General features: G+C 62.7%; 40 protein-coding genes and 2 pseudogenes. 20 read left to right on the top strand and 22 right to left on the bottom strand.

Going from position 1 to position 48,248, the window contains the following annotated elements:
• Nucleotides 1-256 (bottom strand): annotated as a pseudogene (locus tag OPC11_RS21995) (hypothetical protein); the annotation flags it as partial.
• A 319-nt stretch (nt 257-575) separates the two neighbouring features.
• Between OPC11_RS21995 and OPC11_RS21990 the strand changes: the two are divergent.
• Nucleotides 576-1,847 carry a sulfite oxidase gene (locus OPC11_RS21990; RefSeq protein WP_264783422.1) on the top strand — a complete coding sequence of 424 codons (1,272 nt, stop codon included), beginning with the start codon at nt 576-578 and terminating at the stop codon, nt 1,845-1,847.
• A 97-nt stretch (nt 1,848-1,944) separates the two neighbouring features.
• Here OPC11_RS21990 and OPC11_RS21985 read toward each other — a convergent pair whose 3' ends face one another.
• Nucleotides 1,945-2,595 (bottom strand): M99 family carboxypeptidase catalytic domain-containing protein, encoded by a 651-nt coding sequence (locus OPC11_RS21985; RefSeq protein ID WP_264783421.1) that lies wholly within the window; start codon nt 2,593-2,595, stop codon nt 1,945-1,947.
• Nucleotides 2,596-3,062: 467 nt separating this feature from the next.
• Here OPC11_RS21985 and OPC11_RS21980 point away from each other — a divergent pair, with 467 nt between their 5' ends.
• Nucleotides 3,063-4,046 carry a BtrH N-terminal domain-containing protein gene (locus OPC11_RS21980; protein ID WP_264783420.1) on the top strand — a complete coding sequence of 328 codons (984 nt, stop codon included), beginning with the start codon at nt 3,063-3,065 and terminating at the stop codon, nt 4,044-4,046.
• A 78-nt stretch (nt 4,047-4,124) separates the two neighbouring features.
• On the opposite strand, the gene OPC11_RS21975 is transcribed toward OPC11_RS21980, so the two are convergent.
• From OPC11_RS21975 to OPC11_RS21965, 3 genes are all read right to left on the bottom strand, one after another.
• Nucleotides 4,125-5,249: a hypothetical protein gene (locus OPC11_RS21975; RefSeq protein WP_264783419.1), complete on the bottom strand. Its 1,125-nt coding sequence runs from the start codon at nt 5,247-5,249 to the stop codon at nt 4,125-4,127.
• Between the two features lie 263 nt (nt 5,250-5,512).
• Complete coding sequence (locus OPC11_RS21970) at nt 5,513-6,025, bottom strand: winged helix-turn-helix transcriptional regulator (RefSeq protein WP_007981140.1); 513 nt, start codon at nt 6,023-6,025, stop codon at nt 5,513-5,515.
• Nucleotides 6,026-6,181: 156 nt separating this feature from the next.
• The gene (locus OPC11_RS21965; protein ID WP_264783418.1) at nt 6,182-6,652 is read right to left on the bottom strand and encodes a hypothetical protein; all 471 of its coding nucleotides are present in this window, start codon (nt 6,650-6,652) and stop codon (nt 6,182-6,184) included.
• Nucleotides 6,653-7,161: 509 nt separating this feature from the next.
• On the opposite strand from OPC11_RS21965, the gene OPC11_RS21960 reads away from it, so the two are divergent.
• Nucleotides 7,162-7,737 (top strand): nitrous oxide reductase accessory protein NosL, encoded by a 576-nt coding sequence (locus OPC11_RS21960; protein ID WP_264783417.1) that lies wholly within the window; start codon nt 7,162-7,164, stop codon nt 7,735-7,737.
• A 23-nt stretch (nt 7,738-7,760) separates the two neighbouring features.
• On the opposite strand, the gene OPC11_RS21955 is transcribed toward OPC11_RS21960, so the two are convergent.
• From OPC11_RS21955 to OPC11_RS21945, 3 genes are read right to left on the bottom strand one after another with little or no spacing between them, the layout of a single operon-like run.
• Nucleotides 7,761-8,618, bottom strand: coding sequence for a copper ABC transporter permease (locus OPC11_RS21955; RefSeq protein ID WP_264783416.1), 858 nt, complete (start codon nt 8,616-8,618; stop codon nt 7,761-7,763).
• Nucleotides 8,615-9,412, bottom strand: coding sequence for an ABC transporter ATP-binding protein (locus OPC11_RS21950; protein ID WP_264783415.1), 798 nt, complete (start codon nt 9,410-9,412; stop codon nt 8,615-8,617). The genes OPC11_RS21955 and OPC11_RS21950 overlap by 4 nt, the downstream gene beginning before the upstream one ends.
• Nucleotides 9,409-11,319, bottom strand: coding sequence for a NosD domain-containing protein (locus OPC11_RS21945; protein WP_264783414.1), 1,911 nt, complete (start codon nt 11,317-11,319; stop codon nt 9,409-9,411). The genes OPC11_RS21950 and OPC11_RS21945 overlap by 4 nt, the downstream gene beginning before the upstream one ends.
• 209 nt (nt 11,320-11,528) lie before the next feature.
• Here OPC11_RS21945 and OPC11_RS21940 point away from each other — a divergent pair, with 209 nt between their 5' ends.
• Nucleotides 11,529-12,242, top strand: coding sequence for a nitrous oxide reductase accessory protein NosL (locus tag OPC11_RS21940; protein WP_232423859.1), 714 nt, complete (start codon nt 11,529-11,531; stop codon nt 12,240-12,242).
• A 179-nt stretch (nt 12,243-12,421) separates the two neighbouring features.
• Here OPC11_RS21940 and OPC11_RS21935 read toward each other — a convergent pair whose 3' ends face one another.
• Together OPC11_RS21935 and OPC11_RS21930 are read right to left on the bottom strand one after the other, a co-directional pair.
• The gene (locus tag OPC11_RS21935) at nt 12,422-12,775 is read right to left on the bottom strand and encodes a high-potential iron-sulfur protein (protein ID WP_264783413.1); all 354 of its coding nucleotides are present in this window, start codon (nt 12,773-12,775) and stop codon (nt 12,422-12,424) included.
• 159 nt (nt 12,776-12,934) lie between these two features.
• Nucleotides 12,935-16,870 carry an Eco57I restriction-modification methylase domain-containing protein gene (locus tag OPC11_RS21930; RefSeq protein ID WP_264783412.1) on the bottom strand — a complete coding sequence of 1,312 codons (3,936 nt, stop codon included), beginning with the start codon at nt 16,868-16,870 and terminating at the stop codon, nt 12,935-12,937.
• Nucleotides 16,871-17,097: 227 nt separating this feature from the next.
• On the opposite strand from OPC11_RS21930, the gene OPC11_RS21925 reads away from it, so the two are divergent.
• The 7 genes and pseudogenes from OPC11_RS21925 to OPC11_RS21895 all read left to right on the top strand — a co-directional run bounded on the left by OPC11_RS21925 (nt 17,098) and on the right by OPC11_RS21895 (nt 25,695).
• Entirely contained in the window at nt 17,098-18,279 is a 1,182-nt protein-coding gene (locus OPC11_RS21925) for a PQQ-binding-like beta-propeller repeat protein (RefSeq protein WP_264783411.1), read from the top strand.
• Nucleotides 18,276-18,767, top strand: coding sequence for a hypothetical protein (locus OPC11_RS21920; RefSeq protein ID WP_264783410.1), 492 nt, complete (start codon nt 18,276-18,278; stop codon nt 18,765-18,767). Before OPC11_RS21925 ends, OPC11_RS21920 begins: the two co-directional genes overlap by 4 nt.
• A 1,449-nt stretch (nt 18,768-20,216) precedes the next feature.
• Nucleotides 20,217-21,491: an orc1/cdc6 family replication initiation protein gene (locus tag OPC11_RS21915; RefSeq protein WP_007981126.1), complete on the top strand. Its 1,275-nt coding sequence runs from the start codon at nt 20,217-20,219 to the stop codon at nt 21,489-21,491.
• A 245-nt stretch (nt 21,492-21,736) separates the two neighbouring features.
• Complete coding sequence (locus OPC11_RS21910) at nt 21,737-22,177, top strand: universal stress protein (RefSeq protein WP_007981125.1); 441 nt, start codon at nt 21,737-21,739, stop codon at nt 22,175-22,177.
• A gap of 134 nt (nt 22,178-22,311) precedes the next feature.
• Nucleotides 22,312-23,766: pseudogene (locus OPC11_RS21905) on the top strand (MFS transporter).
• Between the two features lie 62 nt (nt 23,767-23,828).
• On the top strand, nt 23,829-24,296 hold the full coding sequence (locus tag OPC11_RS21900) for a MaoC family dehydratase (RefSeq protein ID WP_264783409.1): 468 nt from the start codon (nt 23,829-23,831) through the stop codon (nt 24,294-24,296).
• A gap of 58 nt (nt 24,297-24,354) precedes the next feature.
• Nucleotides 24,355-25,695 carry a serpin family protein gene (locus OPC11_RS21895; RefSeq protein WP_264783408.1) on the top strand — a complete coding sequence of 447 codons (1,341 nt, stop codon included), beginning with the start codon at nt 24,355-24,357 and terminating at the stop codon, nt 25,693-25,695.
• 87 nt (nt 25,696-25,782) lie between these two features.
• Here the strand turns inward: OPC11_RS21895 and OPC11_RS21890 are convergent, their stop codons facing one another.
• A complete protein-coding gene (locus tag OPC11_RS21890; protein WP_264783407.1) occupies nt 25,783-26,265 on the bottom strand; it encodes a hypothetical protein in 483 nt (160 codons plus the stop codon).
• Between the two features lie 309 nt (nt 26,266-26,574).
• On the opposite strand from OPC11_RS21890, the gene OPC11_RS21885 reads away from it, so the two are divergent.
• Together OPC11_RS21885 and OPC11_RS21880 are read left to right on the top strand one after the other, a co-directional pair.
• On the top strand, nt 26,575-27,024 hold the full coding sequence (locus tag OPC11_RS21885; protein ID WP_007981118.1) for a DUF4112 domain-containing protein: 450 nt from the start codon (nt 26,575-26,577) through the stop codon (nt 27,022-27,024).
• Between the two features lie 177 nt (nt 27,025-27,201).
• Nucleotides 27,202-28,155 carry a hypothetical protein gene (locus tag OPC11_RS21880; protein ID WP_264783406.1) on the top strand — a complete coding sequence of 318 codons (954 nt, stop codon included), beginning with the start codon at nt 27,202-27,204 and terminating at the stop codon, nt 28,153-28,155.
• 12 nt (nt 28,156-28,167) lie between these two features.
• On the opposite strand, the gene OPC11_RS21875 is transcribed toward OPC11_RS21880, so the two are convergent.
• The gene (locus tag OPC11_RS21875; protein ID WP_264783405.1) at nt 28,168-28,752 is read right to left on the bottom strand and encodes an isochorismatase family cysteine hydrolase; all 585 of its coding nucleotides are present in this window, start codon (nt 28,750-28,752) and stop codon (nt 28,168-28,170) included.
• Nucleotides 28,753-28,816: 64 nt separating this feature from the next.
• Nucleotides 28,817-29,704, bottom strand: a complete 888-nt coding sequence (locus OPC11_RS21870) for an SDR family oxidoreductase (protein ID WP_264783404.1) — start codon at nt 29,702-29,704, stop codon at nt 28,817-28,819.
• A 186-nt stretch (nt 29,705-29,890) separates the two neighbouring features.
• On the opposite strand from OPC11_RS21870, the gene OPC11_RS21865 reads away from it, so the two are divergent.
• Together OPC11_RS21865 and OPC11_RS21860 are read left to right on the top strand one after the other, a co-directional pair.
• Nucleotides 29,891-30,559, top strand: a complete 669-nt coding sequence (locus tag OPC11_RS21865) for a CHRD domain-containing protein (protein WP_264783403.1) — start codon at nt 29,891-29,893, stop codon at nt 30,557-30,559.
• Nucleotides 30,560-30,718: 159 nt separating this feature from the next.
• Nucleotides 30,719-31,696, top strand: a complete 978-nt coding sequence (locus OPC11_RS21860) for a type II CAAX endopeptidase family protein (protein WP_264783402.1) — start codon at nt 30,719-30,721, stop codon at nt 31,694-31,696.
• Nucleotides 31,697-31,714: 18 nt separating this feature from the next.
• Here the strand turns inward: OPC11_RS21860 and OPC11_RS21855 are convergent, their stop codons facing one another.
• A complete protein-coding gene (locus OPC11_RS21855; protein ID WP_007981112.1) occupies nt 31,715-32,077 on the bottom strand; it encodes a hypothetical protein in 363 nt (120 codons plus the stop codon).
• 209 nt (nt 32,078-32,286) lie between these two features.
• Nucleotides 32,287-33,885, bottom strand: coding sequence for a long-chain-fatty-acid--CoA ligase (locus OPC11_RS21850; RefSeq protein ID WP_264783401.1), 1,599 nt, complete (start codon nt 33,883-33,885; stop codon nt 32,287-32,289).
• A 268-nt stretch (nt 33,886-34,153) separates the two neighbouring features.
• On the opposite strand from OPC11_RS21850, the gene OPC11_RS21845 reads away from it, so the two are divergent.
• Nucleotides 34,154-35,065 (top strand): hypothetical protein, encoded by a 912-nt coding sequence (locus tag OPC11_RS21845; RefSeq protein ID WP_264783400.1) that lies wholly within the window; start codon nt 34,154-34,156, stop codon nt 35,063-35,065.
• 34 nt (nt 35,066-35,099) lie between these two features.
• On the opposite strand, the gene OPC11_RS21840 is transcribed toward OPC11_RS21845, so the two are convergent.
• The 6 genes from OPC11_RS21840 to OPC11_RS21815 all read right to left on the bottom strand — a co-directional run bounded on the left by OPC11_RS21840 (nt 35,100) and on the right by OPC11_RS21815 (nt 42,891).
• Nucleotides 35,100-36,380, bottom strand: a complete 1,281-nt coding sequence (locus OPC11_RS21840) for an MFS transporter (protein ID WP_026177933.1) — start codon at nt 36,378-36,380, stop codon at nt 35,100-35,102.
• Between the two features lie 253 nt (nt 36,381-36,633).
• Entirely contained in the window at nt 36,634-36,993 is a 360-nt protein-coding gene (locus OPC11_RS21835; RefSeq protein ID WP_007981108.1) for a group 1 truncated hemoglobin, read from the bottom strand.
• 182 nt (nt 36,994-37,175) lie between these two features.
• Nucleotides 37,176-37,814, bottom strand: coding sequence for a helix-turn-helix domain-containing protein (locus OPC11_RS21830; RefSeq protein WP_007981106.1), 639 nt, complete (start codon nt 37,812-37,814; stop codon nt 37,176-37,178).
• A 122-nt stretch (nt 37,815-37,936) separates the two neighbouring features.
• Entirely contained in the window at nt 37,937-40,297 is a 2,361-nt protein-coding gene (locus OPC11_RS21825; protein ID WP_264783399.1) for a PAS domain S-box protein, read from the bottom strand.
• A 232-nt stretch (nt 40,298-40,529) separates the two neighbouring features.
• Nucleotides 40,530-41,864 carry a phenylacetate--CoA ligase family protein gene (locus OPC11_RS21820; RefSeq protein ID WP_264783398.1) on the bottom strand — a complete coding sequence of 445 codons (1,335 nt, stop codon included), beginning with the start codon at nt 41,862-41,864 and terminating at the stop codon, nt 40,530-40,532.
• A 193-nt stretch (nt 41,865-42,057) separates the two neighbouring features.
• Nucleotides 42,058-42,891, bottom strand: coding sequence for an amidohydrolase family protein (locus tag OPC11_RS21815; protein ID WP_264783397.1), 834 nt, complete (start codon nt 42,889-42,891; stop codon nt 42,058-42,060).
• Between the two features lie 113 nt (nt 42,892-43,004).
• On the opposite strand from OPC11_RS21815, the gene OPC11_RS21810 reads away from it, so the two are divergent.
• The 3 genes from OPC11_RS21810 to OPC11_RS21800 all read left to right on the top strand — a co-directional run bounded on the left by OPC11_RS21810 (nt 43,005) and on the right by OPC11_RS21800 (nt 45,798).
• Nucleotides 43,005-44,168: a CaiB/BaiF CoA-transferase family protein gene (locus OPC11_RS21810; protein WP_264783396.1), complete on the top strand. Its 1,164-nt coding sequence runs from the start codon at nt 43,005-43,007 to the stop codon at nt 44,166-44,168.
• Nucleotides 44,169-44,242: 74 nt separating this feature from the next.
• On the top strand, nt 44,243-45,412 hold the full coding sequence (locus tag OPC11_RS21805; RefSeq protein WP_073096645.1) for a thiolase domain-containing protein: 1,170 nt from the start codon (nt 44,243-44,245) through the stop codon (nt 45,410-45,412).
• Entirely contained in the window at nt 45,409-45,798 is a 390-nt protein-coding gene (locus OPC11_RS21800; protein WP_007981097.1) for an OB-fold domain-containing protein, read from the top strand. Before OPC11_RS21805 ends, OPC11_RS21800 begins: the two co-directional genes overlap by 4 nt.
• Nucleotides 45,799-46,093: 295 nt before the next feature.
• Here OPC11_RS21800 and OPC11_RS21795 read toward each other — a convergent pair whose 3' ends face one another.
• Nucleotides 46,094-47,542, bottom strand: a complete 1,449-nt coding sequence (locus OPC11_RS21795; protein WP_264783395.1) for an RtcB family protein — start codon at nt 47,540-47,542, stop codon at nt 46,094-46,096.
• Between the two features lie 321 nt (nt 47,543-47,863).
• On the opposite strand from OPC11_RS21795, the gene OPC11_RS21790 reads away from it, so the two are divergent.
• Nucleotides 47,864-48,248, top strand: a 385-nt coding sequence (locus OPC11_RS21790) for an ATP-binding protein (RefSeq protein WP_264783394.1), incomplete at its 3' end; no start/stop codon positions are given.

Raw genomic sequence — 48,248 nt, 5'->3', positions numbered from 1 at the left:
CGTAACCGGCGGGTTCGTTGCCCTGTATGCCGCCCACCACGACCGCCGTCGGTCCAGATACCCCTGTATCAGTTACGTACACCTCGGTTTCGTCCGGCGTATCCTCACGGATGGTGTATCTGGTCCGAGTCGCGGCCCGAGTCGTCCCCTGCGTCGCGAGAAACGCCGAAGCGGTAGCCGCGACTCCGGCGTGACGAAGGAACGAACGCCGTGTTCTATCGACTTCCGCGTCCTCTCCTCTCTCGTTATTTGACATCGGCTCATAAATTTAGAAGTTTTATAATTAGTTATGTCCCATCATCTATCACGTTCGGAGGACGTACCGTCTGATAGGAATGATCAATCGGAGTGAAGGGCTCAGGTAATATACGACAAGGAAGGAGAAGAGCGACGATACCGAGGAACGTTTCGAAATCAAGGTGCGACGACGCTCGTCAGAGCCCCTAGCCGGAATTACTTCGATTCGCCACATTCGCCACATTTGTTCGCGGATACGATACGGAAGGAGAACAGGAAAGGCCTGTTCGCACATCACGCCGGAACGGTTTTGCTCGTCGTGAATGATAATATCACGCATGGGAGAGAGCACTGGACGGGACTCACGGCACGGGGAGATAGACGACATCCTCGAACGGAAACCCGGGACGCGGGAGGCTCGTGACGAGGAGGACCGGTACACGGTCGTCGGCGCGGCGAGTCGGGGGACGTTCGCGGACTGGCTGACGCCGGTCGAGGAACACTTCGTCTGCCATCGGAACGACATCCCGGACGCCGACGCGGAGACGTGGCGAGTCAGGGTGACGGGCGTGGACGACGGCGAATCGCTCTCGATGGAGGCGCTTCGGGAGGACTATCCGACGGTCGCCGTCGCACACACGATGGAGTGTGCGGGGAACAACCGCGGCCAACACGACCCTGAGACGGGGAGCGTCCAGTGGACGTGGGACGCCGTTGGAACCGCGATGTGGAGCGGAACGCCGATTCGGGCGGTGCTCGAAGACCGCGGCGTAGACGTGAACGACGATTCGGATCGCTGGCTCACCGCCGTCGGCGGGGACGTCCCCGCGGACGACGACGTGTACGTGAAATCGATTCCGCTATCGAAGGCGCTCGACGATTGCGTCCTCGCGTACGAGATGAACGGCGAACCGCTCCCGGTCGAACACGGGTATCCGGTCCGACTCATCGTGCCGGGATGGTACGGCACGAACAGCGTCAAGTGGGTCGAGGAACTCCGGGTGACGGACACGATGGTCACGGACGCGACGTTCGCCGAGGAGGACGACGGGCGGACGTACACCTACTGGCAACACGGTGCCTACCGCATCCATCCGGCGGACGCCGAACCGGGAATCGAGGAGACGGTTCCGACGGTCGATACGTGGGAGCAACTCGTCGGCGACGTGACGCACCCGTACACGTTCGACGAGAACGTCATGTCGCTCATCGGGGAACCGGACGGCGAACGCCCGGTCACACCCGACGCGGACGGACGGGTGGAGATTCGGGGCGTGGCGTGGGCGGGGGACGACAGGGTGTCCCGCGTCGAAGTATCGACGGACGACGGCGAGACGTGGCACGACGCCGACCTGTACGGCCCGGACTACAGCGGCGCGTGGCGCTTGTTCAGCTACGCGTGGGAACCGAAGACGGGGTTCGACGGGACGGTCACGTTGCTCTCGCGGGCGACCGACGAGGAGGGACGAACCCAGCCGTCCCGCATCGCCGTCCTCGACGACTGGGCGGAGGTTCCCGAGGACGTCTACCCGTGGAACGAGGGGGGCTACGCGGCGAACGCCTACCGACCGAACGGCGTCGAGGTACGGGTTACGCCGCGGGACGAGTGAGCGGTTCGAAGAATGAAGACGGATCGATGGCGGGCAACACCATCGATGTACTCCTATTTACTGTTCATCGACTCTGCAACCCGAAACCATCTCGATTTCAATTTTCGTACGTCCGGTGGATTCCGTGTCGTCCCAGCAGATGTCGAACGATGTTGAGCTCCCAAGCCGTCCGCGTTTTGAGGCTCGTCCCGTACCGGGTCGTCTCGACGATGAATCCCGGCTCGTTCAGGTCGGCATCGACCTTGTGGATGAGTAACGGACGATCCCCGTCTATCAGATTGCCGCGCTTGAACCGATAGTGGTCGGGGAAAGAGTCGTCGAGATGATATCGATTCATGTACTCTTTCGTGCGTATCGCGTCACGAGCGGCACCCGAAACGGTCGTCGGGTAGATCGCCTGTCCGACGCCGTCCGGTCCGACGTCTTCCCGATAGATTCCCCGCGAACTGTGGAGATTGATAACCACGTCCGGGTCGTACGACGTAAGGACGCCCCAAATCGTCCGTGCGAGCGGCGTCGTCGGCGTCCGTCCCGGTGGAAACTTCCGATTGAGGTTACCATTATCATTGAAGTAGGTATCGCGTCGAATCGCGACCGGGTTGGCCCGCGGAATCGTAACGAGCGTTCCCCGATCTATCGACCACGTTTTGATGTCCTCGGCCGCTTCGTAACCGGCGGGTTCGTTGCCCTGTATGCCGCCCACCACGACCGCCGTCGGTCCCGATTTCTGCGTATCGGTAATGTACACCTCGGTTTCGTCCGGCGTATCCTCGCGGATTGTATATTCGGTCCGAATCGTAGCGTCGCTAGTCCCCTGGGTTGCGAGAAAAGCAGAAGTAGTCGCTGCGGCACCAGTAAAACGTAGAAACGAACGCCGTGTTCGATTACATAACGCATCGTCCCCGCTCTTGTTATTTTGCATCGAGTCGTAGATGTAGATAACAGCACTTAATTGTTCACAATTTAAAGTATATTATAGATTTATAATAAAATAATAATTTTTAATTAAGGTTTTCAATATCGATATTTTCCGAGGAAATAAGCGATCCGACGTCGAGCCCACCAGCAATAGCCACACACGAGAGATGTAATGGGAAGAGACGGACGCAGCCATTCGGCATCGAGATTCTCGATAACTGGTCCAAAGGTTCTGAATGCGACGATTCGAAGGACGAAGACGGTCACTACTTTACACGCCGCGTCCATCGAGTACGCATGCACCTCTCCGAGTACGTCCACACGCCCGGAGCGCACTGTGGCTCCGCGTCGCTTCGAAACCTCTCGGACTTCTACGAGTGGGGATTCGACGAATCGCTCTGTTTCGGTCTCGGTTCCGGACTCGGCTTCGGATACTACGAGCGCGGCCCGGCGAGCCGTCTCATCATGGGGCGAAACGGGCAGTTGGAGACGGGGTTCTTCGAGACGCTCGGCATCGACTACCGGGAGGACAGCGAACGGCAGTGGGATGCGGCGTGGAGCGACGTTCGTGAGTATCTCGCGGACGACGTTCCGGTGATGCTGTTCGTGGACCTCTACTACCTCGATTACTTCGAAACGAACACGCACTTCGGCCCGCACATCCTCCTCTGCGTCGGCACCGACGGCGACGACGTGCTCCTGTCCGACAGCGAATTCGAGACGACACAGCGATTGCCCGCCTCCCACCTTCGGGAGGCGTGGGACTCCGACCACGGCTTCGGCCCGCTCGACAACCGATGGCTCGTCGTGACCGATCCGACCATCGAAACCGACCTCGCGACCGCGAGTCGGGACGCGGTTCGACGGACGGCAGACCTCATGCTCTCGGCCGAGGACGGCGGCTGGCACTCGCAAGGTATCGACGGAATTCGCCGGTTCGCGGCGGACCTCCCCTCGTGGACCGCGTTGGGGGATTCGGGCTGGTGCGCCCGGTTCGCCTACCAGAACATCGAACGTCGGGGAACGGGCGGCGGTGCGTTCCGCCGATTGTACGCCGATTTCCTCGACCACGTTGCATCCGACCTCGAACTCGAAGGAGAGATTCCCGACCGCTTCCACGCCGTCGCGGACGATTGGACCGGCCTCGGCGACACGCTCAAAGAGGCGAGCGAAGTCGAAGGGGAAAAACAGGGAGCGCTGTTCGAGGACGCCAGCGAGCAGGCGGCGGCGCTCGCGGACCGCGAAGAACGACTGTTCACGCGGCTTCGAGAAGAACTCTAAGACGGCATCCGACCCAACCGCAAATCCCGGTCGCCGACAGGAATTCCCGATTTCGATTCCCAATTTTCGATTTCCGATTCACTCCGACGGCGCGACGGCACACGCGTCGCCCGCGGACGCGCCGGTCGCCCGAACGATGCTCCAGAGGAGCAACAGCACGCTCGCGGCGAAGAACGTGGACCCGACCGGCGACGACGGTATCATGAACGACCAGTAGACGGGCGTCACGGCGGTCCCGAACAGGACGCTGAGGGCACCGTAGAACGCGGGCGCACAGCAACAGCACGCGGTCGCGCCGGAGGCGGCGAGCGAGCCGGAGAACAGCGGCGTGGCGGAAACCGACTCCGAACCGGACCATTGTTGTGTCACGATGGCCGCGTTCAGGCCGGTCAAACCGCCCAGAATGGCCATCAAGAGGAACGAGCCGACGGAGAGATAGCCGGTGAACGGAATCGACGGGAAGTACCACTCCACGGCGGGCCAGACGACGAGCGGACTGGCGACATTGTAAGGGATGATGAACGCGCTCGTCGGCGCGTTGATCCCGGAGTCCGGTTTGATACTCATCGTTCCGGCCGAGAACGCGAAGAAGACGCACATCAACAACCCCGCGACGATGCCGACGAGCTTCGGCGTCGTCTGAAGACGGATGCTCTGGACGACGCCGCGCGCGTCGGTCCAAACGATGTACGCGATGATCGCCGGAAGCGAGAGCACGAGCAGGTACCCGAGCGGGTTGTAATACCCCTGTCCCGGCATGACGGTCGGGTAGAGTATCCACCCCGCCAACACCATGCAAAGCAGGGCGTACTGCGGTTTCGTCGGGTACCTCGTGAGCACGAGGAGAAAGCCACCCACGGCGAGGAGGCCGCCGATGAACAGGCTCAGAACCGGATAGATGGCGATGAGCTGCGGTGCCGTCTGACCGACGATTTGGGTTTCGACGAGACCGATACCGCCGAAAACCGCGGTGACGGCACTCGCCGTCAGAAGGACGCCGGCGAGCGGTATCGAGAGGAGTTCGCGCCGAATCGCCGCGGCGACCCCGGCCATCACGCAGATACCTCCGACGAAGAAGGAGAAGAGAATCCAGTGGGGCGTTGCCGCGTGCGTCGTCCCGGTGTGTGCCGCAACCGGAGAGGCCGCGATTTCCAACCCGATGATCAGGAAAAGGAGGTTCCGGAGAGTTCGCTCGACGTTCATGGTATGGTTCGGCGTTCTGACTGTCGTGCAGCCGAGAATGCGCTCGGCCGTCGCTTTCGTTTCATGTGCGTCTCCGTCCAGTACGGTGTCGGTTATCGGTGGCGTTGAAAGTAGGTTCTGGTGTGAACATCGAAAGAGGTGTCGATACGGGAGGAAAGGTCGGGACTCGGGGGAAAAGTCGGAACCCGAGGGAGAGAAGAGGTCGGGACTCGGGACGGGAGAGGGGGAAATTCTCCCGCTTCGACGGACGAACCGGTCACGGCCTATTCGGCGAGAAGGCTATCGACGAGTCGGGTGAACCGGTCGATGAACCGGTCCGGAATCGACGGCGCGATTTGCTTCAGGAGCGTTCGCGTCCGGTCGGGGCGATTCACCACGAGCGTCACGCGGTTTTGGCCGTCGCGTTCCTTGACGATGACTTCCTGTTCGACGAGCCGACTCAGGTGCCACTCCAGCGTGCTCCGGGCGATGCCGAGGTCGTCGGCGACCGTTTGCGGGTCGGTCGGTTCGTGTTCGAGAACGTACCCGATGATGTCGCGCGACGTTTCCCGGCGGAACAGCGCGAGGAGACGCCGTTCCCACGGGTCGAACGACGGCGAGTAGTAGTGCGTTCGGCCGTACAGTTTCTCTTCGACGATGGAATCGTCGTCGAGTAACCGGTGGACGTGATACTGAATTTGACCGGGAGCGAAATCGACCGACCGCACGAGTTCGTTGAAGTGAATGCCGGGATTCCGCCGGATCTGAAGCTCGATTCGGGTACGTGTTTCCGTCATGTGTAGCTGTGGTTCCGTGTCGCCGTTCCTACCCGTTTCTCAGGTGACGAGACTTCTAAACCTCACGATATTCTCGCGTGCTGTCGCGGTAAGCGCCTCGGAAAATGGGTCCTCACGGAGCGGGCGGGCGGCGCGGTCGGAAAGAAGTCGGCGAAATCACTGTTCGAACCCGTTCGGGAAGTCGGTGTCTACTCGTTCGTCGTCGGCGTCTTCGCGTCGAGGACGGTCCTCGGACCCGGCGGATTCCATCCGAGCGAAGACCACGGCTGCGATGAGCAACAGCGCCGTGGCGAAATCGAGCGCGTGCTCTATCAGGTGATGCGTCGTCCCGGGCACGAACCCGAAGGCGGTGAGTCCGCCCATGAACGCCTTCGCCGCGAGCATCCCGAGCGCGAGCGACACGAACAGGTAGGGCCGGGAGCGGCGCTGTGAAAAGGCGAACACGCTGGCGCTGGCCAACACGCTCGATGCGATGCCGCCGAGAACGATGAAGACGAACGTCACGTCCGTCGTGGTACTACCGAGGTGCAAGGGCGTGGCGGGGTCGGCGAGACCACCGCTCGTCGAACGAGCGAGCGCTCGCATCCACGGGGTGCCAAAGACGAGGGTCGGGATACCGAGATTCATACGGAGTCAGCGGCGTTACGTGGCGAGTTTGCTTCGATTGTGTATAAATCCTGCCACGACCGTCGTCGCGTTCGAAGCGTTACTCATCGTCGGTGCCACCGGGTCGCGTTCGACTTCTCCGTCCGCGCGCGTCGGATCGGAACCGAACGACGTCGATGACGAGCGGCGTCGATGACGTGTGGGCGAGCGGGAGAGGTGAGTGAGACGGTCGGGACGGACGAGACTGTCGGGTGTGCCATTGGCGGATATCGCCACGGGTCGGAAAAGGCCGTTCTGGTGCGAGTTTCGAATGCGGGTCCTCGGGAGCCGTAGCATCCGGTTTCGACTCTAATCCGATTCGACGCGGCGAGTCGCCGCCGCGTTTCGAGACGCGCGTTGGAGCGATGGCGCCGCTGGACCGCTCCGCGCCAAACGAACGAAATGGGGCGAAAACGGCGCGTACCGCTCCGAGACCGGGATTCGAGGACCCTACCAGACCGTATTTGGGGAACGACTAGGTAGAACGGACAATGACGAAGCTTCGACCCGCGGCGTCGCGGCGGGCGGTCCTCGTAGGTGCCGGAACGACGGGAGCCGCCCTCCTCGCCGGGTGTCTCGGGAGCAGAAACGGGAAATCGGTGGAGCCGATAGCGCTGACGGGGACGAAACAGTGTGAGACCTGCGGAATGGTTCTTGAGCAACATCCCGGCCCGAAAGCGCAGTTCTTCTATCGGGACGAGGGACCCGAGCACGACGGTCCCGCGTGGTTCTGCAGCGCGTGGGAGGGATTTCAGTACGATATGCGAGCGAGCGACCGCGACTGGACGCGACGGAAGGGGTTCATCACGGACTATTCGGCCGTGGACTACGAGGTGTTCTCCGACGGCGGCGACCAATTCATCTCCTCGCATCTCCAAGAAGAGGCGTTCTCGCCCGTCAACGAACTGGTCTACGTCGTCGGGAGCGACGTCGTCGGTGCGATGGGAGACGACCTGTTACCGTTCGGCGAGCGCGCGGACGCCGACGCGTTCGCGGACGAGTACGGCGGTGACGTCATCGACTACAACGCGGTGACGCCGCGGCTCATCGGCCAAATCGGTCGCTGAAGGCTAAACGGTGCGGCGGGGCGCTACCAAACCCGACGGATGGCGACGGCGAGCAAAACTGCTGCCCACGCGAGAAGCGCCACGGTCGGAAAGAGGGGAGGAATCGTCGTCACGCCGCTCGTCGTCGCACCGATGACGGTCGTCATCACGAGCGCGCGATACGCGCTAGCCGGACCGAGCGCGAGGGCGGCCGCGAGCGTTCGCTCCCCGAGCATCCCCTCCGCGAGTCCGCTGAGCACGAGCAGGTCGAGGCCGAGAGAGAGCGTCACGACCGAGATGACGGCGACGACGACGCCCGTGCGAACCGAGCGAGCGGTCGCGGAGACGGCGATACCGCCCACGAGGTTCACGATACCGTAGAGGAGCGTCAGCGAGACGAACCGGACGTAGAGGACGGGCGAATCGGCACCGTTCGTCGTGGCGAACAGGTATTCGGCGGGTTCCGGCCGAAGGAACGCTATCGCGCCGACAAGCGCGAGCGGCACGGTGAGGAGCACGACCAGCGCGCACAGTCGCGCCGCCACAACGCCGCCGACGTAGGCCGCCCGCGGGAGCGGAAACGTCCGCAGTACGGCGAGTTCGCCGCTGATTCGGTCGTCGAGCACGGCGCGGTAGCCGAGCGCGAACGCGACCACCGGGACCAAGACCTCGACGTAGGTCAGGAGGTCGATTATCATGGGCACGTACCCGACCGTGACGCCGCCGCCCAGAAGCGTGAGTCCGACGACGGCGACGGCGAACCCGCCCGCCAATCCGAGATAGGCGCGGCTTCGTCGGATGGTCGTCAGTTCGCGGCGGAAGACCGGCCCCGCAGCGCGGAGTCCGAGGCCGCGGTCGGCGCGCGTCGGCCGTTGCGTGGCCGTCGCCGTCTCGTCGCTCATGCGTCCCCTCCGGCGCTTCGAACCGCGACGTGACCTTCGTGGTCCGCAACGAGGTCGTCGAACAGCGTGCGGAGCGACCCCTCGTCGTCGGTGACGCTCTCGATGCGCCCGCTCGTCGCAACCTCCCCGCGTCGGAGCGCCACCACGTGGTCAGAGCGTTCCGCCACGAGTTCGAGGTCGTGCGAACTCAACAGGACGGCCGTCCCGTCCGCCGCGACCCGGTTCGCGATATCGAAGACGCGCTCGCTCATGGACGGGTCGAGGCCGCTGGTCGGTTCGTCGAGGACGACGAGCGGCGGCGAGCCGAGGAGCGCGGTGGCGATTCCGAGTAACCGCGTCATGCCGCCGGAGAGGTCCGACGCGCGTCGGTCGCGGGCGGATTCCAGTCCGACGCGTGCGAGCGTCGATGTCACGTCGTCCTCGCCGACGATAGCGGCGTACGCCGCGACTGTCTCCTCGACCGTCAGTTGACCCCGGAACGAGGGCGTTTGTGGAAGGTAGCCGATGGTCCGTCCACGGTTCTCGGGGCGCGTAATACTCCCTTCGGTCGGCTCGATGAGGCCGGAGAGGGTGCGAAGCAGCGTCGTCTTCCCGGACCCGTTCGGCCCGATGAGCGCGGTTACGGTTCCCGTCGGCACCGTGAGGGAAACGCCGGACAACACGGTGACGTCGCCGAAGCGTTTCGTGACGTCGGCAGTGGTGACCGCGGAGCGTTCCGTGGATTCGCGGGGTCCCGCGTCGTCGGTCGCGGACTGTTCGACAGCGTTCGGAAGGTCGGGGTGCGTCGTCGTCATGAGTCGTATGCAATTGCGGTTCGGTCGGCGAACTGTTCCGCGCGGGAAATCCGGTCGGGGTTGGACGGGTGCGAGAGCGGACGGCGGTCCACCACGCCGTCGGTGCGCATCCCGGGGACGGTTCCGCGGAGGAACCGCGTCAGTCGATACCCCGGCGACTCCGCCACCACGCGAACGGCGGGCACCGTGGCGAGTCGCCGTCCGACCGGGTCCGTTGGGGAAAACGAGCGGTCGAGGCGGTTCCCCGCGGTTCTACCGGGCGCGCCGCTCCAGTAGTTACCGACGCCATCGGACGTCCAGACGTGCAACGTGCTGTACGTCGAGGCCGCGTGGCGCTCGTTTGAGACGAAATCGTTGTTCGAAACCGAGTTCGACGCGAGGAGGTCGGTCGCCTGTGCGCCGATTCGGTTTCCGTAGACGACGTTCTCCTCGTAAATCGAGTGGCTGGTCGTCACCTCGAAACCGTACGTGTTGTTCGCCACGATGTTGCGCGCGACGTAGGCCCGACTTCCGGCGACTGAAATTCCGATGTCGGCTCCCGCCACCCTGTTATCGACGACCGTGGTGTTCGTCGGTTTCGTCATCACGCTGATTCCCGAGCGTCGCTGGTCGCGCATGGTGTTGTTCGCCACGAGCGTCCCGGAGGTGTACATCAGGTGAACGCCGATGCGTCCCCCGGTCATCGTGTTGTTCCTGACGACGAGTCCGTCCGCGCGATGGGTGGCAACGCTGTCGCGGCCGTCGAGAAACCGCGAGTTCTGGACGACCCCGTTCGAGTACATCCACATGACGCCCATGCCGCTCTCGTACCGGTCGTCGCTCCCGTGAAGCGTGAGGTTGGTGACGACGGCATCGGTACTGTTCGTGACGAAAACGCCGGTATCCGGCGTCGTGACCGTCACGTCGGCGATCAGCGTTGCGTCGGCGTCGTCAACTCGCATGGCCGCGCTGCTGTCCGCGTAGGCGTTTTTCACCCACGAATCCCATCCGCGACCGCTGCCGACCCACCCGGACGAGTCGGACCCGGCCCCGGACTCGGTTCCGGTGATGGAGAGTCCGACGACCGCGGCGCGGTCAGCACGAACGGTAACGACACCCGTCGAGTCGTTACCGCGGACTGTCGCACCCGGCGCCCCTCGGAGCGTGACGGGTTTGCGGATGGTCACGTTCCCCTCGTAGGTGCCGGGGGGAACGAACACCGTCGTGTTGGCGGGCGCTCGGTCGATTGCCGCGGCGATTGTCGGCGCGTCGCGGCCGACGACGACGGACGTCGGCCGGTCCCGATAGCCCGCCGTCGCTCGCACGTCCCGGTCCGCTCCCGCGCGCTTGGACGACGCGTCCGCTCCCGCGCGGCGGTCATCCGCCGTCCAGACGGTCGGGACGGCGGTCTCCCACCGAACGACGCGACCGCCGTGGGCCGACGCGAACCGTTCCGCGTCGGTTCGGTCGCTGAACGCGGGGACGGCCGGTCCGGCCATCGTCCTGCCGTCGCTGTCGCGGACGAAGAACGCCCGGTCGGCGCGAACCCAGTCGGGAGTGCCGTCGTGCACGAGATAGCCGTCCTCGGTCGTGCGAAGCGAAACCGTCGAGAGGTCGCTCACGTAGACGGCGATGGGCGTCCCGTACCGCTGTGTCGTCTCCGGAAGCTGCGATACTCGCGCGTACGCCGAGACGCCGTAGTATCCCAGCACGTACCGATAGCCCGAGTAGAAGACCTCGACCTGCGGCACCAATAGGTCCCGCTCGCGGCTCTCCTCGATGGCGGTCGACGAGAGACCGGCCGAGACCGTTTCGTGGAACGCCACCGGTTCGGGTGTCGCCGTCGTATCGGCGGCGAACGAGCCGACCCCGATGGCGGTCGTTGCGATGATGAGCACGACACCGAGCGCCGTCACACGTCGAAACACATCGATACTTCCCAGGCGACCAGTATAGCGTGACTGGTACACATCTCGAACCGCGCGACCGCCACCAGTGGTCCGTACGGTCGAAGAATACAGTCGAGCGCGATGCATCTGCCGAGTGATATCCCGTACGTGCCGTTTTCAGCGCCCATTCCGGCTGATTCGCCCACCGTACCAGAATGACCTAATAAATATACTGGGACCCTTACTCCATGGGACGAAAGGACCAGTCAGGAACCGAAGGGAAATTCGACCGTCGGACGGTGCTGAAAACGGGTGCGCTCGGCGCGGGAATCGCTCTCGCGGGGTGTCTCGGCGGCGGACCGGGCGATGACGGCGGCGAGACGGTCGCGGCGACGATGAGTCAAACGGGTACGACGAACGACGGGGAGACTCGAACGGAGGACGGAACGGAAACGGAGGAAGGAGAGTCGGAACGAGACGACGAGACGACGGACGGTGAAACGTCCCACGGGGACACCGCTGAGGGAACCCCCGAAACGCCCGCGAAGGACGAGAAATGCGCCGTCTGTAACATGAAAGTCGCGATGTATCCGAAGTACAACGCGCAGTTGCAGCGGACGGACGGCGAGCGCGTCCACTTCTGTTCGACGGGGTGTTTGGTCGCCTACGTCGAAAAGCCGAGTCAGTTCGACGACGACGCGTCCCCCGATGACATCGGGACGAAGTGGGTTCACGACCACGAGTCGAAAGAACTCGTCAGTGTCGCCGACGAGTACTTCGTTCTCGAAATGAACGCCGAGCACGTCGACGACCCGATGATGAAAAACCCGCTCGCGTTTTCGACCGAGAGCGCCGCGAAAGCGTACGTCGAGGGGTACGACGACCTCTCGACGGACGACATCGTTCGGTTCGATGCGTTCACCCTCGAAACCGCGAAACAGTATCGAGGTCGATTCTTCTAGCGAGACGAACCGTTTGCAAGAACGTCGGTGATTTTCGTGAATAGTCTTGTGCAGTCGTCTGTTTACTCTGCACGTCCGCTCGACGACCGTGGCCGGACAATCACGGACTAGTTGCGATAGTCGCGCGGACAGTTCGGCGAGAAGAACCGTCAGTTACCGTCGTACCGTCGCACCGGGCATCAGCCACCGTCGTACCGGGCGTAGAGCGTACACCACGCGTCGGGTTCGATATCCCCTTCGACGACGGCGCACGCGCCGAGGTCGTCGCCGTTCTTGTCGGGGACGTAGTGAATGCAGTTTGCACAGGTCGCGGTTCCTTGTGCGGCGTGGTAGTTGACGCCGCCCTTCGACCGGAGCGCGTCCGGGTTCCGAGCGGTTCCGCCCTGCGCCGTCGCGGTTCGATACGGTTTCGGAACGGGGTCGGTCGGTTCGTCGCCGGACGGGCCGCCGAGACAGCCCGCGAGCGCTACCGCGGGGGAGGCCCCGAGCCCTCGAAGCAGTCGCCGTCGAGAGAGACGAGTCGAACGGTCCATACGGCGATAACCGGGTGGACGGTAAATCGGCGTTCTGGTGCATCCCTCGAATTCGAGACCCGCGCCGGTCGGCGGAGAGTTCACCGACGTGCGTTTGAAACCTATTTGGTGGATTTCCGGTCGCATTGTGAAATCGATGCGGTGTTCGACAGGGGTAATTCACACGCCGTCGGCCTTCTCGACTCGCTGTCGAGCGAGTTTGACGACGCCCCGATAGAGGTCCCGGTGGACCGCCTCGTCGAATCCGAGGAGGTCCCGGACCACAAGCCGGTCGAGTTCGAGTCGGTCGGGAGCGACGCGCTCGAACGATACCGATTCCGGGTCGGAGGTTCCCAGTTCGTCGAAGATGGACGCGATGGGACGGGCACCGAGTTGCTCGAACCGCGTCGCGATATCGGCTTTCAACTGGTCATCGACGGCATTCGGGCGCGGAATCGGCGTCCTTCTGTGGTCGTCGGTCGCGATGTCCAGCGCGCCCTGCCCCAGATTCACGCGGCCGTTTACCTCCGTCGCGAGCGCGCCGTACGTCGAATTGAGCAGTCCCGCGACGAACCGCCGGTTCCGTTCGCCGCCCGGAACTTCGATTCCGTGAAGGCGGTTGTCGATCCACGTTTGTTGGGTCGGAAACCAGTACGCGTGGCGGAGGTCGATACTCTTCATCGGGAGTACGTCCCCGCGCTGGAGGTCCTCGGTGAGGTCGTACCACCCGACACCACGGCTCGAAACCGAGGACGGGAACGGCGTGCGTTTGCGTCCGATATCGTCCCGGCTCGGGTCGTACTCCTCGCCCCAGCGGACGTACTCGGCGACGTCCCCGTCCAGTTCGTCCCGCAGCTCGTCGATGCGGAGGACGTATCGGAGCCCCCGACCCGGTTCGAGCGATTCGAGGTCGAAAACCGGCGTTTCGAACGACTTCGACGTTTTCAACACGAGGTTCGGCTCCCATCCGTCCGCCGTCTCGTGCATCCAGTACGACCGCGGTATCTCCAGTTCCGTCGCGTAGCCGCCGTCGGGCCACTCGCCGGTAGCCGTCAGAACGAGGGAGTCCCCCTCCGGACGCGCGTCGTAGTAGTCGCTGGGGAGGTAGAAAAACTGATTCGCGCCGGTTCGGGTCCCCCGCTGGACGGCACAACGGGAGCCGAGCGGGACCAGTTCAGGGTCCGCATTGCCCACGATATCGAAGAAGACCGTCGGCGCTCTGGTGTATTTTCCCCACTTGCCCGAACGGTAGTCCCCCCGCGGTCGCACCCACCCGTCGGCCTCGTCGATGGTTGTACTCGCACCGCCGAGCCGCCACAGGGCGGATTCGGGAACGCCGATGGACCGCCACCCGTCACCGGTTTTGATCGTCAGCCGTTCGTCGTGGAAGGGGAGAGAAGAACCAGTTCCCGACCCGACAAGGACGGATTCGAGGGTATCCCCGGAGACGAATCGGTCGTACTCCGTGTACGCCGCCACGAACTCGACGGCGTTCGACAATCGGCCGGAGGAATTCCGATTTACGACGGAGAGAACGGTGTTGACGTCCGCCTCTTCGAACGTCCGCCGGGCGCGGCTCTCGAAGAGATAGCGGACGTCACCCTCGGAGAGCAGGAATTCCTGTAATCGAACGCCGTAATCGACGTCCAACCACGCGTTCGAGGTGACGAACGACAGCGTGCCACCCTCCCGAAGCACGTCCATCGAGCGGAAATAGAAGTACAGGTACAGGTCACTCGTCTTGTACGGCGCGATGTCGAACCGCCGTTCGACGAACTCGCCGAGCGCTCGTTTGTACGCCGACTTCGACTCGCGGGACGCATCGGTGCGGAACGCATCGGTAGCGGTGGTCGTGGTGGCGGGGGACGTGGTGGCGGTCGTCGCGTCGGGACCGGACTGGTGGAGGTTCGGTGGGGAGATGTTTTCGTGGCGAACGTATGGCGGGTTGCCGATGACGATATCGAACCCGCCGGTCGTCATCACGGCCGGGAAATCGAGTTCCCAGACGAACCCGTCTCCGTCGTCCGACTCGGCCCGCTCCCGAAGCCGTTCGATTCCGTCGAGCGTGGCGGTCGCGCTCGACGAGGACCTCGACTGCCGGTCGGTGGCCCGCTCCAGGGCGGCGAAGACTAGATTCGTTCGCTGTGCTTCGACGAGCGTCGGGTCGTCGAGTTCTCCCTCGAAAAATCGGGTCTTTCGGTCCACGAACTCGCGGCGTTCCCGCTCGAGTTCCCCTCCCGTATCGTCCCCTTCATCGGCGCAGTGACGGAGTTGCTCGAAGGGAAGGTGCTCGTCAGCGCTGGCGTTCTGGACCAGCGTGTCACCGACCAGCAGGTCGAACGAAAGGTCGGGAAAGAGCGAGTGCACATCGGGACAGGGAGCGCCATGATGGGTATCGCCGGGATGAGTATCGACGGAATGAGTAGCTCCATGATGGCTATCGGCGGAACGAGTAGCGTCGGGATGGGTATCGTCTGGGCAACCGTCTTCGGATCGGAGCAACGAGAGCCAGAGACGCATCTCCGCGACGTGAATCGCCCACGGTTTGATATCGACGCCGGAGACGTTCTCGGAGAGGACTCGCTTTTTCAACCCGTACGCCCCATCGTAGCCGAGTTTTCGGTAGAGTTCGGTGAGAATCTCCGTCATCCCGACGAGGAACGCACCCCCGCCACACGCGGGATCCACGATGTCGAGCGAGCGCAGGACGGACTCCAATTCATCGGTCGGTTCGGCGGGTTCGGGGTTCCAATCGAGGGGGTCGCCGAAGACGAACTCGACCAGACGCCGTTCGGCGTCCGCCTCATCGATGTCGAGTCGGTCGCGGAACTGTTCGTACAGCGCCGTCCGGCACAGCAGGTCCACCTCGGTACGTGGCGTGTAGAAGATACCCGCCTCGTCGCGTTCCCGCTCGGCGATGAACGATTCGTAAATCGTCCCCAGTATCCGGGGAGAGACCGCGACGTCGATGTCGTCCGGTCGCTCCTCGGCGAGCGTGAAGGGATACTCCTCGAAGAAGTCACGGATGACGGAGCGCAAGGTGGCATCCGAGAGGAAAGCGCCCTCCGTCTCGACGACATCCGACCGGAAGAGTCCGCCATCGAGTTCCGGACGTTCGGAAAGAGCGTCGGCGACCGGACCGGGGAACGTCAAGGAGTTGGGGAACGGCGCGGAGTCGGGAAGTGCCGAGGAGTCGGAAAGTACCGTCGAATCCGATACTGCGGTATCATTGGAAGCTGTCGTATCGGCGGGCGTCCCGTCGGGTTGATGAACGCGACCGAAGAGCGCGGAAAGCCATTTTTCGTGGAAGCAGTCCACATCGTCGGAGCGTTCGTACTGCCGGAGGAACCACGGGAGGAAGTCCGTTCGCCCGCCGAGTCGCCCCGTTTTTTGCAGGAAATAGAAAAACGACAGCCGATTCAGCGTGAGGTGCGCACCCTGGTCGGCCGCGGTCTCCGACACTCCCTTCTCCCGGAGTTCGGTGCGAAGGGTATCGAACACCTCCGTGTACTCCTCGTAGAACCGCTTCGTGACCGGCTCGAGACGGAAGGCGTCGTGAATTCGGTCGGCGAGACCGCTCTCGGTCGCGTTCAGTCCCGCCAGCGCGCTGGCGACGGTTCGGTGCGTTTCGCCCGCTCCGAGGACGTACCGCCGGAGAACGGGTCGGCCGGTGGTGATGTCACCGATTCCGTCCTCGTACGGCGTCACGAGATGCCAAACGTCGGCGTCCGGAGCGTGGAAAACGGCCACGAAGGAACCGCTACCGCCCCACGCTTCGGAACGGTTGGAATCGGCGAGGTCACGCACGACGCTTCGCTCGGCGGTCCGCGTGAGTTCCTCCAGTTCCACGTAGACCACCCGAAACGACCCGGCTTTCGCAAGTACGCGAGCGGCCATCGTCCGCGATGCACTCGACCATTCGCTGACCGGAAGGTCCTGCCACGGAGTATCGCCGAGCGACGAGGGCGTCGCTTCGAAGTCGAGTAGCTGCACGAAGAGGGTCCGAAAGAATCGGGTCGCCGCCTCCTCCGTTGGACGAGACTCCCGCTCGAACGTGCCGAGCGATAGCCCGTCGTCGAGGTGGCGACGAACGACCTGCGTTCGGTCGTCACACATGTTCGACGGGAAAGACGAGAAGTGTTGAGCCGTCGATACCGGTTCGCATACGGAACCATGGTGTTCCGCCTTGCTTAAATTTTACAAACGAGCCTCGGGCTATCCACAGAGGAAAGTGTGGACGATTTAATGAGTGGGAGAGAACGGTGCGGTACTGCATCGGATATCGACGATTTTCCTCGCGTCGCTTTCGAAATTGTTTATTACGGACAGGACTGATTCAGAACGTGTTTCCAGAGTCCCCACGGGTTTCACGCCGACAGCTACTCACCGCGGGAGGTGCCGCCGCCCTCGGTGCGTGGTACGTCCGCCCCTCCCTGTTCACGAGCGAGCAGTCACTCGACCCGTCGGTTCCGCCTGACGCGTGGCCGATGCGCGGTCGGGACCCCTCCCGGTCGGGATATGCGCCGACGACGAGCGCGCCGACGGACGACGTTCGAGTCGCCTGGCGGACGACCGTCGGCGACCCGCATCTGTTCCAGTCGCCGACCGTCGCGGGCGACATCCTCTACGCCCTCACGCGACACGAGTTGGTCGCGCTCGACGCGGCCACCGGAACGGAACGATGGCGGTTCGCTACCGGAGGCGAGCTCCCGCAGGGAGGTCCAGTCGTCGTCGATGGGCAGGCGTGTTATAGGGCAGGAGTGAATTTGTACGCCGTCTCCGAGAACCAAGCCCGGTGGAAGTTCGCCACGAACAGCAGTTTCGACGAAGTGCTCCCGGTCGGGAACACGATCTTCCTCACATCGTACTTCGGGAGTTCCGACTCGCTCATCGCGTTGGATGCATCGAACGGGATTCCTCGCTGGAAAACGCCCAGCAAATATCGACCTCTCGCGTACGCGGACGGTATCCTCGTTGGAGCGGGAAACCCCGGAACCACTCTCGTCGGCCTTGACGCAACGAACGGCGAATCGCACTGGCAACTGTCACGGTCGGGTCTCCCCGGCGATATCGCACCGGCGTTCGGGAACGGCCCGGTTATCTCGAACGGAACGTTCTACGGCGGGGCGGGGCGACTCTACGCGGTGAACGTTCGGGAAGGAACGGTCGAATGGACCACCGACGCGACCGGGGCAGCGATGGCGACGAACGGGAAAACGATATTCCGCGCCGGAGAGGGACACGTCGTCGCGGTCGATTCGACGGATGGTTCCACCCGCTGGGAGAAGTCGGTGGGACGGATAGGGGAGAACCGGACGAGTTCCATCTCTGGCCTCGCGGTAACGGATACCGCCGTGTACGTCGGAGCGGAGTCGGGCCTCGTCGCGCTCGACGCTGCCAGCGGGGAACGGTTGTTCACGTTCGAACCCGAAGCGGGAACCGATTCAGTCGGACCGCCCGCCGTCGTCGGAGAGCGGGTGTACGTCGGCATCGAAAACGCGGTGGTCGCGTTGGAGGAAGCATGACGGACGAGAAAACGGCGGGTGGCAAAACGGAAGATGGCAAAACAACGAGTGGCAAAGCAACAGATTGCAAAACGGCGGATGACGAGGAAGGAGTAATCCGTCGAATCGAGACTGCACTCGATCATCCACTTCGGCTGGTCGGCGTCTGGATCGGGTTATCCGGTATCGTCAATAGCGTTCTCGGGTCGTTGCTCCGGGCGTGGATGATACGGCCGCTCCCGATTTCGCCGTTTGTTGTCGGTAGCATCGTAACAGTCTTCCTCGCGGTTCCGCTCGTCGCGTATCGACCCGACGTGGGGTTCGGAACGGCGTTCGGATTTACCTTCGTCGCTGTCGTCGCCTTCGGCGTACTGAACGCGATTGTTGGCGATGGATACAACACCGGCGCGGGGGTCAGCGGGTCGCTCTATCCGGTCCTCGATATCGCACTCCTCTGGACCGCCGCCCTGCTAATCGCCGCCGCGCTGGTCGTTCGTACCGACGGCTAAGTGCACGGTTCCGCTTTCGGCGGTGGATTACTCTGTTCGTACTCGGGAGGACGGCGACCGACTCGAGTACGAACGCGAGATTGATAGTTATGAGACATACTTTGATTCACACACACCCCTCGTCCAGAGTGTAACGGGGGAAGGTGGGGGGGTGGGGGAGGGGTGGGTGGAGTGAGGTGAGATGAGACGAAAATAACGGAGTACAGTCGGTTGAGGGAAAGACGAACAGATGTCGAAGGCCATGGACGGTCCCGCAACATTACACCTCGCAAACTACGTCCCACGAACTCCACCCCGAAGACTACACTCCACGAATTCCATGCTCCGAACCACACCCCACAAATTATACGTTTCAGCGGGATTTCCGAGGGGTCGCTTCGACTGGAACAAGAGTCGAAGACGAATAGAAATTCGTCTTCGTTAAAATGAAATTAGCTTAATGGACTTTTCGTGCTCTAACATATTATACTTAATCGTTCGATATGCTCCATGGATACGCGAACGACATTCTATATATCCATATGTTCTTTATCCCGGTTATATAGGCTACAACGGATTAATATTGAGTAGCCGATGAATTGCTGTCAAGTATATATCGGTCGATTCTATCATCCCGAGCAACGTCTCGAATAACGCGACGGTCTCGGTACTACCGGTAATATCCGCCTGAGGCTTTTAGATCGTGTTTTCCCGCTCTATCACAGACCGCCCGCGTCTCTTCCCCCCACTCCTCCACCCCACCCACCATCTTCCCCGTTACACTCTGGACGAGGGGTGTGTGTCACCCTTTCCTTTCTTCCGACAAACCGACGCTAACCTCCAGACGAAACGGACCTTCTTTCGCCCAGTGGCGCGTTTTCTCGTCCGTTATTTTCAGCTGTCGTCTATCCGGTCTTTACCATCGAGATTTACTTCCGACTTTCAGGAATTCCTCCTTCAAAAACACCCGATTTTCCCACCGTTACACTCTGGACGAGGGGTGTCCAACATCACACGAAAAACACACGTTACCGCTCCGTTCGACTTCCCTCACGGTTTTTCTACACGTCCGTTTTGCTTCCCCGTTTTCGATTTTTTGCTCTTCCGTCTTGCTCTCATTTCATCTCGACTGTTCTCATCGTGCGTGTTTTCACTCTGGACCGGGCGTCTGTTCGACGAGCAGGCTTCGACTTTCCGGTTCGTCGTTTCCACCCGTTTCCGTTCTCTTTTCATCTTCTTCTCCCCTTCTCATCCGCTTTTCTTTCTCTCCTTCTTCCTCTCTCCCTCACGTCCTTTTTTCATCCTCTTCTCCCCTTCTCGATTCTTTTTCACTCTTTCTCGGGTCTTGGTGATGAGAATATGACACCGACGAATTACGCCTCTTCTCTCGTATATTCGGTCGATATACACTCGACACGTTGTGTGTGGGGAAGGCCTAGTTATTTATACTGAGCGCACGCTGGCTGTCGTATGTCCGATGAACCTCCCCGGCTCTCCGATTTCGATACCACGGACGACCCGGCGAGCGACCCCCTGTTCAACGTGAACGACGAAACCACGACACAGGTGTTCGAACGAAAGGAGTTGCTGAAAGTCGGTCACGTCCCCCAGAGTACGCGCATCGTCGGGCGTGATTCCGAAATCGAGTCCGTCGCGGCCGAGCTCCGACCCATCGTCCGTTCCGACCCGCCGAACAACGTCATGATATACGGCAAGACCGGAACCGGAAAATCCCTCGTCACACGGCACGTGACCGAGCGCGCACGACAGGCTGCCGGTGCACAGGACGTCGACGTCGGTACCGTGTACGTAGACTGCGCACAGCACAACACCCACACCAGGGTCGCTCGGTCTATCACCCGAACGCTGAACGACGAGGACAAGACGGGGATTTCCATTCCTCGGACGGGTATCGGAAGCGGGGAGTATTACGATTACCTTTGGGAGGTTCTCGACCGCTGTTACGACGCCGTGATCATAATCCTGGACGAGGTTGACCGACTCGAATCCGACGACGTACTGATGCAACTCTCGCGCGCAAGGGAGTCGGGGAAGGCCGATTGCCACCTCGGTATCGTCGCCATCAGCAACAAAATCGAATACCGCGACCGGCTCAACGAGCGGGTCAAGAGCAGCCTTCGGGAGGAGGAGTTCGTGTTCCAGCCGTACGACGCGAACCAACTGCGGGATATCATGGAACACCGGCGCGACGCGTTCAAGGAAGGGGTCCTGACCGGCGACGTCATTCCGCTGACCGCCGCGTTCGCCGCACAGGAACACGGTGACGCGCGAAAGGCAATCGAAATCCTCCGCCACGCCGGGGAACTCGCGGAACGGCAAGGCGACGAACTCGTCACCGAGGAACACATCCGCGACGCACAGGAATGGGCCGAGGTGGACCGTTTCGAGGAACTGCTCCGTGGGTCGACGACGCAGGTGAAGTTCATTCTCTACGCGCTCGCACTCCTGACGAAGGAAAACCGCGGCTCGGAGTTCTCGACGAGCGAAATTTTCACTCGCTATCAGCAGATCTGCAAGCAACTGGATGCGAACGTGCTGAGCGAACACCGCGTCTACGAACTCCTCAAGGAACAGGCGTTCCTCGGCGTCGTGGAATCGACGCGAACCGGCGGCGGTCGCGGACAGGGGAGCTACCTCGAACATCGACTCGTGCAGGACACCGATATCGTCCTGAAATCCGTGCTCCGGGACAGCCGATTCGACAGCATCGACATCGACGAGTAATCCGCCAACGACGTCGTTCGAGGAACGAACTATTTTCGACGCACGTTTCGACGAGTGGTCTGTTTTGTGTCACAACCAGACACACGTCTGACACCCCTCGTCCAGAGTGTAATATCGGTCTCGTCGGTCATTTACCGCCGGTTCCGTAGTTTCGCGACCTCTGTTCCTGCTTCTTCAGTTACTACTCTCTGCTGCTCTTCGGGCAAGCAGTACCACTATCCCGGTTGCCCTCGTTGGGCGAACCGATGTACGACGCGATTCTCGTGCCGACGGATGGTAGCGGCGGTGAACAGCAGTTCGTCGAGGAAGCGATTTCGCTCGCCGAACTCACGGACGCAACGGTTCACGTCCTTCACGTCGTGGATTCCGGACTTGCCGATTCGCTCTCCGAATCGACACAATCCATGGTTCACGACGACCTCAAAACGACGGGCGAAACGGCCGTGTCCTCTATCGAAGGCACGGCGGAGCGCGCCGGTCTCGAAACGCGGACCGCCATCGTGAACGGCGACCCGGCAGAGGAAATCGTGAACTACGCCGAGGAGAACGACATCGACGCCATCGTGATGGGCACCCACGCCAATACGGGCGTCAGCCACCTCCTGCTCGGGAGCGTCACCGAGCGAGTCATTCGCTTGACGACGGTTCCGGTGCTGGCGGTTAATCTGACGGAACACCACGGATAGGGGTGACTCCTGACTGACGCCGTGGTCGGAATCCTGACTGACGCTGCGGTCGGAAACGATTTCCCCACGAGGCCGTGTGGAAGCCACGGAAAGCCGTGGGGCGGCTATTTGCCCGTCGCTCCCGAAGGAGTTCTATGACCAACCGACGGCTTGCGACGCTGGGCGTCCTGCTCGGTATCTTCCTCGCGGCCATCGACGGAACCATCGTGAGCACGGCGATGCCGACGGTCGTACAATCGCTGGGAGGACTCGAACTGTACGCGTGGGCCTTCGCGGCCTACATGCTGTTCGCGGCGGTTTCGATGCCCCTGTACGGCCGCCTCGCCGACATCTACGGCCGGAAACGGTTGTTCTTCGTCGGTGCCGCCATCTTCGTCGCCGGGAGCGCGCTGTGCGGTGCGGCGGGGAGCATGCCCTAATTGGTCGCGTTCCGGTCGCTGCAGGGAGTCGGCGCGGGCGCGATGTTCGCCATCCCGTACACCATCCTCGGGGTGGTGTACCCGCCCGAGGAACGCGGTCGAGCCATCGGCCTCGGGAGCACCGTCTGGGGGATTTCGAGCGTCGTCGGCCCGCTTCTCGGCTTCGTCATCGTCGAAACGGTCGGCTGGCGCGGTGTGTTCTACCTCAGCGTTCCGGTCGGGCTAGTTGCCGTGGTTCTGGTGGCCATCTCGCTCGACGAATCGACCGGCAGCGCCGACCGCGACGTCGACTTCCTCGGCGCGGCCGTGCTTTCGATCGCCGTCGGGGCGCTCCTCGTCGGGCTTCAACTCCTCGAAACGACGAGTTCGTGGGCGCTTCCGCTCATCGCGGGCGGAATCGTCGGCCTCGGCGTGTTCTACGCCGTCGAACGGCGCGCGACCCAGCCCATCGTCCCGCTGTCGATGTTCGACGACACGGTATTCATCACGACGAACGTGACCGGATTCCTCACGAGTTTCGTGCTCTTCGCGGCGATTACGTACGTGCCGCTCTACCTGCAAAGCGTCCGTGGCGGTGCGGGAAGTGCGGCGCTGGCGGTCTTTCCGATCTCCATCGGCTGGTCGGGGACGAGCTTTCTCTCGGGCCGGTCGGTAAATCGGGTCGGCGAACAGCGACTCGCCACCGTCGGGACCGTCCTCCTCGTCCTGAGTTTCGGCGCGGCGACGGTCCTCTGGACGGCAGATACGGCCCTCCCGCTCGTCATCGGCAACGTGTTCGTGATGGGCGTCGGCATGGGAATGGTCACGCCGCCGTTGCTGACGGCGATTCAGAACCACTTCGGGACGGCACAGATGGGCGTCGTCACCTCCTCCCAACAGTTCTTTCGCAACCTCGGCGGGACGATGGGCGTCGCGCTCCTCGGGTTCGCCCTGAATCTCGTCATCCGAAACCAACTGACGACGATTTCCGGCGTCTCGAACCTCGGGCAGCTTCAACAGCGGCTTCTCGGGTCTCCCACGCCGCCCGCCGGGTTAGCGACGATTCTGACGGACGGACTGACGACCGTGTTCGCACTGTCGGTCGTCGTGTCCGTTTTCGCGGTCGGGTTCGCCTACTACATCCCGCGTGAACGCGGCGAGTCGTCTGCCTCGGCGACGAGCGGCGACTGAGAATTACTCCCTCGATTTCCCCAGCCCTCGGCTATTTGTTTCGGCTCCGCCAATCCACCCGCATGAGCAACCGGGATTTCGAAGATCTCGTCGTCGGCGACCGCGAATCGTTCGGCAGTTACACCGTCACCGAGGAGGAAATCCTCTCGTTCGCGGAGCAGTACGACCCACAGGAGTTCCACGTCGATTTGGACGCCGCGGCCGAATCGATGTTCGGCGAACTCGTCGCCAGCGGGTGGCACAGCACCGCCATCTCCATGCGCATCCTCGTGGACAACTTCTTCGAGAACAGCGGCAGTTTAGGCTCGCCCGGCGTCGAATCCGTCACGTGGCCCGCTCCCGTCAAACCGGGCGAAACCCTCTCGCTCACGCTCGAAGTCACCGACAAACGCCCGCTCGAAAGCGACCCGAACCGCGGCCTCGTCACCTTCTACCTCGAAATGCAGAACGAGGCGGACGAGACGAAACTCACCATGGAGCCCAAGGTGTTCTTCGCTCGCCGCGGCGGGGACGAAGCGGATACTTCGTAACTACAATCGGTATTTGTGTCTTACTAACGTATTTGCTCGCGAAGGTGAAATGTGGAGTATGCCACCCACCCGTCGCCGCGTTCTCGCGCTCTCGAACGCGCTCGTCGCCGGAACCCTCCTTTCGGGCTGTCTCGCCCCGCTCTCGTCGAACGACCCCGGAACGAACGTTCAGACGGTAACCGGAACCGGGAAGTCGAATCCCGTTTCGACCGACGAGGCGGCGATTCGAACGCTCGCTCGCGGAAACTCGGAGTTCGGCCTGACGCTTCTCTCCTCGCTCGCCGAAACCGACCCGAACGAAAACCAGTTTCTGTCCCCGTTCAGCGTGTCTGTGGCGTTGGCGATGACCTATGCCGGGGCGCGCGGCGAGATGCGAGCGGCGATGGCCGACACCCTCCGATTCCCCTTCGATGGTGAGTCGCTTCACGCCGCGTTCGGCGAGACGGACGAGCGACTCAAAACCGTGGACGAGCGGGCGGACGCCGACGCGAACCGAGGGACGCCGTTCCAGTTGACCACCGCGAACGCGATTTGGGGACAGGAAGGCTATCCGTGGCGCGACGACTTCCTCACGACACTTCGAACGTACTACGACGCCGGTCTCAACGTCTGTGACTTCCAAGAGAATGCCGACGAAGCCACGGAGACCATCAACGCGTGGGTCGCCGACCGAACGGAGGGAAAAATCACCGACCTGCTGGCGGAAAACGCGCTCGATGCGCGAACGCGACTCGTCCTCACCAACGCCATCTACTTCCGGGCGACGTGGGCCAGCACGTTCTCGGAGGAGAACACGAAACGGCGGCCGTTCACCGCGCTCGACGGGACGACATCGCGGGTGCCGATGATGTCCCAATCCGACTCGTTCCCCTACGCCGCCGTGGACGGCCAGCAGCTGATAGAACTCCCCTACGTCGGCAACGAGGTCGGGATGGTCGTCCTTCTGCCGAAAAACGGCACGTTCGAGGCGTTCACGTCGTCGCTCTCAGCCGACCGACTGGAGGCGCTGCTGGGTGAGATGGAGCGAACGGACGGCTCGATTACGCTGCCGAAGTTCTCCCTCGAATCGTCGCTCGACCTCGGGACGACGCTCTCGGACCTCGGTATGTCCCGCGCGTTCTCCCTGAGTGCCGATTTCGGCGGAATGGCCGACATCGAGGAGACGGGCGAGAACCTCTCCATCGATAGCGTCCGCCAGAAGAGCGTTATCGAAGTGGACGAGGACGGAACCGAAGCGGCGGCCGCGACGGCCGTCGAAGTGGGTGTCACGTCGGCACCGCTGAATCCGTTCGAAATGACCGTCGATAGGCCGTTTCTGTTCCTGATTCGCCACAAACCGACAAATACGGTCCTCTTCCTCGGCCGCGTCGCCGACCCGACCGCCGGTCGTTCCGACTGAGTTCGCGGTATCGAGACCGAGTGACTGTTCCGCTGTCGTGCTGGAGTGACCGCTCCGCTGTCGTTACTGCTGTTCACCGTTCGCCGTTCACGTGGCTTCTTTGCGCCGTATTCTCGTCATCAGTCGCTTCGCCGACTCCGCCACCGAGTCCCGCCGCTCGGGTTTGGTCCACGTGTATCGAACGCGGCCGTCCTCCAACTGTCGTTCGTCTCTCACCTGCCATCCTCTCCGTTCCAGCACTCGTTCGACCGTCACGTAGGGAAAGTACTCTTCGATGTACTCCGCGTTCGTCTCGTAGATGTTCGGCGCGTACAGTCTGGAAACCATGCCCTCCTTTTCCAAGCCCCACTTGAGGTGGTAGTACCAGTAGTTGAGGTACGACGGCAGGTCGAGTTTCGGCAGTTTCCCGTAGCGTAATACGCCCACCTGATTTTCCCGGGGGCCGTTCCACGACAGCGACGTGATGGCGTCGTACTCGTCCCCGTGACTCGGCGAATCGTTGAACGTCTCCAGCCACTGATGTTCTCCGCGCTCGGCCCTCGCGGTTTCCACGACGATTCTCCGCGACATGGACGACACTACGTTGTGCAAAACTATGATGATTGTGCACACACACCGTCGTCCGACTCAGGTAAACACCGGTACGTCAGGGGACGCACCGGTATCGGAAGTCAGAGGCAAGTGACGGTAGCACGGGGAGCGGGTGTCCGCTCGCTTTCGTGACGACTGCACGCCGTTCCGATTCAATGGCCGTGAAATTACCGCCACGGGTCCCAAATCCACCGAATCGTGCAAATGCTTTGTGGCGGAGACGACGCTCGACGCCACCCGAACCTCACCAGCCGTCGGGTTTATTGCGTCTCGGAAACAGGTGTGTCCATGAGCCGCAATTCGGATTTGAAAGACGAGTTCGACTTCGAGGGTGAACTCCCGCCGACCCTCGACCGCGCGGCAATCGACAGAATGCGGACGGTAGCGCGCGTCTTCGACGACTTCATGCGCGTTCCGGGAACCGATTTCCGCGTCGGTCTCGACCCCATCCTCGGCGCGCTGCCGGGGGTCGGCGACGTCATCAGTGCTGGGTTGTCCCTGTACCTCGTCCTCGAAGCGGCCCGCTTGGGCGTCTCGTTCACCACCCTCTTGCGGATGATAGCGAACGTGAGCATCGACGTGGTTGGCGGGTCGCTCCCGGTCGTCGGCGGTATCATCGACGCGGTGTGGAAGGCCAACAAACGCAACATCGAACTGGTGTTGGAGGACCTCGCACACGACCCGCTGGACGATGACTTCGACAACGACCCCGAGGTCGTCGAGATAGAAATCGAGTAACCTTCACTCCGAAACGCGGCCGATTGTCTCTTCGTTTCCGGACGATAGCCCCCGGACGAGTGCCTATCCCGGCCGAACGCGCCACCCATCCGTTTCGAAGGAGTTCCCCGCGGGCGCGTTCGAAGCCGTAAGTTTCTCTACGCGGAACTGCCATGCTCTGTTCGATTGGCCATCCCCATGTTCGAGACGACTATCGGTGTCCTCCACGAATCGCCGTCCGCCATCGTCCCGCTCGCCGTCGTTCTCTGGTTCGTCGTGCAGAGTGTTCGCCGGAGCGGATTTCCCACTCGACTCGCGCGATACGCCGTCGTTTTCGGCGCGCTTCCACCGTTCTGTCTCTTCGTCCTCGCGGAACTCCTCGGAAGCCAGTCGAGTCGGAACCTCGCACGCGCGCTCCTCGACGGCGAGATACGACTGCTCGTCGACACGCTCGGCCTTATAGACGCCGTGACCGCCGCGCTCCTCGAAGCGACCCTCCAGTTCGCTGCCGGTATCCTCCCGAGCGACCGGCTCGGCGGCATCTCGTCGTGGGACCCGTTCGCGGCCGTTTCCGCCCTCGGCTTTCTCGCCGCGGTGTTCCTCGTCCAGTTCGTCACGGGCGTCCTCGTGACGCGACTCGCGGGACGGGCGGCCGACGCGTCCGATACGAACGAGTGGCTGACCGTTGCCGGTGTGGTCCTGTTCGTCTCCGGGCTGTTGTGGACGTTCCTCCAACTCGACCCGCTCGAATTCGGACGCCTCGAACTCCAAACCGCGGTGCTGGCGTCCTCGATGGGCCTCACTACCGGCGTCGCCGCGTCGAACCTCTCCGTGGACCTTCCCGTGGACATCCCCGCGAACCTCCGCGCATGGCGGTCGAAAGCCGCGGAGACGGACCCGTCGGACGTCGGACCCTCCTCGTCAGAAGCCTCCACTCGTGATACTCCCTTGTCTGAACCCCACATGTCCGGCACTACCTCGTCCGAAACCACCACATCCAGGACCACCTCGTCCGAGCACCCCACGACCGGCACCTCTTCGTCCGAAACCGTTCCGTCGGAATCCCCGTCGAATTCGGACCTCGGCGCTTCGCGGCACGCCGATTCGCTCCGGCGGTTACGGGAGTCGGTTCGGTCGCTCCGGCGTCGATAGCCACCGGAGCGATTACGACGCCGTTCCCTCGTCGCTCACCGCTTCGGCGGACGCGGTTTTTCGCCACTCCTCGATGAGGTCGTCCGTCGTCGTTATCTCCGCGTTGTACACGTCCGCGAGGTATTCGAGTCCTTCCGTGTGAGCTTCCTCGCTGAAGGCCTCCACGCAATCCCCCGGAACCACGATGTCGTAACCGCGGAAGAACGCCCCGGCCGAGGCGTGACGGATGCACATGTTCGTGTGCAGGCCGGTCAGGACCACTCGGTCCACGCCCAGACTCCGCAGGTGTTCGTCGAGCGCCGTCCCGTAGAACGCGTCGTAGGTCCGCTTCTCGAACACGTGGTCTCCCTCGTCGGGTTCGAGTTCGGGAATCACCGCCGCTCCTTCCGTCCCCTGCATGGCGTGTTCGCCCCACACGTCCAACTCGAAGTCCTCCGGTCGGTGGGCGTCGTTCGCGTAGATAACCGGAACGCCGTTCTCGCGCGCCGCGGCCGTGAGTCGGTCGAGCGGCGAAATGATTTGCCCCGCGCGCTCGGCGGCTATCTTCCCGGTCACGAAATCGTTCAGCATGTCGATGACTATCAGTACGTCAGTCATTGTTTCCCCCTCTGATGAGGGTTGGCGTCCGACGGACAAAACGGTTCCAGTCGGGTCGATTTTCCTACCGAGGATAGTCCGGCGAGATGTCGACCAATCCCGCGCTCACGTCCCACAACCGCCGTCGAACGTCATCGTCGTGTGCCTCGTCGGAGGCCTCCGCGATTACCCCGTCGCTGACGTATTCGCCGGTCACGTCGGAGAATTCGGGTGATGCGGCCGCCTCGATGACGGTTTCCGCGCCCTCTTCGACGTTCTTCGTGAAGGGAAGCGGTAGGACCGAGAACAACCCTAACAGCAATCGATTGCGAATCGAGGCCTCGCGGGTGAATCCCGTTCCCGGCACGAAACCGGGGTTGACCGCGGTCGCGGTCACGCCGGTTCCGCGGAGTCGCTCGGCCAGTTCGCGGGTGAACAGGACGTTCGCCAGCTTCGACTGGCTGTAGGCCTCCATGCCGTCGTAGTCGCGCTCGCGCCCCAAATCGCTGAAATCGATGGTGCCCCGCTCGTGCAACTCGGAGGTCACGGTGACGACCCGTGCGGGCGCGCTTTCGACCAGCGTATCGACCAGTAGGTGGGTGAGCAGGAACGGCGCGAGGTGGTTGACGGCGAACGTGGCTTCGATGCCGTCCCCGGTTTCGGACCGCCGGTGGCGGAACGTCCCCGCGTTGTTCACCAGCACGTCGAGCCGGTCGTGTCGGTCCCGAAACGCAACCGCGAGGTTGCGGACGCTCTTTCGGGACGCGAAGTCGGCGATGTACAGTTCGGCCCATCCGTCGCCGTTCCGCGCGTCGATTTCGCGCGCAACGCGCCGCCCGCGTTTTCGGTTGCGCCCCACGATTGCGACCGAGGCACCGCGGTCCGCGAGCGCGAGCGCCGTCTCCCGACCGATGCCGCTGGTACCGCCGGTAATCAGGGCGACTTGACCGTCGAGCTTCGAGTTTGAGGGCATCTGTATCCACTCTTCGAAGCGGAGGAAAGTGTGCGTATCGACGTGTCGTCGAACTGCTGTATCAGAACATAGCTCTGTCGCGGGCGAAACACTGTTTGTTCCATTCTATTTATTTAATACATCAATATATTACAGGTGGCAATAATGGCTTAGTAACTTCGAATCGACTCACTAATTGGTCCCACGATGCCAGATACCGACAAACGAGAGACGCTGAAACTGCTGAGCCTCGGAGCCGTCGCCCTCAGCGGCGTCGGCGCTGGAGTAGTCGCCGGAAACGATGACACCGATTCGGACTCGGATTCGGGTTCGGACGCCGAACAGCAACCGCCGACCGAACTGTTCAGCACGGGGGTACTAACTGGGGAGAATGAGGTGCCTCCCAACGAGAGCGACGGACGGGGGGTCGCCGTCTTCCAGTGGACGACCGACAGCGAACTCGAATACGGACTCCTCGCGTTCGGACTCGACGCACCGGTGACCAAGGCGCACATCCACACGGGCGAGTCGGGCGAAAACGGCCCACACGTCGTTAATCTCATCGACGGCAGTGGCACGGAGGAACAGTACCTCTTCGGCACCAGCGTGGTCGCTACCGGGACGATTTCCGACGACGATTTGGTCGGTCCCTACGAGGGGTCCTCGATCGACGACCTCGCTACCGAGATGACGGCCGGGAAGACCTACGTCAACGTTCACTCGAAAGCGTATCCCGACGGCGAGATTCGTGACCAAATCTATCCCGTCGGGGCGGTCGACGTCGGCTTCGAGACGACCATCGACGCGGGTAGGGACGAGGAAGCGAGCGCACTGCCGTCGCTCGACGTGAACATCTCGGGAACCGAGTGCCGATAACGCCGCCGAGGTGACACCGACGTTTCCCGTAATCCTCTTTTTCTACAGGCGGAGCAGGCCGAGTGCCTCGGGGCTTGACCCCGAGGCGGTTCACTCGCACGGTCGAATCGGACAGCGGGTGGGCTCAAGGATTAACAACCCTCCTCGTCGTACGGTTTCGTGGTGCTCTCTTCGATAAAAGCCGTCTTCTGGAACGCGACTGACCGGCGGCTTCGACTCCCGTGGCGGTTCGTCGTCGCCGGAATCGTGTTCGTTGTCGTTTCGCTCGCCGCGGCGGTTTCGCTTCGCCCGGTGTGGGTGTCCGCGTTCGTCGGGTTCCAATTCGCGTCGTTCGGGCGTCTCGGCAGCTTGTTGTTTCGAACCTCGTTCGAACTGGTCATCGTCGGTCTCTTCACGTACCTCGTCGGTCGGTTCATCGACCGGCGTCGGTTTTCGGACTTCGGCTTTCACCTGTCGCGGACGTGGTGGCTCGATTTCGGGTTCGGCCTCGCTCTCGGCGCGACGCTCATGACCGCGATATTCCTGACCGAACTCGCATTGGGGTGGGTTCGCGTCACCGGCTTCTTTCGAACGGTGTCCGGCCTGTCGTTCGTCACCGTCTTTCTCACCTCCGTTCTCGTGTTCGTCGTCGTCGGCGTCAGCGAGGAACTGCTGGTGAGAGGCTACATCCTGACGAATCTCGCGGAGGGTTTCTGCTGGTTTCCGCGGGTGTCTGGTGAGGTTGCGGTCGCGGCCGCGACGCTCTGTTCGTCGATTCTGTTCGGCGTCGCACACGTCTTCAACCCGAACGCGACGCTCACGAGTACGGTCGTCATCGTCCTCGCGGGAGTCATGCTCGCGTCGGGTTACCTGCTGACGGGCGAACTGGCGATTCCGATAGGGTTGCACGTCTCGTGGAACCTGTTTCAGACGAGCGTCTACGGGTTTTCCGTCAGCGGGCTTCGCCTCCCCGTGACGGTCATCGCAACCGAACAGGTCGGTCCCCGCGTGTTCACCGGCGGGGCGTTCGGCCCCGAAGCGGGGCTGGTCGGCGTCGGCGCTATCGTCGTCGGAACGGTCGCCATCGCCCGGTGGGTTCGCTCCCGCGAACCGCCGCTCTCGCTGTCGTCGTCCGTGTGGACCCCGGAACTCCGGTAAAACGGGTTGATAGGCGGCTCAGACGCCGGGAATTCCGAGCGCGCCCGAGGCGACGATATCGAACAGCGCGAACAGGTAGAGGACGATTGCGGCCGCGAACCACGCGACCAGTCCGATGACGACGGCCGTCCCCCACCCGCCGGGATACCGCCAGTTGATGACGCCGACCCACGCGACGAGCGCCAACAGCGCGCCGAGGATGGGAATCCACCCGACGAAGAAGCTGATGATGCCCCACACTATCGACCCGATCAGCGCCGTGACGATGGCGTGGCCGTAGCTTCCCGCGTATTCGGTCGTCACCCGCGCCCCGACGTAGATGCCGAACCCGCCGATGAGCAGGCTGACGATGAAGACGATGATGGTGTCCACCACGGCCATGCTATCGCCTCCGCTCCGTCCGTTGTAGTTCGCTTTCGAGAACGTTCCCCGTCGTATCGTATCGACTCACTGTTTTTCCCCCGACCGCCATAACGTTCCCCGGCATCGTGTGTCTGTCGGTTGTTCAGTTCACGTTCTCGACATGCATAGAAAAACCGCAGATAGGTTCGAGCCGCGTTCCAGCGGGATATCTTTCTTCGAGGAGGCTATCACCCTTGTCCGATGAGCCGATCCTCGTCTTCCCAGAATTCCTTGCGCAGTTGGTACTTCTGGACCTTGCCCGTCGCAGTCTCCGGTAGGTCTTCCTGCACCAGAATCTTGCGCGGAATCTTGTAGCCCGCCATCCGGTCGCGGCAGAAATCCTCCACGTCCGCTTCGGATAGCTCGACGCCGGGTTTCGGGACGACGACGGCGGTCACCAATTCGCCCCACTCGTCGCTCGGCGTAGGGATGACGGCCGCTTTGGCGATTTCGGGGTGGTCGTAGAGCACGTCTTCGACCTCGATGGACGAGACGTTCTCCCCGCCCGAGATGATGATGTCCTTCTTGCGGTCCTGGATGGATATCATCCCGTCCTCGTCGATGGTGGCGAGGTCGCCGGTGTGGAAGTAGCCCGAGATGCGGTCGTTGAACGCCTCCTCGGTCGCCTCCGGCTTGTTGAGGTAGCGGTCCATCACCTGATTGCCGCGGACGACGACTTCGCCCATCGTTTGCCCGTCGGCGGGAACGTCCGTTCCGTCGTCGTGGACGACGCGAACGTCGGTGCCGAGCACTTCGCTCCCCTGCTTGACCTTGAGTGACCGGCCGCGCGTGGCGAGGCGGCGCGGCGAGTTCGAGGTGGTGATGATGGGTGCGGTTTCGGTCAGGCCGTAGATGTGGATGATGCGCCAGCCGATGTCGTCCTCGACGGTCTCGATGGTCGCCGTCGCGGGCGCGCTTCCGGCGGTGGCGATGCGCAACTCGCGGTCGCCCGTCGTCTCCACGTCCGGATTGTTCTCTTTATAGGCGATGACGCGGTTGAGGACCGTCGGCGCGCCGCACATGAACGACACGTCGTGGTCCCGAATCTTCCCGAGCGTTCGTTCCGGCGTGAACTTCCGGAGACAGACGTGCGTACCGCCGGTCCCGGTGATGGCGTAGGTGTGACCCCATCCGTTGCAGTGGAACATCGGGAGCGTCCAGAGGTAGGTGTCGTCGTCCCGAATCTCCATGTGTTGGTTGAGCACGAGCGCGTGCCAGTGTTCGGTTCGGTGGGTGCGTACGACGCCCTTCGGGTCCCCGGTCGTCCCCGACGTGTAATTGACGCTGGCGTCGTCGTCCTCCGAGATGTCGGCGCGCTCCGGCGGGTCGGCCGATGCCTCGTCCACGAGAGTCATGTAGTCCTCCCAGTCGCCGTCGATTTCGTCGGCCTCGTAGCCGATGAACGTCTCCGCCGGAACAGAATCGCGGACCGCCTCCACCTTCTCGGCGAAGTCGTAGTCCGCGATGACGACCGACGCCTCGCAGTCGTTCAGGATGTATTCGTAGTTCTCCGGAACGAGGCGGTAGTTCATCGGGACGTACACCGCGCCCAGATGGTTGGTCGCGTACAGCGCTTCGAGGAAGTAGTGCGTGTTCGATGCGAGCATCGCCACCCGGTCGCCCTGTCCGATGCCGCGGTCGGCCAACACGTTCGCCAGACTGTTGACTCGCTCGTTGAACTCCGCGTACGTATATTCCGTGCCGTCATCCGCAATGACTCCCACCACGTCGTCGTAGAGATCGACGGCGCGGTCGAGGAAATCCATCGTCGTCATTTCCTTCTTCATGAACTGTCATGTACATGGTTTCCGGACGACGGCGTAAAGATTTCGACTCGTGCTAGCAATTACCGGATGCAAAAGGGACGCACTCTCCGCGGCCGCGAAGCACGTCCCGTTCGACAACGACTGACCCGGAACAACGTTCCTGTACTTACGACCGTTCGTGAATCAAACAAAATACTTTTAGAGTTTTAGGCCAGCCTAAAAACATGGCGGTGACACGGGTACCGTCGCTGGGTCCTGCTGACCCCCGCGACGGAACCACGACTGACACATGGTAGGAAACACCCTCCACGACATTCGTCGGCACGTCGAATCGCTCGCGACAGACGGCGGAACGTACCGCATCGTCTGCGGTCGAACCGGGACGAGTCCGGTCCCCATCGCAGGACAACGGTTCGAGAGCAGGGACACCGCACAGACCGCGCTCCGTTTCGCCGAACAATATCGGGCGGCGCTCCGACGCTACGACCCGCACCTTCCCTATCACGACCTCATCGTATGCGAGACGCCGAGGGGTTCCGACGCGGCGAGGGACGCCACACCGTCGTTCCAGCGACCCACCCTCCAACGTTCCGCCCGTTCCGTCGGCGGTGATTCGGTCACGGACCACCAACCCCTCATCGACTTCTGTCACGACGTCACCGGTGCGCTCTTCGAGACGCTCGCAACGGAGGGGTTCGCCGCCGTCGAGCGAGCGGTGATGGACGTGTATCTGGACGCCGCGGAGTCGATTTCGGACCGCGACGAGTTCTGTCTCATCCTGCTCGAAAGCATGGTCGAGGAGTTGACCGACCGGCTTTCCGCCGACGAACAGGCCCGCGTGCTGGCGTCGGCAGCGGCCCGATTGCCGCCGACGGTCGATGACGGGGAGACGATAGAAACAGTGCTGGAGTACCTCGTTTCGGTGTCCATCGTCTCGGACTACCGACTCACCTCGATGGACGACGCGGTGTCCCCGCGAGCGTGGCTCGTCAGGCTCTCCGAGTACGCCCTACAGGGGGACGAACGGTACCTCCCGACGCTCCCGCTCGCCATCGAACTCCGCCGAATCTACCCCGAATCGGTGTCGATAGAGTGGGCTCGGTCGGTCGATGCCGACGACTGGGAGTTGTGTCTGTCGGTGCGCTCCCCGACGGAATCCGACGGGACCGGACTCCTCCGTGCGGCGGTGCGCGATAGCTGAATTCCCCGACCGAAACCACCCGTAGAAAGCGTCCTCAGTCGTCGCTCGGAACGACGATGGGCCGTTCGTGGTCGTCCTCGCCGAGCAACGTGAGCGCGGCGAGAACCCCCGTCAGAATCACTAACAGCACGCAACCCAGATACTCCGTCGTGTAGCTGAACCGTACCGCGAACGGGAGGGCGACGAGCGGGCCGACCGTGGAGCCGAAGTCGCCGAAGACGTTGTACACGCCGCCGAGTTTTCCCACGTCGTTTTCCGGGCTGATGTCGCCGAGGTACGCGAGGAGCGGGATGTTCACGCCCTCGACGCCGATTCCGATGGCCGCCACGCCGACGAACGTTCCCACGAGCGAGGGAACCAGCGCGAGGAGGCCGAAGCCGACGGCGAGAAAGCCGAGCGACGGAATCGAGACGAACGCGCGGTTCGAAACGCGGTCGGACGCCGGTCCCGCCAGTAGCGTCGTCCCGCTGGAAAACAGCACGCTGACGGCCATGACGACGCCGCTGATTCCGGTCGCGTCGAGGAAGCCGATGCGGATACCGACGACGGCCGCGTACTCCACGACCGTCGAGAGGAGCACTCCCGCGAAGAGGAACCGGACGACGAAGTTCACGAGGCCGACGGAGAGGATGCGAACGTCCGAGGCGACGATACCCGGAATCTCCCGGAGTCCGGTGTCGGTCTCGACGGTCGGGTTCAAATCCGGCAGGACGAAGAACGCGACGAGCGCCGCGAACAACCCCGCGAACCCGGCCACGAGAAACGCCGGGGTGAAGCCGTAGAGGTTGGCCACGAGTCCGCCGACGACCAGTCCGGCGGGGAAACCGAGACTCTGGCCGCCGCGCAAGTACCCCGTCCACTTGCCTCGGTTCTCGGGCGTCGTCACTTTCGTTACCGTGCTGAACGCGCCGACGAACACGAACGCAGACCCGATTCCCCACAGCACGCGCGACCCGGCGAACGTCGTGGCGCTCACGACGGTCGCCGTCACGGGGACGGCTTCCGCGAGTCCGTTCGTCCACGCGTCCGTCAGTCCGAGCACGTAGCCGAACGGCGCGAGCCCTTGGAGCGTGAAGCCGACGAGCATCGGCCGCCGCGTTCCGAATCGGTCGAGAATCGTCCCCGCGGGCGTGTTCAAGAGCATCCGGGTGAAGCGGTTGATGGCGAGGATAATTCCGACCGTCAGCGCCGAGAAGCCGAGCAGGGTGCCGAGACGGGGGAGCGTCGGAAATGCGACGCCGCCGCCGACGCCGCCGAAGAAGACGCCCGCGATGAGGCTGAGGACGACGGTCCGGGTGTCGCGGTCGCTACTCACTCCGTGACCACCGCGTCCCCGTTCCACACCTCGGACCCTCCGCGGTCCAGTGGTACGAAAACAAATCTTCACTCATACCTAGTCGGAGAGGGTTCACCCCGATAAACGGATGGATTACGGCAGTTTCGTCGGTTCGGTCGTCCCGTTACCGTCCCGTCGTCGTTCCGGCCGGTCGTCGTCCGTCCCGCTGCCGTCCCCCGCTACACCGCCGATTCGGGTATTAGAACGCCGATTCGCGTGTCGAAAGCGGCGTTTATCGGTTGAGAATCGGGTCCTTGAGCGCGACGACTTCGCTCATGATGGCTTCGACGTTCTCGTCGTCCACGCCGTTCGTTCGGAGCGCGGTTTCGAGGTATTCGCCGACGGCATCGAAATCGGATTCGTCGAGGTCGAGGTGCGCGTGCGCTTCGCGCATGTCGTCACCCGTGTACTCGACCGGACCACCGGCCACCGAACTGATGAACTGAATCTGGTGGGCGCGCAGTTCCGCCATGTCCATCCCCTCGAAGTACGGAATCAACTGCTCGTCGGACAGCACTCGGTCGTAGAAATCCGTGACGACCGCTTCGACCGCGCTTTGTCCGCCGATTTCGTGATAAACTGATTGAGACATTGCGTCACCACGATTGTCGGTCCGGGTTCCGCATACGACCTTTCACTACCATACTCGGGTTTATTTAAACTAACGATATTTGGTACCAAGACTCGTGTGAACAATCACCGTGGTCCTCGATTCAATCCCCCGTTCGGTCGATTCGTGGATTTCGACGACCGGTGATTCACCCCCGACCGTCGTCACGTCGAGAGAATCTGGTCGAGCAGTTTCGTCTGTGCGACCGAAAGGTGTTCGAGGAACGTCGCCACGGAGATTCCGATTTCTGTGGCGACTTCCTCGGCGGTCGTGCCCTTCGGCGAGTCGAAATATCCCATCTCGTGGGCCGTCTCCAGCGCCTCGTACTGGCGGTCGGTGAACGCCGTGCGGTCCACGAACAGCAACGACCGCTCGTCGGTGGCCGCCGAGCGCGTGAGTCGGTTCACCGTGACGCCCTCGCAACACGACCGCAAGTCGGTGACGACGCCCCGGAGCGTTTCGAGGTCGGGCGCGATGAACGAGACGATGAGTCGGCCGGAGTCGGCCCTGAGGGTGCGGACGGGACACCCGTGACTCGGCACGCGCTGGCACGGACACTCGTTGTCGTGCGTGTACCGGTACACCGATTTCGTCTCGTCGACGAAGACCTCCTCGGCCGCCTCCGGTTCCGTTCCGGCATCGTCGGACCGGTCCACCGTTAGCTCCCCGACGACTTCGGTCGCCGTTCGGGTAGCGTGTTGGGCCACGCTGAGGGATTCGATTTCGAACTCCTCGCTGATCGACGAAACGGGACACCCGTCCGCGTCGCTCACCGCGAGTTGGACGTGGATTCCGGAGACCATACCTACACGAATCCGCTCCCGACGGATAAGTGACTCAGTTCGCCGTCTTCCCGTATCTCTATTTCTCACCCCGAGAATGGCGGTTGCGTGGGGACGACGAGTCGCGGAAGCAGTCGAATCGATCACCGCGGTCGTGTCCGCGTGCTTCCCTCCGTGACTCCCCGGATTTCGAACCGCGCACCGCCGCTCGACGATTCGGTGACGTCTATCTCCCAGCCGTGGTCTTCCACGCACTCGGTGACGATGGTGAGTCCGTACCCCGTTCCGTTCCCCGAGGTGTGCCCGTAGTCGAACACCTCGGAGCGTTCGTCGGGGGGGATTCCCGTCCCGTCGTCTTCCACGAAGAACCCGTCGGAGAGCGCCCCGACGCGCACCGCAACGTCCTCGCCGCCGTGTTCGACCGCGTTTCGAAACAGGTTCTCGAACACCGTTCTGAGTCGGTCTTCGTCGGCCAGCACGGTCGGCATCGCATCCTCGACCGAGAGCGTCGCGTCGAACGTTTTGACGTGGTTCCACGCCCGCTCCACGACGCTCGAAAGGGGGACGTCGTTCGGTTCGATGGCCGTCTCCTTGTTCTGTGCCATCCGCAACAGGTTGCGGATGATCCGTTCCATCCGTTCGTGTGCGCGTTTCACCTCCTCGAAATCGCTTTCTCGACCGTTCATCTCGGCTTCCGCCAGATACATCTGCGCGATGGAAAGCGGGTTTCGAAGGTCGTGTGAGACGATGCTTGCGAACTGCTCCAATCGGCGTTCGCGCTCCTTACGGTCGGTGATGTCGTGGAAATACACCGAGAGACCCGTTTCCGACGGGTACGCGTTCATCTCGATCCAGATGCCGAGCCGTTCGTCGTTGAGTTCGAAGTTGGTCGGCTCCTGGGTGTCCATCGCGGCGTGAAACTCCTCCCACATGGCCGTCTCGGTGGTGGTGGGCAAGACGTCCCAAAAACGCCGTTCGAGCACCGCTTCGCCGGATTCCGGGAGGATATCCTCCGCACGGTCGTTGACGTGCGTGAACCGCCAGTCGTCGTCGAGCGCGAAGAAGGCGTCCGAAACGCGGCCGAGAATCTCGCTCAACTCGGTTTCGAGTTCGCTCCGTCGGCGTTCGAGTTCGTGTTCTCGCTGCTTGAGATCGGTGATGTCTTCACCAGTGGAGATGACCCGTTCCAGTTCCCCGTCGGGCCCGTACACGGGTCCGGCGCTGATGGACAGCCACAGGCGTTCGCCGTCCGGTTTTTCGATGGCGATCTCCTCGTCGTACACCGTCTCGCCGGTCGCGTGGACGCGCTCTGCGGGCGACTCCCCGTCGGCGAGGGGTTCCCCGTTCGCGTCGAGGATCCGCCACTCGGCGTCGTCCGATTTTTCCCGCAGTTCCTCCTCGGACAGGCCGAGGAGTTCCTGCGCTCGTCGGTTTGCGAGCAGTATCTCTCCGTCCGCATCCTGTACGTAAATGCCGACCGGCGACGTTTCCAACAGTCGTTCGGTCTGGTTTCGCTCGCGGAGGAGTTGGTCGGTTCGCTTTTTCTGTTCGGTGATATCGTCGATGGCGTATACCAGACGGTCGATTCCGTCCCCGTCGTCGATGGGGGCGACGTTCATAGAGAGCCACCGACGACCTTCCCCTTCGAGGTGGAACTGGCACCGAAAATCGACGACGGGATCGCCGGTTTCGGCGACCCGCGCAAACGGGCGGTCGTCGGGGGGAATCGACTCGTCGTCCTCGTCGTAGAGGTCCCACGACTGCACCGTGTACCGGTCCAGCTTCGACTCCTCGATGCCGAGCCGGTCGGTGACGCGGGAGTTCGCCCGGACGAACGTGCCGTCCGACCGGACGACGGCGATGCCGACCGGGACGGTTTCGAGCGCCTGCTCGATTAAATCGCGCTCCTCTTTGAGCCGCTGTTTCGTCGCCCGCCGTTCGGTCATGTCTCGAGTGACCTTGGTGAACCCTCTGAGTTCCCCGTCGTCGGTCCACAGGGCCGTGATGACGACGTTGGCCCAGAACCGCGTGCCGTCCTTCCGGACGCGGTACCCCTCGTACTCGGTGCGTCCTCGTTCGGCCGCTATTTCGCGGTGGTGCTCCGGGACACCCGCCTCCGCGTCAGCTTCGGTGTAGAACTTCGAGAAGTGTTCGCCGATGACTTCCTCGGCGGTGTACCCTTTGATCTTCTCCGCACCCTTGTTCCACGTGGCGATGTACCCGTCCGGGTCGAGCATGAAAATGGCGTACTCCTCTACCTCCTCGACCAACGAGTGAAACTGCGAGTCGTCGTTTCGTTCGCGGTCGCCGTCGCGCCACCACACCCGGTTTCCGGACGGGAGTTCTTTCCCCTTCACGACGCCTCGCTCGGCGAGTGCTTCGAGGTTCGTCACGGCGGCGTCCGGCCTGCAACCCAGCTCCGTCGCAAACTCTCGCGTCGAAAACGGCTCTCCTCCATCCCCGATTCTGTCGAGCGCCTCTCGGGCTGCGTTCTCGGGGTTCATACACCACTCCTCTCGAACGGATTACCATAGTGTTTTCGTCGTCCATCGCTCGACGACCCCGTTCGCTCCTGTTTCGACTGAAAATAACGTCTGAATGGGTGTTCGGGCTCTGTTGGAATCCTCAGAGAGTTACAGATTCGCCCGGTAGTCTGACCGGATGCAAGTCCTCCCAAAATCCCGGATACTCCAGTTCGTTGAGCAGGCATTTCACTTGCCTTATCAAGCCCCGTTCTCAAGCTTCCGACCAGACGTGTCGGAACTTGCCACTCTGTGAATCGCGTGCAGGTGCTTCTGTGGCCTGTTCTATGGAAATATCGCCGACTCCCTGAGTGGCGAAAAAGTCGGACAACTCATTCTCGACTGTCTTCCATACTGACTCTTCATCGAACTTCTCCTCGAACTCAAGTCGGATACGTAGTCTCTTACTGCCAGTCTTCACGATCTGGGAACGACGGACGCCGGGGGTTTCCTCCACAACGCTTGTGAGTGCGAGTGGGAAGATCGGAATCTCATTCCCCTCGTCCGTTTCGAAGTGCAGGACTTCGCCTTGCCGGCCTTCAACTTCGATCACTGGGAATGCACTTCCGCAGGGACAGCGTTCCTCGTACATCGTGACGCTATCCCCGAGATCGTATCTGACGAGGGGCTGGATGCGATTTGCCAGGTTCGTCACGAGAACAGTTTCGGACGGTTCACCAGGGTCGACGGGTTGATAATCGGCGTCGACAGGCTCCAAGATGACCCAATCCGTATTTACGTGGACGTTCCCGCGCTCGCACTCGACTCCGATTCCGTAGAACTCTGTGGCACCATAGATCTCTCTGACACTGGCTCCGAAGGTCGTTCGAAGTCGGTCTTTCTCTTCGGAAGTGATCGGTTCACCAGTCGGAGCGATGTAGGCGGGGCTCAACTTCAGTTGGCCCGACCGTTGCTTTCGTTCGAGCTCCAAGAGGACAGTTGCGTATCCAATCAGGACCGCTGGCTGGTATTCGTTGAGCTCTGCGATAACCTCCGAGAGGGGCTGGTCTGGAGAGACTAGGCGTATCCTGTCTTGGAGACGTCGGTGTTCCTTCCGAAATATTTCGACGCCTGAGGCCCCAGCAAAGTGTCCGCCTCCGACGGCGATCTCGGCAATCTTCCCCTTGTGACGAATCAGTCGCTTGATCGTCTGCAAATCGAACAGGGCCGATAGAGCCCATCTAACCCTGACAGCATCTGTAGCAGTCTTTGACCAGTCATCCTGAAGAAAGATGCCCGGTTCACCGGTTGTCCCAGAGGTCATCCAAACTGGGTACCGCCCCAGAAAGCGCTCGCCGAGAGTCGCTGTAGCTCCGGTGAAATCCGCAACGTCATCGAGCTCCACTGCTGTGTCTGTGACGACTGAATCGAAGTGTTCCATCAACTGGGACTTGGTAACTGGTGGGAGTGAGTCCAGAGTCGTAATCGGCCGGTCGATATCGTCGTATAGTCGCTTGTAAAACCGAGAGTTTCGGAGCACGAAATCGAGCAGTTCTTGGAGCCGCCGCTGTTGGCGCTCCCGTATCTCGGCCTCCGAAGCGTTCTTCATACGGAACGCATCGAACCCGGTGCGAAGTTTGGCGAGCGAGGAGGGTTGGTTCACGTGTTGAAACTTTGATGCAGGACGCCAAATATGTACGCCCACGAATCCATTTGCCTTTCCTCGATGAATATGCGCTGTGTATCCATCACGGCCGAGTAGAACTATCACCGATTAAGGGTTTCAACGGAGCCGGTGTTCGCTATCGCTCGCCCAAAAACCGCTCCGCGGTTCGACGGAAGACGTCCGCGTACACGGCTTCCGATAACTCGCGCTCTATCAACCCTCGTCGCTCCGCTTCGTAGGGGTAGGGGACGTTCGGAAAGTCCGTCCCGAACATGACCGATTCGGAGAGTTCGGCCAACTGGTCGTCCCCGATTTCCGACGGGTCGAACCCCAACACGTCCGCCGACCGCGGCGAGAGCGCCATCGTCGTGTCCAGAAACACCTGCTCGTGCTCCCGCGCGAACTCCATGAACGCGTCCGCCTCGAACGTCCCCATGTGGGCCGCACAGGCGCGCACCTCGGGGTACGATTCGACGAACTGCTCGAACTGGTCCGCCCCGACGTGGGGACTCGATTCGAACATCGGGGCGGTTCCCGCGTGAAACACGATGGGGCGGTCGTACTCGGCGGCCAACTCGAACGCCGGGTCGAGTCGCGGGTCGGCCGGACCGCACTCCTGTACCGGACACTGGAACTTCAACCCCCGCGCGCCCGCCTCGAACGCCGCCCGCACGACCGCCGCAACGTCGTCGTCGCCGTGCACCGTGGCGAACGGAACCGCCATCGCCGAGTCCTCGGCTGCGGCCAACACCCACTCGTTCAACGCCGCCGCCATGTCCGGTTTGTGCGCGTAGGGAAGCGCGATGTATCGGTCGATACCCGCCGCACGCAACTCGGCCTCCATCGCCTCGCGCTCGGTCGGGTGGTCGAAGGTCCACCCCGCCTCCGCCGACAGCGATTTCCGAATCGCCGCCATCAGTCGCGGCGGCATCAGGTGGACGTGTGCGTCGATGGTTCCCGAAACGGCCATACACCACGATTGACGGGCGAGTCGTTTGAAGAATTGGGTCGTGCCCCAGTCCCGCCGCTATCCTCGTTCGCCCTTTCCCCGAACGATTTACCGCCTCCCCGCCTTCCCCCCGTATGCGACTCGATGACCTGTTCGTCCTCGACTGCTCCAGACTCCTGCCCGGGCCGTACGCGACGCAACTCCTCGCCGACCTCGGCGCGACGGTGGTCAAAATCGAGGAACCGGGCCGCGGCGACTACGCCCGGTCGATGGAACCCATCGGCGAGAGCGGCTTCGGGGAGATATTCGAGGCGGTGAACCGCGGCAAACAAAGCGTCGCCCTCGACCTCTCGGACGACGCCGGACGCGAGGCGTTCTACGAACTGGCCGAGGCGGCGGATGTCGTCTTCGAGACGTTCCGCCCCGGCGTCGCGGAGCGGTTGGGAATCGACTACGAGACGTTGACCGAGTACAACGAGGAACTCGTCTACGTCTCGCTTTCGGGCTACGGTCAGACGGGACCGAACGCGGACCGAGCGGGCCACGACCTGAACTACGCCGGACTCACCGGCCTCCTCGACATGACGCGTCCGGACGAGGACTCGAAACCGGCGATTCCGGGCTACCCGATGGTGGACATGGCGAGCGGCCTGTTCGCGGCCTTCGGAATCGTGAGCGCGCTGCTCTCCCGGGAACGCGGGGCGAGCGGCACGCACCTCGACATCGCTATGACCGACGTGATGCTGTCGTTCGCGCAGGTGTTCGCCGGGAGCGCGTTCGGCGGGGAGACGCCCCGTCCGGGGGAAACGCTGCTGACGGGCGAGTTCCCCTGCTACGACGTTTATCGCACCGGCGACGGCCGCTACCTCACGGTCGCCGCGCTCGAACCGAAGTTCTGGACGGCGCTCTGTACCGCCATCGACCGCCCCGAACTGATAGACGAGCACCTGAGCGACGACCCGGCGGTTCGGACGGCCGTGCGCGACACCCTCCGGGACACTTTCGAAGAGCGGACGATGGCCGACTGGCTCGCCGAGTTGGACGACGTGGACACGGCCGTCGGCGGCGTTCACACCGTGACCGAAGCCTTCGACCACGAACAGGCACGCGAACGCGGGATGGTCGTCGGTTCGGACGACGCCCCGCCGCGAATCGGCTTCCCGGCCTTCGAATCCGACGAGCGGTCGGTTCCGACTCGGCTTCCGAACCACGGCGAACACACCGAATCCGTCCTCCGGGAGGCCGGGGTGTCCGCCGAGACGCTCGCGCGGTTGACCGGCGACGACGGGGAGAACTGACCGGTTTCGGTTTCGCGTTCGTCGCCCGACGGCGGGCGGTGGATTATTGACACTCCCCGAGAGAGGTGAGTGTAGTGACACGAGCTACCATCGTCGGGGGCGGAATGACTTCGTTCGGCCCGCACGACCAACCGCTGGAGGAACTGTTTGCGGACGCCGCGTTCGCGTCGATGGACGACGCGGGCATCGCTGGCGACGAAATCGACGCCTTCTACCTCGGCAACGCGCTGGGCGGCCAGACCGAATCCGACACCCACCTCGCGCCGAAGCTGGCGACCCACATCGGGTTGCAGGGAATCCCCTGTCAGCGCTTCGAGGACGCCTGTGCGACCTCCTCGAACGCGTTCAAACACGCCGTGCAGGCGGTCGAATCCGGCGTCCACGACGTCGCCTTGGTCGGCGGCGTCGAGCGCTGTACCCCCGAGACGGGCCTCGGAACCGGCGAGATGACCCGAATTTTCGCGGGCGCATCCCACCGCCAGTACGAACAACCGACCGGGTTGACGTTCCCCGGCGTGTTCGCCCTCCTGACGAAGCGACACATGCACGAGTACGGTACGACGGAAGAGCAACTCGCCGAAGTCGCCGTCAAGAACCACCACCACGGCCAGTTCAACCCGAAGGCGCATTTCGGCCGCGACACCGACGTCGAGGCGGTGCTCGAAACCCCCATCATCGCGGACCCGTTTCACCTGATGGACTGCTGCCCGTTCTCCGACGGCGCATCGGCGGTCCTCGTCGTCTCGGACGACCTCGCCGACAGTTTCACCGGTGAACCGGTTTCCGTGACCGGCGTCGGACACCGAACCGACGCGGTGCCGCTCGCGGACAAGGCGTCGCTTCCCGAAACCCGGGCGGCCCGCGACGCGGCCGCCGAAGCCTACGAACAGGCAGGAATCACCGCGGACGACGTGGACGTCGCCGAGGTCCACGACTGCTTCACCGGGGCAGAGGTGCTGGCCATCGAGGCGCTCGGCCTCTTCGAGGACGGAACCGGCGGGCGTGCGGCGGCCGACGGCGAGACGTACATCGACGGCGAGATGCCCGTCAACCCGAGCGGCGGCCTCAAGGCGAAGGGCCACCCCATCGGTGCCACGGGGACGGCCCAACTCGTGGAATTGACCGAACAGCTCCGCGGCGACGCCGCCGACCGGCAGGTCGATGACGCACGAACTGCAGTCGCGCACAACCTCGGCGGCGACGCCGCGACGACCGTCGTCACCGTTCTGGAGGCACGAGCATGAGCGGGGACCGAACGTCGGAATCGGGGCCGCTGGCCTACGCCGACTGGCGGGACCGCCTCGAAGACGGCGAACTCGTCGGACTCGAATGCCGGTCCTGCGGGCACGTCACCGCGACGCCCAAACGCGCCTGCATCGATTGTGGCGACAGAATCCTCGATACCTGCTCCCTGCCGACCACCGGCACCGTTCACAGCGAGACGACGATAACCGTCCCGCCGGTGGGATTCGAGGGGCCGTATCAGGTCGGCGTCATCGACCTCGGGGAGACGAAGCTCATGGGACGTATCCGTGGCGATGAGGGCGTCGAAATCGGCGCGTCCGTCGAGTTCGCGGATACCGTCGAACTGGACGGCATGCCAGCGCCCGTGTTCGAACCGGTGGAATAGGAAACGGCCCGCTACCGACCGTGGTGGGGTTTCACGGCGAGTCGCCGGTGACGTTACGTTTTTCGGTCGAACCGTCCCGTCAGCGCGCGCCACCGACTACGGACGGGCTGGGCGATACCGGTCAGCCGAACGGCGCGTGAAGGAGGACAAGTAGTGCGGTGTGTGGATGGACTGAACGGGGCCGAGCGTTCGCGGACAGCTTCTCTTGCAACTGCAATTCCGGAACGACCGAACCCAGCTCGTAAAACACCTGAAAAGCAATTCTCACACAACAAAACCCGGCCTCGAACCCGGTCTACTTCGCTTTGAGGTTGTGCACCACGTCCAACCGCTCCACAACGTCAGCGGTCGGCTCGATTGCCTCTCGAATCGCGTCCGCCGGTTTGTACGCCATCGGCGCTTCGTCGCGCACCGACTCGACGACGGACTCGGAGTAGATGCCGTCCATCGCTTCGCCGAACTCGTCCATCGAAATCGTCTCGAAGGCGTCGCCGCGACTCATGGTCCGGCCCGCACCGTGCGGGGCCGTCGAGTGGTACTCCTCGTTGCCCTTTCCCCGAGCGATGATGGAGCCGTCGGCCATGTTGAACGGGACGACGAGTCGCTGGCCCTCGCGGGCGGGCGTCGCGCCCTTCCGAATCGTCATGTCGCGGAAGTCGATGTAGTTGTGCGTCGATTGGAACCGCTCGACGGGTTCGACGTCGAGCGCGTCGCAGATGGCGTCGCTCATCAGTTCGCGATTCCAGCGGGCGTACTGCTGGGCGAACAGCATGTCCACGTAGTAGCCGTGTGCCTCCCGCCCGTCCAGCCAATCGAGGTCGTCGTTTCGCTCCCCGTCGGGGCGGAGGGTCGACCCCGAGAGCGTGTCGAAGGCGTCCTCGATGTCGCCGCCGTCGAAGGCTTCTCGGACGCGCTCCGCTCGGATGTGCGATTCGCCCATGCCACCCGTGACCCACGTGAACAGTTCGCCGTCGCCGGTGGTTTCTGGGTCGAACTTGAGGAACTCCTCGTAGCCGTCCGGAATCGCGTCCCGGATTTGGTCGGCCGCGCGGTAGTCCGAGGCGCGCCCTTGCCAGTACTCGGCGACGGCCTTGCCGAGGTAGCGCGATCCGCTGTGGATGACGAGCCAGTAGTCGTCCGATTCGCGTCCGCGGGCGAACTCCACGAAGTGGTTGCCGCCGCCGAGCGTCCCGGCGCTCTTGATGACGTAGCCCATCCCCTGTCGTTGCCCCGAAAGGACGCGCTCACAGAGGGACTTGAAGTACGACTCGCCGTAGCCGTCGAAGTCGAACGAGATAGGGTCGATGGCCCGACCGAATCGTTCCCGGTACGCGGCGTCGAATCGCTCGAAAACCTCGTTCGCCCGTTCGAAGGGGAACTCGTTCACGAGGTGCGGTGCGTCGTCGTAGTCGTGGACCTCGCGGCCCATCGGAACGACGTCGCGGACCCGCCGCTCGCGCTCCGCGTGCGCGAGCGGGAGTTCGTCGCCGAGGTTCGTCGCGCACATCCCGCATCCCACGTCGACGCCGACGATGTTCGGCACCACGCGGTCCGGGAGCGGCATCGTGAATCCGATGGGTGCACCCGCGCCCCAGTGCGTGTCCGGCATTATCCGCACCGGTTCCGTGAACGCGGGGTGGTCGATGAGTTCCTGAATCTGGTTCAGGCAGCCCGATTCGACGAGGCGCTCGTCCTCGACCATCACGCGAGCGGTCGTTCGTGACCCGTTCAACTCGATAGGCATTCTCTGTCCGATTCGAGACGTCGAACCGCCATGAAGATAGCTGAGGTGTGTCAGCACTCCCCGTCCGCTTCGGAATTCGTCTCGTCCTCGTCTCCTTCGTACAGGTGGCACCCGACGTCCCGGCCGTCCACGCTCCTCCTGTCTCATCGTTCGTCACTTCAGGGTGCCGTCGGCTCGGTTCGTGGTGTCGATTCATCGTCGTCCGCCGTACCTCGCGCGTACGGTCGGAATTGGCCGTCCCCGAAAATATCAATGAAACTCCATTCCTTTCAGAAAGTATATCTGTTATCGACCCGGGCGTTGTATCAACGATATAGTAGAATGAGTAATCCAAACGACACCGACGACCCCTCCACGTCCAAAACGGTGCCCGTACCTGCCGATGATGGTTCCGAATCGGACGGACGAGGTGGTTCACGTCCTGTCTCCGATGACGACCCGTCGTCCACGCCGACCCCCGCGGCGGGTGATGCTCTCGGACAAAACATCGACGCCTCGCTGATCGCCGACGATTTCGACCCCGAAACCGACGACGACCTTCTCGGAGGACTCGACGTCGAAACGACCGAAGCGATTCCCATCCCCGACCGACTGGTCGATCAGGTCATCGGTCAAGATACGGCACGAGATATCGTCGAGAAAGCGGCGACACAGCGCCGTCACGTGATGATGATAGGGTCGCCCGGGACCGGGAAATCGATGCTGG

Source organism: Haladaptatus sp. T7 (assembly GCF_026008575.1).
GTDB classification, from domain to species: domain Archaea; phylum Halobacteriota; class Halobacteria; order Halobacteriales; family Haladaptataceae; genus Haladaptatus; species Haladaptatus paucihalophilus.
Note: the sequence above shows the minus strand (reverse complement) of the source record. Positions and strands in the feature narration are given on the sequence as shown.

Coding starts and splice junctions, on each gene's coding strand:
- OPC11_RS21990 (WP_264783422.1), top strand. CDS start 576: ATGGGAGAGAGCACTGGACGGGACTCACGGCACGGGGAGATAGACGAC.
- OPC11_RS21980 (WP_264783420.1), top strand. CDS start 3,063: ATGCACCTCTCCGAGTACGTCCACACGCCCGGAGCGCACTGTGGCTCC.
- OPC11_RS21975 (WP_264783419.1), bottom strand. CDS start 5,249: ATGAACGTCGAGCGAACTCTCCGGAACCTCCTTTTCCTGATCATCGGG.
- OPC11_RS21970 (WP_007981140.1), bottom strand. CDS start 6,025: ATGACGGAAACACGTACCCGAATCGAGCTTCAGATCCGGCGGAATCCC.
- OPC11_RS21965 (WP_264783418.1), bottom strand. CDS start 6,652: ATGAATCTCGGTATCCCGACCCTCGTCTTTGGCACCCCGTGGATGCGA.
- OPC11_RS21960 (WP_264783417.1), top strand. CDS start 7,162: ATGACGAAGCTTCGACCCGCGGCGTCGCGGCGGGCGGTCCTCGTAGGT.
- OPC11_RS21955 (WP_264783416.1), bottom strand. CDS start 8,618: ATGAGCGACGAGACGGCGACGGCCACGCAACGGCCGACGCGCGCCGAC.
- OPC11_RS21950 (WP_264783415.1), bottom strand. CDS start 9,412: ATGACGACGACGCACCCCGACCTTCCGAACGCTGTCGAACAGTCCGCG.
- OPC11_RS21940 (WP_232423859.1), top strand. CDS start 11,529: ATGGGACGAAAGGACCAGTCAGGAACCGAAGGGAAATTCGACCGTCGG.
- OPC11_RS21935 (WP_264783413.1), bottom strand. CDS start 12,775: ATGGACCGTTCGACTCGTCTCTCTCGACGGCGACTGCTTCGAGGGCTC.
- OPC11_RS21930 (WP_264783412.1), bottom strand. CDS start 16,870: ATGTGTGACGACCGAACGCAGGTCGTTCGTCGCCACCTCGACGACGGG.
- OPC11_RS21920 (WP_264783410.1), top strand. CDS start 18,276: ATGACGGACGAGAAAACGGCGGGTGGCAAAACGGAAGATGGCAAAACA.
- OPC11_RS21915 (WP_007981126.1), top strand. CDS start 20,217: ATGTCCGATGAACCTCCCCGGCTCTCCGATTTCGATACCACGGACGAC.
- OPC11_RS21910 (WP_007981125.1), top strand. CDS start 21,737: ATGTACGACGCGATTCTCGTGCCGACGGATGGTAGCGGCGGTGAACAG.
- OPC11_RS21900 (WP_264783409.1), top strand. CDS start 23,829: ATGAGCAACCGGGATTTCGAAGATCTCGTCGTCGGCGACCGCGAATCG.
- OPC11_RS21895 (WP_264783408.1), top strand. CDS start 24,355: ATGCCACCCACCCGTCGCCGCGTTCTCGCGCTCTCGAACGCGCTCGTC.
- OPC11_RS21890 (WP_264783407.1), bottom strand. CDS start 26,265: ATGTCGCGGAGAATCGTCGTGGAAACCGCGAGGGCCGAGCGCGGAGAA.
- OPC11_RS21885 (WP_007981118.1), top strand. CDS start 26,575: ATGAGCCGCAATTCGGATTTGAAAGACGAGTTCGACTTCGAGGGTGAA.
- OPC11_RS21880 (WP_264783406.1), top strand. CDS start 27,202: ATGTTCGAGACGACTATCGGTGTCCTCCACGAATCGCCGTCCGCCATC.
- OPC11_RS21875 (WP_264783405.1), bottom strand. CDS start 28,752: ATGACTGACGTACTGATAGTCATCGACATGCTGAACGATTTCGTGACC.
- OPC11_RS21870 (WP_264783404.1), bottom strand. CDS start 29,704: ATGCCCTCAAACTCGAAGCTCGACGGTCAAGTCGCCCTGATTACCGGC.
- OPC11_RS21865 (WP_264783403.1), top strand. CDS start 29,891: ATGCCAGATACCGACAAACGAGAGACGCTGAAACTGCTGAGCCTCGGA.
- OPC11_RS21855 (WP_007981112.1), bottom strand. CDS start 32,077: ATGGCCGTGGTGGACACCATCATCGTCTTCATCGTCAGCCTGCTCATC.
- OPC11_RS21850 (WP_264783401.1), bottom strand. CDS start 33,885: ATGAAGAAGGAAATGACGACGATGGATTTCCTCGACCGCGCCGTCGAT.
- OPC11_RS21845 (WP_264783400.1), top strand. CDS start 34,154: ATGGTAGGAAACACCCTCCACGACATTCGTCGGCACGTCGAATCGCTC.
- OPC11_RS21835 (WP_007981108.1), bottom strand. CDS start 36,993: ATGTCTCAATCAGTTTATCACGAAATCGGCGGACAAAGCGCGGTCGAA.
- OPC11_RS21830 (WP_007981106.1), bottom strand. CDS start 37,814: ATGGTCTCCGGAATCCACGTCCAACTCGCGGTGAGCGACGCGGACGGG.
- OPC11_RS21825 (WP_264783399.1), bottom strand. CDS start 40,297: ATGAACCCCGAGAACGCAGCCCGAGAGGCGCTCGACAGAATCGGGGAT.
- OPC11_RS21820 (WP_264783398.1), bottom strand. CDS start 41,864: ATGAAGAACGCTTCGGAGGCCGAGATACGGGAGCGCCAACAGCGGCGG.
- OPC11_RS21815 (WP_264783397.1), bottom strand. CDS start 42,891: ATGGCCGTTTCGGGAACCATCGACGCACACGTCCACCTGATGCCGCCG.
- OPC11_RS21810 (WP_264783396.1), top strand. CDS start 43,005: ATGCGACTCGATGACCTGTTCGTCCTCGACTGCTCCAGACTCCTGCCC.
- OPC11_RS21800 (WP_007981097.1), top strand. CDS start 45,409: ATGAGCGGGGACCGAACGTCGGAATCGGGGCCGCTGGCCTACGCCGAC.
- OPC11_RS21795 (WP_264783395.1), bottom strand. CDS start 47,542: ATGCCTATCGAGTTGAACGGGTCACGAACGACCGCTCGCGTGATGGTC.